Genomic DNA, 57,671 nt, shown 5'->3' on the forward strand with positions numbered 1-57,671 from the left:
GGACATCGCAAATGAACTCACATCCCACCCCGCCACTGGACCCGGAACTTGCGAAGCGCATCAAGCTCGTTCGCCGAGATGTTAGTGACTTGCTCTTTCACTTCACTCGCGGCCTCGAACCACGATGGGTCGAGATTCAAGGACGGAAGATAAACATGGGAGAAACGGCATCCCACGTCCTAGAAAAGATTCTGCGCTCGGGCGAGCTGCACGGCACATCCCATTGGACTTATGGCAAAGATACAGTTTGCTTTACCGAAGCTCCGATCCACGAGTTCAACTCGGTCTTCGCCTTGGCGTCCATTGCTTCGGAGGAGACCCAAAGACCGAGATACGAACCCTATGGTGTCGCCGTAAGCAAGAACTGGCTCTACCAGCAAGGGGGACGACCTGTAATCTATGATCTCCCCGAGTCTCTCGATCAGTACCCCGACGCACTGCGACATCGCTTCTGCCCCTACGATCCAGTGAACTCAGTCGACTTCACTTGGGAGCGAGAATGGCGTGTCCCATCCAGTGCGCTCAAGTTGGATCCCAACCAAACCCTGGTTGTTGTGCCGACATCGGCCGAAGCATTCGAGTTCGTATATCAGCATGCAAGCGAGGAAGCGGACATCGACGCGAGCGGTTCAGCATTCGGCATCTATCACCAACCAAAGTGGTTGGCCGTTTCTCTCGATATGTTCGGAGTTAGGTATTCGCCCGACGACGCCTAACCCGTTCATCAAATGGGACTGCATGAAGAGCAGCTGCCATTGTGTTGCATCGACCGGTTGAATCCATAGTCGAACAGAGCCCCTCCCCGAAAATCTGTGAACAACGCCAAAAAAAGCACGCCCTCAGGCGTGCTTTCGTTGCTGCGAGGCGAGGCGAGGCGAGGCGAGATCCGGCGCGTCAGCGCACCTTCATCCCCGGCTTCGCGCCGCTTTGCGGCTCAATGATGTAGAGGCCCGGTTCGGCCTTTTCATTGGTCGACGACGCGGACAACACCATCCCTTCCGAAACGCCGAACTTCATCTTGCGCGGCGCGAGATTGGCGACCACCACCGTGAACTTGCCCTTGAGGTCCTCCGGCTTGTAAGCCGAGCGGATGCCCGAGAACACGTTGCGCGTGCGCTCTTCGCCGACGTCGAGCGTCAGTTGCAGCAGCTTGTCCGACCCCTCGACGACGTTGCAGTCGACGATCAGCGCCACGCGCAGGTCGATCTTCGCGAAGTCGTCGATCGAGATGACGTCGGGTGTTTCCGGTGCGGCGTTGGCCATCGCAGGCGCGTCCTTCGATGCCTTCGACTTCTGCTTCGCATCGGCGGGCGCGGCCGCGCTCGCGTCGGTTGCCTGCAGCGAATCGCGGTTCGCAGCGAGCAATGCTTCGATCTGCTTGGGATCGACGCGCGTCATGAGGTGCTTGTACGCGTTGATCGGCGTCGTCGACGAAAGCGGCTTCGCAGCGTCGGCCCAGGTGAGCGGCGCGATCGAGAGGAAGCTCTCCACGCCGGCGGCCAGCGTCGGCAATACCGGCTTGAGCGCGAGCGACAGCAGGCGGAACGCTTCGAGGCTCACGCTGCAGGCTTCGTGCAGCGCCACCGCGTTGGCCGGGTCCTTCGCCAGTTCCCACGGCTTGGCCGTATCGACGTAGCCGTTGACCACATCGGCGAGCTCCATTGTCTGGCGCAGCGCGCGGCCATAGTCGCGCGACTCGTAGTGCGCGGCAATGTGGGGGATCGCGTCGCGCAGTTGCGCGAGCAGCGGATGATCCATCGCGCCGTCCTGCACGCGGCCGTCGAAGCGCTTGATCAGAAAGCCCGCCGCGCGGCTTGCGATGTTGATGTACTTGCCGACGAGGTCGCTGTTCACGCGCGCCTGGAAGTCCTCGAGGTTCAGGTCGAGGTCTTCCATCGTGCCGTTGAGCTTGGCAGCGAAGTAATAGCGCAGCCACTCGGGATTCAGGCCTGACGTGACGTAGCTTTCCGCCGTGATGAAGGTGCCGCGCGACTTCGACATCTTCGCGCCGTCCACCGTGAGGAAGCCGTGCGCGAACACGTTGGTCGGCGTGCGATGGCCCGAGAATTCGAGCATCGCCGGCCAGAACAGCGTGTGGAAGTACAGGATGTCCTTGCCGATGAAGTGATACTGCTCCGTCTTCGTGCCCGGCTTCACCCAGGCGTCGAAGTCGATGCCGCGCTTCTCGCACAGGTTCTTGAAGCTCGCGTAATAGCCGACGGGCGCGTCGAGCCACACGTAGAAGTACTTGCCGGGCGCACCCGGAATTTCGAAGCCGAAATACGGTGCGTCGCGCGAGATGTCCCAGTCGGCGAGCTTCGATTCACCTGCGTCGCCGAGCCACTCGCGCATCTTGTTCGTGGCTTCCGGTTGCGCGAGGCCGCTCACCCAGCCGCGCAGGAATTGCTCGCAGCGCGGGTCCGAGAGGCGGAAGAAATGGTGCGTCGAGGTCTTGCGGATCGGCGTCGCGCCGGAGACCACCGAGTACGGATTGATCAGGTCGGTCGGCGCGTAGGTCGAGCCGCACACTTCGCAGTTGTCGCCGTACTGGTCCTTTGCGCCGCATTTCGGGCACTCGCCCTTGATGAAGCGGTCCGGCAGGAACATGTTCTTGACCGGGTCGTAGGCCTGCTCGATGTCGCGCGTGTCGATGAGACCCGCGTCCTTGAGCGCCAGATACACCGATTCGGAGAGCACACGGTTCTCTTCGGAATCCGTCGAGTAGTAGTTATCGAACGAGACGCCGAAGCTGTCGAAATCGCGCTTGTGCTCCTGCCAGACGCGCGCGATCAACTGCTGCGGCGTGAGGCCTTCCTTTTCGGCGCGCAGCATGACGGGCGTGCCGTGCGTGTCGTCGGCACCGACGTAGTAGACCTCGTGACCGTGCATTCGCAGCGCGCGAACCCAGATGTCCGTCTGGATGTACTCGACCAGATGGCCGATATGGATTTGCCCGTTGGCGTAGGGCAGGGCGGACGTGACGAGAATCTGGCGGCGGGCCTGCTGAGCCTGTCGTGTGCCGGCGGCACTGAGGTCGGTGGCGGGTGCTGACATGTTGGGGGAGTCCGGTGATGCGGGAGGTCGAAACGACAATTTTAGCAGGGCCGAGGGAGGGCGCGTTCGCGGCCGGAAGTGCCGCGCACGCCGCGCTCAGGTCCTGCGCGAAATCGTAGTGCGCGTGGTGCGGGTTCTTCGCAAGAGCGGGTGAAACCAGGGGACGGAAGCTGTCGTGGAATCCGCCCGATGCTGCATTGCACAAATGACGGGCAAAAAAACCGGGGCAGTATGGCCCCGGAGCAACAACGACAAGAGGAGAATGGTGACGCGGCGGCATCGCCAGCCACGTACCGTAATGACAGACAGCGGATCGGGCCGGGAGTTCGAAAAAATTTAAATTTTCTGGGTCCGCCCGCCGTCAGACAGCCGTCACGCAGCCGTCAGCCCTGGTGTTGCGCCGTTGCGCGCAGAAAGACTTCCACGCGACGGTTTGCCGCGCGACCGGCCTCGGTGTTGTTGTCGGCGACCGGCTGTGTGTCGCCGCGACCTTCCGCGGCGAGGCGCTGCATCGGGATGCCGCGCGTCGACAGGTAGTTCACGACGCTCTGCGCGCGGTTGACCGACAGCGTCTGATTAAAGGCGGGCTGGCCCGTGTTGTCCGTGTGACCCACGACCTGCGCGACCACTTCCGGATTCTGCTGGAGCGTCTGCGCGACCTGATCCAGCACCGGTGCAAACGTCGGCTTGATCGCGTAGCTGTTGGTGTCGAAGGTCACGCTGCTCGGGATGTCGAGCTTGAGCGAGCCGTCCGGCTGCTCGGTGATCTTGGTGCCCGTGCCCTGCGTCGCGCCCGACAGTCGGTTGTGGATTGCCTGCCAGTTGTAGCCGGTCACGCCGCCGACGAGCGCGCCTGCGCCTGCGCCGATCGCCGCGCCCTTGCCGCCGCCGAAGATCGCGCCGATCGCGGCACCCGTACCGGCGCCGACGCCGGTGCCGATGGCCGTGTTGGTGCCTTGCTGGGTCGCGCAGCCCGCGACGAGTGCACCGGCGACAGCGAAGACGGACAGGCGGGTCAGGATTCTTGCGTTCATTTTGCTTCCTCACTTGAGTGGAACACGACGGCTGCCGGCAATGCCCGCCCGCAGGCCCCGACTGCGTACAGGGTCTTCGGGCGGCACCAGGCGGCAGCTACTACAATGGCGGCTTGAAGGCTTGCGTGACGAGGCTCGCCAACGGGATCGCCGCTTCAAGGCTTGACGCCCGCAAGCGTGCACTTCAGCCGTGAAAATCGCAATGCAGCCTAACAATTTCTATCATTTCCCGGCACCAGCGCGATCATTGGATCTGCGCCCGGTGACCGGCGTACCCACGGAGCATCAATGAGCATAGATCGGGCTTTGGTCGACGCCGCGCTTGCGGCCCTGACGGATCCGAACACGGGCAAGCCCTACGCCACCGGCAAGGGCGTGCGCAATGTCGTCGTCGAGGGTGACGGTGTCGGGGTCGAGATCGTGCTTGGCTATCCGGCGAAGAGTCAGGTCGACGCGATCCGGTCGCAGGTCGAGGCCGCACTCGCCGCCGTGCCCGGCGTCAGCTCGAGCCGCGTCGCGGTGACGAGCGAGGTCGCCGCGCACACCGTTCAGCGCGGCGTCAAGCTGCTGCCGAACGTGAAGAACATTGTTGCGGTCGCCTCGGGCAAGGGCGGCGTCGGCAAGAGCACGACCGCCGTGAACCTCGCGCTCGCGCTGGCGGCCGAAGGCGCTTCGGTGGGCATCCTCGACGCCGATATCTACGGCCCGTCGCTGCCGATGATGCTTGGCATCCATGGTCGCCCCGAGTCGCCGGACGGCCAGTCGATGAACCCGCTCGAAGGTCACGGCATGCAGGCGAACTCGATCGGGTTCCTGATCGAGCAGGACAACCCGATGGTCTGGCGCGGACCGATGGCGACATCGGCGCTCGAACAACTGCTGCGCCAGACGAACTGGCGCGAGCTCGACTATCTGATCGTCGATATGCCGCCGGGCACCGGCGACATCCAGCTCACGCTCTCGCAGCGCGTGCCGGTGACGGGCGCCGTGATCGTCACGACGCCGCAGGACATCGCGCTCCTCGACGCGAAGAAGGGCCTCAAGATGTTCGAGAAGGTCGGCATTCCGATTCTCGGCATCGTCGAGAACATGGCCGTGCATGTCTGCTCGAACTGCGGCCACGCCGAGCACATCTTCGGAGCGGGCGGCGGCGAGCGCATGGCGCAGGAATACGGCGTCGAGGTGCTGGGCAGTCTGCCGCTCGACATCACGATCCGCGAGCAGGCGGACTCGGGCCACCCGAGCGTCGTCGCCGATCCCGAGGGCCGGATTGCGCAGACGTATCGCGCGATCGCGCGGCGCGTCGCGATCCAGATCGCCGAGCGCGCGCGCGACATGACGTCGAAGTTTCCAAGTATCGTCGTGCAGAACACCTGAAAAGCCCGGTTTCCGCCGGCGGCCCGCATCGGTGCTGCGCCTTGGCGCGCGGGGCGCCGCGGCCGGCGCTGTGCGGTCCCGCACACGCGCAGGTGCACAGGCGCGCGGTATCATGTGGGCTTCATCGCGTCCGGTGCGATGGCTGCAAGAGCGGCCGCCGGCCGGCAAGAGGATTGCATGGTAAAAGGAAACGACAGGCTAGCGGGGTATGCATGTGTCGTGCTGGCAGTGGCTGGCGGCGTGCTGCTTGGCGGCTGCACCAGCTTCATGGGGCAGCAGGACAAGCGCGCCGCCGCGCAGTTGCAGCCCACTGTGGGTAACCAGGTGCGCGGCACGGTCTCGTTCGTCGAGCGTTCGGACGGCGTGCAGGTCAGCTACAACCTCGCGGGTCTGCCGCCCGACAGCGATCACGCCTTGCAGATCCACGAACGCGGAGACTGCAATGCCGTCGACGCGTCGAGCGCGGGCCCCGTCTTTGCGCCCGCCGCCGCGCGCATGAAGCCCGGAACACGCGTGGAGGGCGATCTCGGCAACATTCGCGCCGATTCGAACGGCGTTGCCACGGGGTTTATCGTCGCACCCGACGTTTCGCTCGACGGCATCCGCTCCGTGATCCAGCGCGCGGTGCTGGTCCACCATGACCCGATCGACCCCTACGCCGACCCGCAGCGCGGCACCGGCACGGCGCTCGCATGCGGCGTGATCCGCGCCCAGTGAGCGCGGGACCGCTCACGTCAGGCCGGTTGCGCGGCCTGGTACCGCTCGCACCGGTTGCACCGCCTGCATGGCCGCGATGGCTTGCACATGCACTTTTCCGGCGTGTCGATCTATATCGCGTAAAATGAGCGCCTTTCGTACGCGGGCGCAGTTCCGTCGCGCAGTTCGGTCGATTTGCGGCTTCCGCCCGCCTGCATTGCGCTTTTCACCCCTTTTCGTCATTCAAGTCATCTAACTGACACGCAGCGACCAACATGGCAATCAAGTCCGACAAGTGGATCCGGCGCATGGCCGAAGAGCACAAGATGATCGAGCCGTTCGTGCGCGACCAGGTCCGCGTGTCGGAGGATGGGCGCAAGATCGTGAGCTACGGCACGTCGAGCTACGGCTACGACATCCGCTGCGCCGACGAATTCAAGATCTTCACGAACATCAATTCGACGATCGTCGACCCGAAGAACTTCGACGAAAAATCGTTCGTCGACTTCAAGGGCGACGTCTGCATCATTCCGCCGAACTCGTTCGCGCTCGCGCGTACGGTCGAGTATTTCCACATTCCGCGCAACGTGCTGACCGTGTGTCTCGGCAAGTCCACTTATGCGCGCTGCGGAATCATCGTGAACGTCACGCCGTTCGAGCCGGAATGGGAAGGCTATGTGACGCTCGAATTCTCGAATACGACACCATTGCCTGCCAAGATCTACGCGAACGAGGGCGTCGCGCAGGTGCTCTTCTTCGAGAGCGACGAGGTCTGCGAGGTGTCTTACGCGGATCGCGGCGGCAAGTACCAGGGGCAGCACGGCGTCACGCTGCCGAAAACCTGATCCAGAATCTGCGCGGCGCGAGCAGGTACGCGCCGCCCAAACGACATACGGGGACCGCTGCGCAACATATGCAGCGGTCGTTTCTTTTGGAGAATCGCCCATGAAGTTTCGTTTTCCCGTCGTCATCATCGACGAAGATTTCCGCTCCGAGAACATCTCGGGTTCCGGCATCCGTGCACTCGCCGAAGCGATCGAGAAAGAGGGCGCGGAAGTCCTCGGGCTGACGAGCTATGGCGACCTCACGTCGTTCGCGCAGCAGTCGAGCCGTGCGTCGTGCTTCATCCTCTCGATCGACGACGACGAACTGCTGCCCTACGTCGACGGCGCCGATGAAGAAGCGCCCGAGCACGCGCCCGCGATCATCGCGCTGCGCGCGTTCATGGAAGCCGTGCGCCGCCGTAACGCGGACATCCCGATCTTCCTGTACGGCGAGACGCGCACCTCGCGCCATCTGCCGAACGACATCCTGCGCGAGCTGCACGGCTTCATCCACATGTTCGAGGACACGCCGGAGTTCGTCGCGCGCCATATCATCCGCGAGGCGAAGGTCTATCTCGACGCACTCTCGCCGCCGTTCTTCAAGGAGCTCGTCAAGTACGCCGACGAGGGCTCGTACTCGTGGCACTGCCCGGGCCACTCGGGCGGCGTGGCGTTCCTGAAGAACCCGCTCGGCCAGATGTTCCACCAGTTCTTCGGCGAGAACATGCTGCGCGCCGACGTCTGCAATGCCGTCGACGAACTCGGCCAGCTGCTCGATCACACGGGCCCGGTTGCGGCCTCCGAGCGCAACGCGGCGCGCATCTTCAGCGCGGACCATGTGTTTTTCGTGACCAATGGCACCTCCACGTCGAACAAGATCGTCTGGCATGCCACGGTGGCGCCGGGCGACATCGTGCTCGTGGACCGCAACTGCCACAAGTCGATCCTGCACGCGATCACGATGACGGGCGCGATCCCCGTGTTCCTCACGCCGACGCGCAACAACTTCGGCATCATCGGCCCGATTCCGCGCGACGAGTTCAAGCCGGAGAACATCCGCAAGAAGATCGAGGCGAATCCGTTCGCGCGCGAGGCGCTCGCGAAGAACCCGAATCTGAAGCCGCGCATTCTGACGATCACGCAGAGCACATATGACGGCGTCGTCTACAACGTCGAAATGATCAAGGACCTGCTCGGCGATATGCTCGACACGCTGCACTTCGACGAAGCGTGGCTACCGCACGCCGAATTCCACGAGTTCTACCAGGACATGCATGCGATCGGCGCGGGCCGTCCGCGCACCAAGGCACTGGTGTTTGCGACTCACTCGACACACAAGCTGCTCGCCGGCATTTCGCAGGCGTCGCAGATCGTCGTACAGGACTCCGAAAACAGTGCGTTCGACCGCCATCGCTTCAACGAAGCGTATTTGATGCACACGTCGACGAGCCCGCAGTACGCGATCATCGCGTCGTGCGACGTGGCCGCCGCGATGATGGAGGCGCCGGGCGGCCCCGCGCTCGTGGAAGAGTCGATCGCCGAGGCGCTCGACTTCCGCCGCGCGATGCGCAAGGTCGATGCCGAATACGGCGACGAGTGGTTCTTCCAGGTCTGGGGCCCCGAAGAACTGGCCGAAGAGGGCATCGGCTCGCGCGAGGACTGGATGCTGCGTCCGAACGATCACTGGCATGGCTTCGGCGCGCTCGCCGAAGGCTTCAACATGCTCGACCCGATCAAGGCGACGATCGTCACGCCGGGCCTCGATGTCGATGGCGACTTCGGCGACACCGGCATCCCCGCTGCGATCGTGACGAAGTATCTGGCCGAGCACGGCATCATCGTGGAGAAGACGGGGCTGTACTCGTTCTTCATCATGTTCACGATCGGCATCACGAAGGGCCGCTGGAACTCGATGGTCACCGAACTCCAGCAGTTCAAGGACGACTACGACAACAACCAGCCGCTCTGGCGCGTGCTGCCCGAATTCGTCGCGCAGCATCCGATGTACGAGCGCGTCGGCCTGCGCGATCTGTGCCAGCAGATCCACAGCGTCTATCGCGCAAACGACATCGCGCGCCTCACGACCGAGATGTACCTCTCGGACATGGAGCCCGCGATGAAGCCGTCCGACGCATTCGCGAAGCTCGCGCACCGCGAAGTGGAGCGCGTGGCCATCGACGAGCTCGAAGGCCGCGTCACGTCGATCCTGCTCACGCCGTATCCGCCGGGCATTCCGCTCCTGATTCCGGGCGAGCGCTTCAACAAGACCATCGTGAATTACCTGAAGTTCGCGCGCGAGTTCAACGAGCGCTTCCCGGGTTTCCACACGGACATCCACGGCCTCGTGGGCGAGATGGTCAACGGACGCATTGAGTATTTCGTCGATTGCGTGCGCGACTGATAGACATGATGAGTGGCAAGACAATGCGCGCCTGGCCGTCCTGGAGTGTGGCCGCCGCGTGGCTGATGACGGCGTGGCTGCTGGGCACTAGTCCGGCGCACGCGGAAGTGGCGGCGGCCGATCCGATCGATACGGGCATGCGCGCGTGTTTCGCGCGCGCGGACCGTTCGTCGACGGCGGGGCAGGTGCAGTGCATGGCCGACGCGCGCGGCGCCTGGCGCAACGCGACCAACACCGCGCTCACGCAACTGCTTGCGAAGCTGCCGGCTGCGCAGCAAAAGCGCTGGCAGGTGAGCCAGCAGCGCTGGGACGCGTGGCGCGAGGCCGATGACACGATGCTCGGCGCCGCGTTCGCATCCACGAGCGGATCGGCCTATCAACTCTACGAAGCGGATATGCGTCTGCAGCCGGTGCGCGATCGTGCGCTCGCGCTGCGCGCGCAGGCCGCGACACTTGCGGCGGGAGACGCGCCGCGTGCGCGCCCCTGTTCGGCGGACGCGCACTGCGAGCACGCGAGTTACGACCTCGATCGCTATTACCGCAAGCTCTACGCGCGCACGCCGATACGCGCGCGGCCCACGGTCGTGCACGCACAATCCGCATGGCGTGCGTATCGCGACGCTACCACACCGCTCATCGACGAGCACGCGCGGCTCGATTTGCTCGGTGCGCGGCTCGCGACGCTCAAGCGGCTTTCGGAGACGGTGGGGAATCGCTAGAAACCCGTGCCAACCCCACTCAGTCGATGATGAAATCCTCGGCTGCGCGCACGGGCAGCGTCGTGGAGTCGCCGAGGAGGTCGTGCAACGCGGCTTCGATCTGCGTCGACATTGCCGTGAGCGCCAGGTCGTTATCCTCGGTGCCGAACGGATCCTCGATCTGCGAGGCGATTGCTTCGTGCGCCATGAACGCGTAGGCGACGAACACCGCGAAAATCGGCGTCAACGGTCCGATGCTTTCCACGAGACCAAACGGCAGCGTGGCGCAGAAGAAGTACACGGTCCGGTGGATCATCACCGTGTACGCGAACGGCAGCGGCGTCGAGGCAATGCGCTCGCAGCCGCCGATCACATCCGATAGTCCATTCAGATTGCGCTCGAATGCGAGCACGGCCCAGCCGTCAAGGCGGCCCTGGCGTGCCTCGTTGCGCACCCATTCCGAGGCGCAGACGAGCAGCGTCGCCGGGCGAAAGCGTGAGGCCATCACGCGATCGAGCAACGCGGGCGGCAGGTGATTCGCGAGATCGTCACGCGGGTCCGACTGGCGCAACTGATGGCGCAACGCGTGCGGCAGCGCGCAGAGCAGATTGACGAGTTCGCGCGCACGCTTGCGGCTGTCGTCGCCGCCGGTGGTGAGCGTCAGCGCTTCGCGCGTGAGCGAGCGCGACTCGTTGAGCAACTGGCCCCACAGCTTGCGGCCCTCCCAGTAGCGATCGTAGCTGGCGCTGTTGCGAAAGCCGAGGAACACCGCAAGCGCGATGCCGATCAGCGAGAACGGCACGGTGCTCAGGTTGACGGTGAACTTGATGATGTGATCGTGCGCCGCCACGGCGATGATCGACACGCACAGCACTAGGAAGAGCCGGGGCAGCAACTGCGGAAGCACGGAGCCGCGCCACGCAAGCAGCATCCGGAACCAGTGGAGGTGAGGGCGGACGATCATCGGGGCATGAAGGTCGGACGGGAATCAAGCCAGCTCGGCTGGCTGGGAGGGCGGCTTGTGAACGGCGCTGCCCGTGGGGTGGCGCTCATCGTATGCGACACGGCGTCTATCACCGCGCCGCATACGTAACGAGCGCAATAAGCGCAATAAGTGCGACAAGCGCAATAAGTAAAATAATCAAGGCGTTACTTGACGAGCGCCGCGCGCGCCGCCGCGATGGCCGCGCGAACCTGCTCCGGCGCGGTGCCGCCCGGATGGTTACGCGCTGCGACCGAACCGTCGAGCGTCAGCACTTCGAACACATCCTCACCGAGCAGATGCGAAACCGCCGGCAGCTCGCGGCGCATCTCGTCGAGCGTCAGGTCCGCGAGATCGCAGTTGCGATCCACGCAGATGCGCACCGCGTGCGCGACGGCTTCGTGCGCGTCGCGGAACGGCAGGCCCTTCTTCACGAGGTAGTCGGCGAGATCGGTGGCCGTCGAGAAGCCTTGCAGCGCCGCCGCGCGCATCGCGCTGGCCTTTACGCTGATGCCCGCGACCATTTCAGCGAAGATGCGCAGCGTGTCCGCGACCGTATCGACGGTGTCGAACAGCGGCTCCTTGTCTTCCTGGTTGTCCTTGTTGTACGCGAGCGGCTGGCCCTTCATCAGCGTGAGGAGCGCCATCAGATGGCCGTTCACGCGGCCCGTCTTGCCACGCGCAAGTTCGGGGACGTCCGGGTTCTTCTTCTGCGGCATGATCGACGAGCCGGTGCAGAAGCGGTCGGCCAGATCGATGAAGCCGACGCGCGGGCTCATCCACAGCACCAGCTCTTCCGAGAAACGCGAGACGTGCGTCATCACGAGCGCTGCGGCGGCTGTGAATTCGATCGCGAAGTCGCGGTCGGAGACGGCGTCGAGCGAGTTCGCGCAGATGCCGTCGAAGCCGAGCGTCTTCGCCACCGCGAAGCGGTCGATCGGGTAGCTCGTGCCCGCGAGCGCCGCCGCGCCGAGCGGCAGGCGGTTCACGCGCTTGCGGCAGTCGACCATGCGCTCGCTGTCGCGCGTGAACATTTCGACGTAGGCGAGCAGGTGATGGCCGAACGTGACCGGCTGCGCGACCTGGAGGTGCGTGAATCCGGGCATGATCGTGTCGGCGTGCTGGTCAGCCAGGTCGATGAGCGCGGTGCGGAGATCGCCGAGCAGGCCGCCGATGCGGTCGATTTCGCCGCGCAGCCACAGGCGGATATCGGTCGCGACCTGGTCGTTGCGCGAGCGGCCCGTATGCAGGCGCTTGCCCGCATCGCCGATCAGCGCGGTCAGGCGCGCTTCGATGTTCAGGTGCACGTCTTCCAGGTCGAGCTTCCATTCGAATTCGCCACGCTCGATTTCACCCTTGATTTGCTCCATGCCGCGCTGGATGGCGGCGAGATCGTCGGTGGCGATGATCTTCTGCGCGGCCAGCATCGAAGCGTGCGCGAGCGAGCCCTCGATATCGACGAGCGCGAGACGCTTGTCGAAGAAGACCGACGACGTGTAGCGCTTGACCAGCTCCGACATGGGTTCGGAGAAGCGAGCCGACCAGGCTTCGCCTTTTTTGTGCAGTTGGGACGTCATGGTGTTGAGCGGTGAGCGGTGGGAAGGTTTGCCCCGCGGCCAGGCCGCACTTGCCTCAAGCGATGAGCGGCGGCGCACGACGGGAAAGGCCTCGATTTTACCATCGGCGGCGATACGGGCTGGCGCTCGCGGTGCTACTGGCGCGGATCGCACGGAGGCGGCAACGCGCGTCATGCCCGGTGCCCCCGCCTGCGCGGAGGGGCGCGATGTGCCTCGCGCCAACGCGGCGATCAGAGCCGCACCAGCACCACGAGCTTCAGATCCTCGCGGTGCGCGGGTTTGAACGTGATCTGATCATAGGCAACGCGGCCGTGGCGCGGGTGATTGAACTCGCGCCGCCCGCCTTCGCGCTCGAATACGTCCTGTGAAGCCCAGAAGCGCGCGAATTCGTCGCTCGCAGCGATCAGTGAGTCGATCAGCGCGCGTGTGGGTGCGTCGTTAAGGTGCCGGATCGAATCGGCGCGGAATTCGGCGGCAAGGCGCCGCGCGCGCGTTTCCCAGTCGACGATCAGTTCACGCGCGAGCGGCTCGGTGAACGTGAAGCGCAGCAGATTGCGGTCGTTCCCGGCGTCGAGCCAGCCTGTGAACAGATCGGCTGCGTGCGCGTTCCAGGCGAGCGCCGTCCACTGGCGGTCGAGCACGTAGGCGGGCGCGTCGACGAGTTGAACCGTCCGCAGCAGCGTGGCGGGGGCGTCGGTGGCGTTGGCCTGATCGGGCTCGGCGGGATCGCGCTGCGCGGCCAGTTCGAACAGATACGCGCGCTCGGCGCGCGAAAGCTGCAGCGCGACGGCGATGCGCGCGAGCGCATCCGCCGACGCCGACACCGGCCGCCCTTGCTCGATCCACGTGTACCAGGTCGGGCTGACACCGCACAGCTGGGCGACTTCCTCGCGGCGCAGGCCCGGCGTGCGACGGCGCGGGCCCGGCGACAGGCCGACCGCCGCGGGCGTCAGGCGCTCGCGATGGGCGCGGATGAACTCGCCGAGCGCGTGCGCGGGCGTGGTGTCGAGCGGGCTGGCCGACGGGGAGTCGGATGCGGATTCGGGGGCGGCGTGGCGCATGAGTCTTTGACGGGTGCTGGAGATACCAGAATATCTGCTTAACTTGTACTGGTACAAGCGGGACCTTATTGTAGCGACTGACGCGGCGAACGGGCAGCCGCGCCAGCCGCCCGGCGAACCGACGCCATACGCCGTTCGAAGCGCGACGGCGCCATGGCGCCCCACATCACAGACATCCCGGTAGTGTGTCGCCCGAGCGGGCGGTATGCAGGCTGGGAGAGGAGCATCCGATGAAACATCACGACCAGGTTGCCGACGCGTTCGGCACGTCAGCCGCCGCTTATCTCACGAGCGCGGTCCATGCGACCGGCGCCGATCTGGAGAATCTCGCCGCGACTTTCGCGGCGACCTGCGGTAACGCGACGGTGCTGGACATGGGTTGCGGCGCAGGCCATGCGAGCTTTGCGGTGGCGCCGCACGTGCGCGAAGTGGTGGGCTACGACATCGCCGCGCAGATGCTCGCCACGGTCGACGCCGCCGCGAAGGAGCGTGGACTCGCCACGATCCGCACGCAACAGGGCGCCGCTGAAACGCTGCCCTTCGCCGATGCCTCGTTCGACTGGGCGATCAGCCGCATGAGCGCGCACCACTGGCGCGACGTGCCGAAGGCGCTTGCCGAGGTGCATCGCGTGCTGAAGAAGGGCGGGCGGCTGAAATTCATCGATATCGCGGGCATCGACGATCCGCTCTACGACACGCATATTCAGGCGATCGAGGTGCTGCGCGATGCATCACATATCCGCGACTATCGCGCCGACGAGTGGGTCGCCATGCTCGACGCCGCAGGCTTCGACGCGACGGTCACGCAGCGCTGGCGCATCGGCATCGAATTCGACGCGTGGGTCGCGCGCATGCGCACGAGCGCGGAACGGGTGACGGCGATCCGCTCGATGTGGGAGCGCGCGCCCGACGAAGTGCGCCAGTACTTCGACGTGCAGCGCGACGGTTCCTTCAAGCTCGACGCGCTGATGATCGAGGCGACGCGGCGCGATTAAGCGCTGCGCAACAAAAAGCGGCGTCGTGCCGCTCAGGGCACGACGCCGTTTTTGCTGGCGCGGTAGTTCGACCCCTACCGCAGCCGAGCGATCAACCGGTGTTCCGCAACCCCGCCGCGATTCCGTTGATCGTCAGATGCAGACCGCGCTGCACGCGCGGACTCGGGTCCCCTGCGCGATAACGCTTGATCAGTTCCACCTGAAGGTGGTTGAGCGGATCGAGATAGGGGAAGCGGTTCTTGATCGAACGCGCGAGCAGAGGGTTATCGGCGAGGCGGCCGCTTGCGCCCGTGATCTCGTCGAGCACTTTGGTCGTGCGCTCCCATTCCGCGACGATGCGCTCGAACACATGCTTGCGCAGCTTCTTGTCGGCCACGAGTTGTGCGTATCGCGATGCCACGGCGAGGTCCGTCTTCGCGAGCGTCATGTCCATGTTCGACAGCAGGTTCGAGAAGAACGGCCACGTCTTGTACATCTTCCTGAACATCGCGAGACGGCGTGCGCGCTCGGCGTCGCTGCCGGCCTCGTCGAGATACGACGCTACCGCGCTGCCGAAGCCATACCAGCCCGTGAGCAGGAGACGGCACTGGCCCCACGAGAAGCCCCACGGAATCGCGCGCAGGTCGTCGATCTTGCGGTTCTTCGGATCCTGCAGCTTGCGCGACGCGGGCCGGCTGCCGATGTTCAGTTCCGCGATCTCGGTGATCGGCGTGGACGAGAAAAAGTAGTCGGTGAAGCCGGGCGTCTCGTACACGAGCGAGCGGTAGGCGGCCATCGCCGCATCCGAGAGCTGCTGCATCGTCGCTTCGAACGCGCCCAGTTGATCCGGCGCGCCCTTGGCCGTGTCGCCTGTAGCGTCTCCGCCGGGAAGCAGCGTCGCTTCGAGCGTCGCGGCGATCACCGTCTCCAGATTGCGACGGCCGATCTCCGGGTTGCCGAACTTGCTCGCAATGACCTCACCCTGCTCGGTCAGGCGGATCTGGCCATCGACTGTGCCTGGCGGCTGCGAAAGAATCGCGTTGTAGGTCGGGCCGCCTCCGCGCCCCACCGTGCCGCCACGGCCGTGGAAGAGCCGCAGCCGGATGCCGCGCTCGCGAAAGAGCGCGACGAGCGCGAGTTCGGCGCGGTACAGCTCCCAGTTCGACGTGAGGAAGCCACCGTCCTTGTTGCTGTCCGAGTAGCCGAGCATGATTTCCTGCTCGTTGCCCTGGTGCTCGACGAGTCCGTCGATGCCCGGCAGCGCGAGCAGGTCGCGCATTATGTGCGGGGCGTTGCGCAGGTCGGGGATCGTCTCGAAGAGCGGGATCACCATGAGCGCGGCCTGTGCGGGATCGTCGGCGTGGCCGAGACGCCCGCTGAACAGGCCGGTTTCCTTCTGCAGGAGCATCACTTCGAGCAGGTCCGAGACCGTTTCGGTGTGCGAGATGATGTAGTTGCGCACGGCGCGCGCACCGAACTTCTCTCGCGTCACACGCGTCATCTCCAGCACGCCGAATTCGCTCTTCACGAGATCGGAGTAGTCGAGATACGGCGAGCGCAGCGTGCGCGGATCGGCAAGCTGTGCGCGCAGGACGGTCTGCTTGTCTTCCTCGGAGAGCGCGGCATAGTCCGCTTCGATGCCTGCGCGCGCGAGCAGTTCGACGATCACGGCTTCGTGGACGTCCGAGCTCTGACGCAGGTCGATCGACGCCAGATGGAAGCCGAACACTTCGACGGCGCGCAACAGCGGCGCAAGACGCGGCGTGGCGAGCGAGGCGCCGTGATGCTCGGCGAGCGAGTCCATGAGGATGCGCAGGTCGCGCGAGAACTCCGCGGCGTCGGCGTAAGGCTGCGCACGTACGGGCGCTGCGCCGCGGCCCGCGCTGCGCACCGCGACCACGCCTTCGCCGAGACGCACGCGCGCGCTCGCCGCGAGCCGCGTGTAGACGCCGATCAACGCGCGGCGATACGGTTCGTCGACACGATGCGGCGACCGGTCGGGCGAGGCGTCGGCCAGTGCCTTGAGTTCGTCGCTCGCGCCCGCGAGCAGGTTCGACACCGAAAGCTCCGCGCCGAGCCGGTGCACTTCGTCGAGGTAGTGCTGCAGGATCACCTGTGCCTGGCGCTCGCTGGCCTCTTCGAGCGTCGCGGCCGTGACGTTCGGATTGCCGTCGCGATCTCCGCCGATCCAGCTGCCCATCTGGAAGAACGCAGGCAGGCGCGCGGACACGCCGTGCTCCTTGAGCGACGTCTCGATCTCGCTGTACAGCGCGGGGATCTCGGTGAGGAACGTCGTGTGGTAGTACGAGAGCGCGTTTTCGATTTCGTCCGCGACGGTCAGCCGCGATGCGCGCAACATGCGCGTCTGCCACAGCGAGGTCACGCGCGCGCGCAGCAGCGCTTCGTTTTGCGCGCGTTCGCGATGCGTGAGCGGCTGGTCGCGTTCGGCGAGCAGGCGTGCGATGTCGTGCTGCGAATCGAGCGTGCTCTTGCGCTGCACTTCCGTGGGGTGCGCGGTGAGCACGGGCACGATCAGCGCGTCGTTGAAGAATTGCTGGAGCACCGGCGTCGCCGCAGCGCCTGCATGCGCGAGGCGTTCGAGCGAATGCGCGATCGTGCCCGCCTGAGGCACCGAACCCGCGAGGTCGTGGATGCGGTGGCGACGGTTGCGGTGGCGGTCCTCGGCGATGTTGGCCAGATGCGAAAAATAGCTGAACGCACGCACGACGCACACGGTCTGCTCGGGCGAGAGGCCGCGCAACTGCTTGTCGAGCGCGAGGGCTGCGGCGTTATCGTCTTCGCGGCGAAAGCGCACAGCCGTCTGGCGGATCGTTTCGACGACGTCGAATACCGCGTCGCCTTCCTGCTCGCGCAGCACCTCGCCGAGGAGTCGCCCGAGGAAACGGATGTCTTCGAAGAGCGGCTGGTCCTTGTCGTCGCGGGTGCGGGTATTGCGCCCGTTCTTCGTCGTCTGGGTGTTCGTCGTGGTTTTGGTCTTCGCGGTCGGGCTGGCGGATTTCAATGCCGCTTTGGGCACTTTCGTCGCTTTATTCGCTTTCGTCGCTTTGGTCGTCGTGGCCGCTTTCACGGCTTTGGCCGCCTTGGCGTTTTTCGGGGCCGTCGTGGTCACGGCCGTCGAGGTAGCGATCTGCGATGCTTTGTTGCGGCGCTCTGCGCGCGCCGATCCGGAAGACTTCACGATGTGTTCCTTAAGGCTTGCAGGAGATGAGTCGGTTAAATGGAAACACTATGCTTTAGCCGCGGCGCCAGCCGGGCCCGATACTGCGGGTGCAACCAGGAGCGTATGCCGGCTGTGGCCGGGTGCAACTGCGGAAAATCGTGGACCCGGTGTGCAATGAAACTGAAAGCGCAACCGAAGCGGGCTATGCAACGAAGAGCGGTGGGAACATCATCGCGCGCGACCAGGGCGATGCGCGTAACGTGGGACCTGACGACTGCCTGCTCTCTTTCGTGCCGCAGCTTACGTACTGTTGCCCGGAAGCCCCGCGGGGCCAGCCGGAAAAGGGGCGCGTGCTAACATTGCCTGTTATCCGATTCCGTTTTTTTCACCCCGTCATTCGATGTACTTGCCATGAACTCCGAGACGCTATCTACGCAACCGCGTACGCCCACTCCCCGCACGCTGGTCATCGCTTCCCGGGAGAGCCGCCTCGCGATGTGGCAGGCCGAACACGTGCAAGCTGCGCTGCACAAATTATATCCGTCCTGTGACGTGAAAATCGTCGGTATGACGACGCGCGGCGACCAAATTCTCGATCGTACTCTTTCGAAGGTGGGCGGCAAAGGGCTCTTTGTGAAGGAGCTGGAGCAGGCGCTCGCCGAGGGGCGCGCCGACCTCGCCGTCCATTCGCTCAAGGACGTGCCAATGGATCTGCCCGAGGGTTTCGCCCTCGCGGCCATCATGGAGCGCGAGGATCCGCGCGACGCGTTCGTCTCGAACGACCATGACTCGCTCGCGGCGCTGCCGGCGGGCAGCATCGTCGGCACGTCGAGCCTGCGCCGCGAAGCGATGCTCCGCGCCCGCTATCCGCATCTCCAGGTGAAGCCGCTCCGCGGCAACCTCGACACGCGTCTTGCCAAGCTCGACCGTGGCGACTACGCGGCAATCATCCTCGCCGCGGCGGGGCTGAAGCGCCTCGGCCTCGGCGCACGCATCCGCGCGCTCATCGAACCCGGCGACAGCCTGCCGTCGGCGGGGCAGGGCGCGCTCGGCATCGAGATCCGCGCGGACCGCGCCGATGTCGCCGCGTGGCTCGCGCCGCTGCACGACGACGCAACCGCGAAGGCCGTCGAGGCGGAACGTATGGTGTCACGTGCGTTGGGCGGCAGCTGCTCCGTGCCGCTCGCGGCCTACGCGCAGTGGCGCGACGGCGCGTTGCACCTGCGCGGCACGATCGCTACCCCCGACGCGAGCCGCGTGCTCGACGCTGCGGGCATGTCGCCGGCTGCGAGTGTCGACGACGCGCTCAAGCTCGGCCGCGAAGTGTCCGATGCACTGATTGCGCAGGGCGCGCTCGATATCGTGCGTGCGCTGGCCGAGGCCGCACAGGCCGAAGGTGCGCCGAACACGCCGCCGGGTGCTGCACAGGGTGGTGCACAGCCGGGCCGAACCGACGAGGCGGACGACGCCCCGTCCGACGCGCGATGACAGCCGGCGCCGACTCCAATCCGGCCAGCGGCGCGGCCAACGACACGGCGAACGGCGCCAACGCGAGCCGCCGGGTCCAGCCGGACGAGTGGGGTGGCCCCGCACAGAGCGCACCGGCTCCCGCACCGTTCACCGTCGTCGTGACCCGTCCGGCCGGTCAGTCGGGAGCGCTCGCCGCACAACTGACCGCGCGCGGGCTCCGCGCGTTCGAATTCCCGCTGATATCAATCGAGCCCGTCCGCGACGACGCGCCTTTGCGCGCTGCGCTGTCCGCGCTCGACCGCTACGCGCTCGTCGTGTTCGTCTCGCCGAACGCCGTCGATCGCGCGTTCGCGACCTACGCTGCGATTTCGTCGATCTGGCCGCGTGCGCTGCCGGTGGCCGTGGTCGGTCCGGCGAGCGTGGCCGCGCTCGCGCGACACGGCGTCGCGGCGGACTCGCATCGTGTGATCAGCCCGACGGGTGCCGCCGACGAAGAACCCGCGCGCTTCGACTCTGAATCGCTCTATACGGCGCTGGAAGCGCAATTCGGCGACGATGCGTTCGCCGGCAAGCGCGTCTTGATCGTGCGCGGCGATGGCGGCCGCGAATGGCTTGCCGACCGTCTGCGCGAAGCCGGCGCCGAAGTCGAGGCCGTCGCCGCCTACCGGCGCGTCGTGCCCGAGCCGCCGATCGCCGCGTGGACCGAGGTGCACGCATTGCTCGCGGGCGCGCCGCATGCGTGGCTCGTCACGAGTTCCGAGGGCGTGCGCAACCTCGCCGAGCTTGCACGCGAACACCTGACCGCAGGCGAGATCGCCGAATTGCACCACGCGCCGCTCGTCGCGCCGCACCCGCGCATTGCCGAAACGGCCCGCGGAATGGGTTTTGATAGGATTACGGTGTCCGGCGCGGGCGACGAGCGCATCGTCGAGACGCTGACGGGCCTCGCTTCTTCCGTTGTTCAACCGGCTCAGAACAATCCGGCCTCAGGGTCGGCAAAATCACGCATGACTGATTCGAACAATTCCAGCAACGTCGCACAGCAGAGCGCCGCGTCCGCGGGCGCACCCTCCGCCTCCTCGCCAGCACGGCCGGCCTCGTTCGCTGCGCTGGCGACACCGCGCCCCGAGCGGCGCGGCGCGAGCATAGCGTTGCTGTGGCTCGTCGTGGTGCTGGTGGCGGGCGGGGCGGGCGCGGGCGGCTACGTGCTCAACCGCAAGCTCGATCGAGTCGATCAGCAACTGGTGCAGCGCCAGCAGGCCGCCGACCAGCAGGCCGCCGCATTGCGCGCGCGCACCGATCAGGTGGTCGAAGGCACGCAACAACTGGACAAGCAGATCACGCAGCTCGAAGGCAAGATAGCCGACGCGCAGACGTCGCAGCAGGCGCTCGCGCAACAGTATGCGGACCTCTCGAAGAGCCGCGACGACTGGACGCTCGCCGAAGTGGGCCAGATGCTCGCGAGCGCGAGCGATCAGCTTCAACTGACCGGCAACACGCAGCTTGCGCTCTTTGCGCTGCAGAGCGCCGATACGCGTCTTGCCGCCTCCAGCAACCCGCAGGCGCTCATGGTGCGCAAGGCCATCGCGCACGACATCGAAAAGCTGAAGGCCGCACCTTCCACCGATCTCACCGGACTCGCGATCAAGCTCGACACGGCGCTCGGCGAAATCGATGCGCTGCCGCTTTCGGGCGAGGCGCTCGTCGCGCGCACGAGACCGCAAGCCGCAGCGCCGGCCGACATCGCGAAGACCGCCGCGCTGAACAACGAGCCGCGCTGGAAGGCGTGGCTTCACACGTTTGGCGAGGGCATCGGCCAGCAGATCGCGAGCCTCGTGCAGGTGCGCCGCATCGACAACGCGGATGCCATGCTCATTTCGCCCGACGAAGGCTATTTCGTGCGCGAGAACGTGAAGCTACGCCTGCTTTCGGCGCGGCTGTCGCTGCTTTCGCGTAACCAGGATGCGCTGAAGTCCGACCTCGCCGCCGCCGACGCGGCGCTCGCGCGGTACTTCGACAACGCGTCGAAAGAGACGCAGTCCGTGCGCGGCCTGGTGAAGGCGGTGCGCGCAGGCTCGGCGACGGTCGCGCTGCCGAACCTCGACACGAGCCTGCAGGCAATCCAGCAATACAAGAGCCGGGGGTAAGACATGGCCATTCGTGGACTCCTGTGGCTAGCCTTCCTGTTCGTGATCGCTGTCGCGCTCGCGACGGTCGGCCGCTTCGACGCCGGGCAAGTGCTGCTCGTCTACCCGCCGTATCGCGTCGACGTATCGCTGAATCTTTTCGTCGTCGGCGTGGTGGTGGCTTTCCTGCTGCTCTACGCGATCCTGCGCTTCGTGCGCAACATCGTGACGATGCCGCGCCGCGTCGCCGCCTACCGTGCGCGCACGCGCAAGGAAAAGGCGCATTCGGCGCTGCGCGATGCGGTCAGCAATCTGTACGCAGGGCGCTTCTCGCGTGCGGAAAAGGCCGCGCGCGATTCGCTTGCCGACGAGAAGAACAAAGGCGCTGCGGGTCTTATCGCCGCGACGGCTGCGCACCGGCTGCACGAGTACGCCCGCCGTGACGAGTGGCTCACCAAGGTCGAAGATCCCGACCTCCAGGAAGCGCGTCTGCTCGCGACCGCCGACATGCGAGCCGACGGCCGCGACGCCGATGGCGCGCTTGCCGCGCTCACCGAGATGCGCTCGCAGGGCGGCCGCCGCATTCACGCGCAGCAGATCGCGCTGCGCGCGCAGCAGCAGTTGAAGAACTGGGGCGAAGTGCTCAAGCTCGCGAAGACGCTGGAAAAGCGCGAGGCGCTGCATCCGGCCGTTGCCGTGCGTCTGCGCCAGCTTGCGGCGGAAAACCTGTTGCGCGACCGTCGCCATAACGCCGACGCGTTGCTCGAGCTATGGCAGTCGCTTTCGACGGTCGAACGTCATTCGCCGCGTCTTGCCGACTGCGCCGCCGAGCTGCTGATCGCGCTCAATCGCCAGAGCGACGCACGCAAGATCGTTGAGGAAGCGCTTGCGCAGAACTGGGACGCGCGTCTTTTGCGCCGCTATCCGGACACGGCGGGCAGCGATGCGCTGCCGCTCATCCAGAAAGCCGAGGGATGGCACAAGGATCGGCCCGACGACGGCGACCTGCTGTTCGCGCTCGGCCGGCTGTGTCTGAAACAGCAGCTCTGGGGGAAGGCGCAGGCGTTCCTCGAAGCGGCGCTCAAGTCGGCGAACGCGAGCGACAACGAACCGCTCAAGATCCGCACGCATCGTGCGCTCGCGCGCTTGCACGAGCAGCTTGGCGACGGGGAGAAGGCGGCGGGGCACTATCGCGAGAGTGCGTTGTCGATGAACGTTGTTTGATCGCGTTCTTCGGCGGTGACCTCGCAGTGACTTCGAAGTGACCCGTTCAATGCTGAAATGAAAACGGCCGCTATATGCGGCCGTTTTTCATTTCGAGTCGCGAACGCGCAGAGAGTCAAGCAGGCCCAGCCTCACCGGTTCACGAGCTTGGCGGGCGCGCACAGCACGAGCAGCCCGCCGAGAATCATGAACGCGGCGAGCATGTACATGCCCGAATCGTTCGCGGCGGTCGCCTCTTTGAGCCAGCCCACGGCGTACGGGCTCAGGAAGCCGGCGAGATTGCCGATCGAGTTGATGAGCGCGATGCCCGCCGCCGCGCCCGCGCCTGCGAGCCATGCGGTCGGCAGGCTCCAGAACAGCGGCAGCGTCGTGAGAATGCCGATGGTGGCGAGCGTGAGCGCGGTCATCGCGAGCGTCGTGTCGTGCGCCCACGTCACGGAAAGCACAAGCCCGAGTGCGCCCACGGCAGCCGGAATCGCGATGTGCCAGCGACGCTCGCGCATACGGTCGGCGCTCCTCGCCACCCACACCATGCCGATCACTGCAGCCGCGAACGGAATCGCGGAAAGCAGGCCGATCGAGAGCGTGTCTTTCACGCCCGTCGCCTTGATGATGGTCGGTAGCCAGAAACCCACGCCGTAGAGTCCCATCACGAACGAGAAGTAGGTGAGGCTCATCAGCAGAACGCGCGGACTCGTGAGCACCGTCCGGAGCGGAAGGTCTTCCTTCGTGGCGTCCTCGGCGGCGATGTTGCGCTCGAGCAGCGCACGTTCGTCGGCGGTGAGCCATTTTGCGTCGCCGATGCGGTCGTCGAGCATGAGGAACACCAGCATGCCGACGAGCACCGACGGCAGCCCTTCGAGCAGGAAAAGCCACTGCCAGCCCTGCAACCCGTTTACGCCGTCGAACGCCTTGAGGATCCAGCCCGATAGCGGCCCGCCGACCACGCCCGAGATCGCGATGGCGGTCATGAACCACGTCGTCATGCGTCCGCGCCGGTGTGCCGGATACCAGTAAGTGAGGTACAGGATGATGCCGGGGAAGAAGCCGGCTTCACACACGCCGAGCAGAAATCGCATCACATAGAACATGGCCGGTGTGGTGACGAACATCGTCAGTATCGATACGAAGCCCCACGTGACCATGATCCGCGCGATCCACACACGCGCGCCGACGCGGTGCAATATCACATTGCTTGGCACTTCGAACAGAAAGTAGCCGATGAAGAAAATGCCCGCACCGAAGCCGTAGACCGCATCGGAGAGATCGAGCGCGGCGCTCATCTGCAGTTTGGCGAAACCGACGTTCACGCGGTCCAGGTAGGCGACTACATAGCAGAGCATCAGGAGCGGGATGAGCCGCCACGCGACCTTGCGGTACGTGGCTTCTTCGAAGGCGGACGGCGCTGCATCCGCGCCGGCTTGCGGCAGGTGATTCGCTGGACTGGCCATGTTGTCTCCTCTGTCGACTGGAGTATGGGGGTTGGCCCTGACGCCCGGCGCGTTCCATGCAAGGCGTTCGCTTGTGTCGTCGTGCGATTTCGTTGTGTTGTCCTCTGCGACTGATGCACCCCCATTCTATACACGTCACTGGCGCGCAACGGCGCGCACGAATCGGGGAAAACACCGATCACTCAACGGCTTGCAACGCAAAACGGGGAACGTGCGCTGCCCTCGGCCGCAGCGGTGAGCCGCGCGCGCGAGCGCGATTGCCAGCCGGGCCACTAGCGTGCTATTCGCAGAGCGCTTCACCGTGGCGCGGCGTGTTTTGCCGGTGTCGCGAGTACGGTCCTCGCCCCGTGGCGCGGGCCGCCGCAGGCCATCGGGAAGTCGGCCCCGCCTGATTGGCTATAATGGCGCCATCCTTTAACGTCCGGTTTTCCGCGCCGGCGCACAACGTCCGCCCGGTCCGCGAGGTCCGCGACGCGTGCGCGAGACAGGTTGCGCGCGGATTCGCCGGTTTTTCATCTGGACTGAGAGCGCTCATGAGCTTCGCAAATGTTCCCGCCGGCAAGGATCTGCCGCAAGACTTCAACGTGATCATCGAGATCCCCGCGCAAAGCGACCCGGTGAAGTACGAAGCCGACAAGGAAATGGGCCTGCTCGTCGTCGACCGTTTCGTCGGCACGGGCATGCGTTATCCGGTGAACTACGGCTTCATCCCGCAGACGCTTTCCGGCGACGGCGACCCCGTCGACGTGCTCGTGATCACGCCGTTCCCGCTGCTGGCCGGCTCGGTCGTGCGCTCGCGCGCGCTCGGCATGCTGCAGATGACCGACGAGTCGGGCGTCGATGCCAAGCTGGTCGCCGTGCCGCACGACAAGGTCTGCCCGATGACCGCCAACATCAAGTCGCTCGACGACGTGCCGCAATACCTGAAGGACCAGATCAAGCACTTCTTCGAGCAGTACAAGGCGCTCGAAAAGGGCAAGTGGGTCAAGGTGGACGGCTGGGCCGGCATCGACGCCGCGCACAAGGAAATCACCGACGGCGTCGCGAACTTCAAGAAGTAAGCTGCCGCAGTTAAGCCGCTATCGCGCGAATCGTGTCGCGCAAGGAAAACCGCACGGACCGTTCAGGCCGTGCGGTTTTTTTTATGTTGGTGAGGGTTCGGGCGTCTCGCCTGCTTCGCCGTCGTCGTCAGTTTCAACGACAGGTAGCACCGATTCGAGCGTCCGCATCCCGGTCGCGAGCGCGCGTTTTTCTCGCGACGATAGTCGCTTGACCCAGTACTCGGCGCTCGAGGCTTGCGCGCGGTTCGCCAGTTCAAACGAAGCGAGCACCTGCACCGGCTTGCGCGAGCGCGTATAGCGGGCGCCTGTGCCATTGACATGTTGCTCGAAGCGCGCGGCGACATCGATGGCGATGCCGGTATAGACGCTGCCATCGGCGCATTCGAGCAGATACAGGAACCACGGCGCGGAGCGTTCGTTTTCGTTACGGCGTGTCATGGGCGAAACGGATTGTGTTCGTTCAGTTCGTCGACGTAAGAATGAATGTGATGCTTCTCGTCGTCGAGAAAACGTGAGACCGCATCGGCGAACGCGGGATGCGCGAGCCAGTGCGTCGAACGCGTGACGGTCGGCATGAAGCCGCGCGCCATCTTGTGCTCGCCTTGCGCGCCGCCTTCGAACACGGCGAGCTTTTCCTCGATGCAGAATTCGAGCGGCTGGTAATACGCCGTTTCGAAGTGCAGGCACGGCACGTGTTCGAGCGCACCCCAGTAGCGCCCGTATAGCGTGCCGCCGCTGCCATTTTCGCTGCGCTGGTACACGACGAGCGAACTCGCGATCGGCTTGCCTTCGTATTCGGCGATCACGAGCATCAGGTTCTCCGGCATCGACTCGCCGATCATGCGGAAGAAGTCGAGGTTCAGATACGGCGTCGAAAAATGCTCGCGGTAGGTCTGCCGGTAGCAGCGGCTGAAGAAGCGCCAGTCGGCATCGCTGATATCTTCGCCGCGCACGCGCCTCGTGCTCACGCCGGCCTCGCGCACCTTGCGCCGCTCCGCGCGGATGTTCTTGCGCTTCTTCTGTTCGAGCGTCGAGAGGAAGTCGTCGAAATTGCGGTAACCGTCGTTGAGCCAGTGAAACTGCACGCCCTCGCGCTGCATCATGCCAAGGTCGGTCATTGCGCCCGCCTCGTCGGCGGTGGGGAACAGCACGTGCAGCGACGAGACGTCCGCCTGTTCCGCGAACGCCAGCAGCGTCGCGGCCAGGTGGCGGCGCGCGGTTTCGTCCGCGGCGATCAGGCGTGTGCCTTGTACCGGCGTGAATGGCACCGCGCACAGCAGCTTCGGGTAGTACTCGATGCCGTTGCGTTTGTACGCGTCGGCCCACGCCCAGTCGAAAACGTATTCGCCGTACGAGTGGCCCTTCAGGTAGACGGGCGCCGCCGCGACGAGCCGGTTCGTGCGCGCATCGGCGAGAGTGACGAACTGCGGCGCCCAGCCCGCATCGGGCGTGGCGCAGCGCGCGGCGTGCAGTGCCGAGAGGAATTCGTGGCGCAAAAAGGGCGTCGGCTGCGCCTGGCGCGCAACGAGCGCGTTCCATTCGGCGGCGTCGACCTCGGCCGGTGAGCCGAGAATGCCCGTGCGATAATCGAAACGTTCCTTGTTCAACTTGCGTGCCAGTCCGGTAAAGGCATGCGCCGGCAAGCGCGCGCCGCGCCGCCAGTGCGGGAAACGGTCATGGTAAAGCAAACACCCCGAACGGGTGAGGACCGCCGCGCTGCGTACGCCGTCCACTATCGACAAAGTCGCCGTGCGCGCCGTGAGGGTTTCCAGGGTTATCGAAATGAAAGAGCGCTTCTTCAATCTCTACACACACGGCTTTGCGCGCGTGGCCGTGGGCGTGCCGCGTTGCCGTGTCGCCGACCCGGTGTTCAACGCAGCCGAGACGCTTGCGCTCGCGCGTGAAGCCGCCGAAAAGGGCGCCGCGCTCGTCGCGTTCCCCGAACTGGGCCTCTCGGCCTATACCTGCGACGACCTATTTCGCCAGAAGGCCCTGCTCGAAGCGTGCGACGAGGCGCTGCGCTCGCTCGCGGAGGCGTCGGCGTCGCTGCCGCTCGCGATGATCGTCGGTGTGCCGGTGCGTGTGGGCCATTCGCTCTTCAACTGCGCGGCTGTGATCGCCGGCGGACGCATCGCGGGCGTGGTGCCGAAGAGCTATCTGCCGAATTACGGCGAGTTCTACGAGCCGCGTCAGTTCAGCGCCGCTGATTGCGCTCGCACCGACACGGTGAGTCTTGGCGGTGAGGACGTGCCGTTCGGCGCTTCGCTGCTGTTCGATCTCCCACAGGTCGAGGGGCTGCGCTTTCATGTGGAAATCTGCGAGGACGTGTGGGTGCCGATTCCGCCTTCGTCGTTTGCGGCGCTTGGCGGGGCTTCGGTGCTCGTGAATCTCTCGGCGTCGAACGTCGTGGTGGGCAAGGCGGGTTACCGGCATCAGCTCGTTTCGCAGCAGTCGGCGCGCTGTCTCGCCGCGTATCTCTACACCTCGGCTGGCAAGGGCGAATCGACCACCGACATGGCGTGGGACGGTCAGGCGCTCGTCTACGAAAATGGCGAACTGCTCGCGCATTCGGAGCGCTTTCTCGACGACTCGCAGTTGATCTTCGCCGATGTCGATCTCGAACGGCTCGCGCAGGAGCGCATCCGCCAGACCACGTTCGGCGATTCGATCCGTCGCCATCACGACGAGATCGCGAAGTTCCGCGTGATCCGCTGCGACGTGCCGCAAGCGGGCGCGTGGGAATCGCCCGTGCTGCCGCTCGCTCGCCGCGTCGAGCGTTTCCCGTATGTTCCCGCGGATTCGAAGCGCCGCGACGAGCGCTGCAACGAGGTCTACAACATCCAGGTGCAGGCGCTCGTGCAGCGGCTGTCGCAGAGTGGCATCAAGAAGGTGGTGATCGGCGTGTCGGGCGGGCTCGATTCCACGCATGCGCTGCTCGTCTGCGCGAAGGCGATGGACCGGCTTGCGCTGCCGCGCGCGAACATTCTCGCGTACACGATGCCCGGTTTTGCAACGAGCGAGCGCACGCTGCGCCAGGCGCGGCAATTGATGGCGCTGGTGGGCTGCACGGCATCCGAAATCGATATCCGGCCGAGCTGCATGCAGATGCTCGAAGACCTCGGTCATCCGTACTCCGAGGGCAAGGCTGAATACGACGTGACTTTCGAAAACGTCCAGGCCGGCGAGCGCACGAACCATCTGTTCCGTCTTGCGAACTTCAATCACGCCATCGTGATCGGCACGGGCGATCTCTCGGAGCTTGCGCTCGGCTGGTGCACGTATGGCGTGGGCGACCACATGTCGCACTACAACGTGAATGCGAGCGTGCCGAAGACGCTCATCACGCACCTCGTGCGCTGGGTCGCGGAGACGGGGCAGATAGGCGAGAGCGGATCGGAGGTGCTCGAGGCGGTCCTCGACACCGACATCAGCCCTGAACTGATTCCCGGCAAGGCGAACGGCGCGCCGGAGCAAAAGACCGAAAGCGTGATCGGGCCGTACGAGCTGCAGGACTTCAACCTCTACTACACGCTGCGGTTTGGTTTCGCGCCGTCCAAGGTGGCGTTCCTCGCGCAGCATGCGTGGGGCGATCGCGAGCGGGGTGCGTGGCCGGAGAGCGCGCTGGTCGCGCGCAATCAATACGATCTCGCCGATATCAAACGCAATCTGGGCATCTTCCTCGATCGCTTTTTCCGCCAGAGCCAGTTCAAGCGAACCTGCATCCCGAACGCACCGAAGGTCGGTTCGGGCGGTTCGCTTTCGCCGCGTGGCGACTGGCGCGCGCCGAGCGATTCGGAGTCGGTGGTGTGGCTCGCCGACCTCGCGCGGGTCCCCGATGCTGCGCCTCAACCGCCCGCGGGGTCGTGAGCGACGACGGCGCGGCGTAGAATTCGACTATGCACCCCGGTTTTTTCGACCGATTTTTTGACCGATACCAACCCGATACCAGACGAGGTCCGTCATGAAACGCATTACTGCCGTCATCAAACCGTTCAAGCTCGATGAAGTGCGCGAGGCGCTCGCCGAAGTGGGCCTTACGGGCCTGACCGTTACCGAGGTCAAAGGCTTCGGTCGCCAGAAGGGGCACACGGAGCTTTATCGCGGCGCGGAATACGTGGTCGACTTCCTGCCGAAGGTGAAGATCGAAGTGGTGGTCGCGAGCGCACAGTGCGACCAGGTGATCGACGCGATCATCGGCGCGGCGCGCACCGGCAAGATCGGCGACGGCAAGATCTTCGTCACCGACGTGGAGCGCGTGATCCGCATCCGCACGGGAGAAGAGAACGAAGCGGCTGTGTAAGGCGCCGGTTTCGGTAAAGTTTTGCCGTACAAAAGAACACGGGCCGCATCTGCGGCCCGTATTCTTTTGCGAATAGATCGCGGATAAAAAAAGGTGCGGATACCCTTGCGGGCACCGCACCGATACGCGCCTCTCGCAGCAGCGTGAAAACGTCGTTACAGCTGTTCTGTGGGCACCCGTCGATTAGAACGAGTGCTGGATGCCTGCATACACGCCGGTCTGTGCCTTGCCCAGCGTCGGGTTGCCCGTTGCAACCGAGGTGCCGGGGTTGTTGGCGTTCAGACCGAAGTTGGCAGCCTTGCTGTTCTGCACCGTTGCGACCTGCATGTCGAGCAGCGTGCGCTTGGACAGGTTGTACGAACCGCCGATCGTGTACAGCGTGGCGTTGCCGCCGCCGTTGTTCGCGTTGACGTGATAGATCGCCGCGATGAGCGCCGCAGCCGAGTTGGCCTGCCACGTCACACCGCCCCATTCGTGGTCGAGCGTGGTCGGCTGGCCGATCAACTGACCGGTCATGCCTGACGTGCGGACGGCTTCGAAGCCGGCCTGAACCTTGAACGCACCGAGGAACACGTTGACCATCGCCATGTAATCGCGCCCAAAGGCGAAGACGCCCTGGCTGACGTTGGCATCGTTGACGTTGGTCGGGTCGTACGGGCCGCCGAGCGAACCGTTCGCCGGGTTGCGGATTTCGTCGTACAGACCGCGGACCTGGAACAGTGCGCTCGTGTACGTCAACTGGAGACCGGCTTCACGACCTTGCGTGGTTGTGCCGTTGCCGTTCCAGCTCGTCGCGTTCGAGAACGCGTATTGGCCGTACAGATCGAAGCCGTACCAGTTCGGTGACTGATACGAAATGTTGTTGCTCGACTGCGGCCAGTTACGTCCGCGGACCATCGATGCCGACGACCAGTTCGACTGGCCGAACGGGTCGAAGTCCCAAATGCCGTTCGAGATGAAGAGCATGCGGCCTAACAGCAGCGTACCGAACTGGTCGTTGGCCATACCGACGGTCGCCCAGCGATTCCAGAGTTCGCCGCCGCCGGGGCCTGCACCCGTTGCCGTGCTGAAGCTGCCTTCCAGGTGGAACAGGACCTTGTTGCCGCCACCGATGTCTTCAACACCCTTCATGCCCCACAGGCTCGTGCCCCAGTAGCCGCTTTCGAGCAGAGTCTGGCTCGTGGTGCGCGTAGCCGCACCTTTCCCGGTTCCAAGGTCGTTAGTGCCAATGCCGTTCATATACGCGATACCTGCATCGAGGCGGCCGAACAGCGTGACGCTGCTCTGGGCATGCGCCACAACGCCAGCAGACATCAGTGCAGCGGCGAGCAAAGCTTTCTTCATGTTCTCCTCCATACCCTGTCAAAGAGTCAACCTAAGTACTGCGAAAGACGTTCGCGCGTATGAGAACGCAGCGAACAGGAATCGTCATCGCACGAGGGAGAGTTGCCCTGGGGACCGGCGCGCGGGCCACGGCGGGACCCGGCTGGACGGTTGAGTCGTCATGCAGATCCCCTGGTTGACTGGCATCTCCCGTTCTTATTTGAAGTAAAACTACTTTTAACGAACTTCGTTTTGCTACTTTGGTTACCAATCTAGCAAAAAAGGTCGGTGGCGGCGAACAAAATCGTTTATGGGGCGGGGGGTGTCGTCAAATTGCAATAGGGCCTCCTTGAGCGGTTTCCTGACCATCTCAAAAAAAGTGACGGGAGGCCTTGTCGGACAAGGGGGGCACGGTTGCACCGATGCGGTTGCGATTAGACCGAATTGAGGATTGCCACTATTGACGTGGAAATTTGGTGGGAGTAAACGCAAGCGCCCCATTGGACGCTAAGAGGGGGCTTGGGGGTGTGGAAGAAATAAAAAAGAAAGGCGCTGAAAGCGCCTTGTCGTACTACTTTTGCTACATCGCTGCGTTGCCGGTTATGCCGCAGCGATGATGGGCGGCCCGACTACTTGAGGCTGCCCGAAATGAACTGCCGCAGCCGCTCGCTCCTCGGATTGCCGAAGACCTCGGAGGGGTGGCCTTCTTCTTCGACGCGGCCCTGATGCAGGAACATCACGTGGTTCGAGACGTTGCGCGCGAAGCCCATCTCGTGCGTCACGACGATCATCGTGCGGCCTTCTTCGGCGAGTTTCTGCATGACCTTCAGCACTTCGCCCACGAGTTCGGGGTCGAGCGCCGAGGTCGGTTCGTCGAACAGCATGACATCGGGGTGCATGGCCAATGCGCGCGCGATCGCCACGCGCTGCTGCTGGCCGCCTGACAGATGCGACGGATACTGCTTCTCCACGCGCGGCGTGAGGCCCACCTTCTCCAGGTATTCGCGCGCACGGTCCTCGGCCTCCTTGCGAGGAATGCCGAGCACGTGCAGGGGTGCCTCGATGACGTTTTCCAGCACCGTCATATGCGCCCACAGGTTGAAGTGCTGGAACACCATCGCGAGTTTGGTGCGCACGTTCTGGAGCTGCTTCGTGTCGGCTACCTGCAACGCGCCGGTGCGCGTGTCGGGGCGCGTGCGGACCTCTTCACCGTCGACGACGATGCGCCCGGCGTTCGGCTGTTCGAGGAAGTTAATGCAGCGCAGCATGGTGCTCTTGCCGGAGCCGGAAGAGCCGATCACGCTGATCACGTCGCCGGCGTTCGCCGTAAGCGAGACGCCCTTGAGCACTTCATGGTCGCCGTACCGCTTGTGCAGGTCATCGACGAAAAGCTTTTGCGTCTGGGATTTCATCAGGGTCATAGGTAGCGGGGCTCACTTGCCTTGCGGTCGCAGATACGCGAGCCAGCGGCGCTCGGCCTGGCGGAACAGCCACACGAGCGTGAACGAAATGAGCAGGTAGAGCAGGGCGGCGATGCCGAACGCGGTGAACGTCTGGTAGGTCGCCGAGTTGACGTCGCGTGCGATCTTGAGAATGTCCGGCACGGTGGCCGTGAACGCGACAGTGGTCGCGTGCAGCATCAGGATCACTTCGTTGCTGTAGTAGGGCAGGGCCCGGCGCAGCGCCGAAGGCAGGATCACGCGGCGATACAGCGTGAACGACGACATCCCGTACGCGCGCGCGGCTTCGATCTCGCCGTAGGGTGTGGCCTTGATCGCGCCCGCGAAAATTTCGGTCGTGTACGCGCAGGTGTTGAGCGCGAAGGCGAGCAGCGTGCAGTTCATGCCGCTGCGAAAGAATGCGCTCGTGATCTCGTGGTTGCGGATGATCTCGAGGCTATAGATGCCCGTGTAAAAGAGCAGCAGCTGCACGTAGAGCGGCGTGCCGCGGAAGATGTACGTGTAGAGCCACACGAGGCCCGCGAGCCACTTCCGCTTCGAAACGCGCGCGACGGCGAGCGGTATCGACATGCAGAAGCCGATGCCGATCGACACGACAAGCAGCCAGAGCGTGACGGCGACGCCGGTGAAGTGATAACCGTCGGAGAAGAGGTAGTTGCGCCAGTATTGCTGGATCAGCTGGATCAGGTCTTGCATTGTGGTTGGCCTTATCAGCGGTCCGCTTAGAGGTCTGCCTTGCGCACGCCGGTGGAGTAGCGCTTTTCGAGGTACATCAGCACGAAGTTCGAGACGGTCGTAACGACGAGATAGATCGCGCCCGCGACCAGCGTGAAGAAGAAGAACCGGAGTGTTCCCTTGCCGGCGTCCTGGCTTGCCTTGACGACGTCGGCGAGGCCGATGATCGACACGAGCGCCGTCGACTTGACGAGCACCTGCCAGTTGTTGCCGATGCCGGGCAGGGCGAAGCGCATCATCTGAGGAAACATGATGCGGCGAAAGACCTGCCAACTCGTCATGCCGTAGGCGTGCCCCGCTTCGAGTTGGCCGCGCGGCACCGCGATGAACGCGCCGCGAAAGGTTTCGGTGAAGTACGCGCCGTAGATGAAGCCCAGCACGATCACGCCCGCGACGAACGGATCGATGTCGATCTGGTCCCATCCGACCGCTTCAGTCAGGTTGTTGAGCCAGATCTGCAGGCTGTAGAAGAGCAGCAGCATCAGCACGAGGTCGGGCACGCCGCGGATCAGCGTGGTGTAGACCGTGCCCGCGCCGTAGGCGACGCGGTTCTTCGAGAGTTTCGCCGCCGCGCCGATCAGCCCGAGTACGAACGACAGCACGAGCGACAGCACGGAGAGCTTGACCGTCTGCCAGGTGCCGGCGAGGATCAGCGGGCCGTAGCCTTGAAGAAACATAGATGGGTCCTGGGCGGGGCGCCAGATGCGCACCGCGAAAGGCGTGGCGCCTCACGCCACGGTTCAAATCCGTTCATGAACGTCCAGCCGGATGGGCGGGGCATCCGCCGCAACTGGCACTCGCACTTTCCTCGTGTCCGGTTTTGCGGGCAATGGCGCGTGTGCGACTGGGTGTTCGACTGCTGGTGTGACTGCGCGCGAACGGCGGCCGTCACTGCGGGTGTCACTCTATATGCGAAGTCCGGGATTGGTCTATCGGGTCTGGCCCCCCGGACGTCGCTGGTCAATTGTGTGTATCGTCTCGTGCCTGGTTGCCTTTATAGATATCCAAGTCGCAGTGCTGCTTTCCAATCCGGTCGAACCAACGGCCTCGTCACATCGACGTCCAGGCCGACACCTGGGCCATTGGGCGTTTTAGCTGCCAGCGGCGGATAACTCGCATCGATGTCGATGCGCACCGCCCCCCACTCCTTCGCGGCGGCGCAGCCCGCTACGACGGGGAATACGACGCGCATTGCGGACTTCCCTCGCGGTTCTCCGATTAGGCGCGGCGCAGATGTGACCCGGCTGGCGTGCTCACCTGGCTTGTCCGCGTACTTTGTCCGTTTCGTCCGTTTCGTTCGTTTTGGTGCTGCTGGTGCGCGGCTGGCTTTCGGCCCAACGCCGCCATCAGGCGATCAAAATACGGGTCCGATGCCAAGGCGCCCGGCCCTGTGGTCCGGTCGGGAGGCGCGCCTGGAACGGTCCAACGGAAAAGCGCGGTATTTTAACCGATGGCGAGGCCCGCGCGAGATTGTTGGTCAGGATTGTGGCTGTGGGCAGACGCCGCAGCCCATTGAAGTTACTGGCGAAACGATCCGGTGCACGGGTGCCGGTTGTGGCGCGGGGCCGCCGCCCTTACCTTCGGGTATCGCAACGAACTCCGGGAGAATCCGATGCTCGCCATCCGACGCGCCGATGAACGCGGCCACGCCAACCACGGCTGGCTCGACACGTTTCATAGCTTTTCCTTCGCCGATTACTACGACCCGGAGCATATCCACTACGGTGCGCTGCGCGTGCTCAACGACGACCGCGTCGCGGGCGGCCAGGGTTTCGGCGCGCACGGCCACAGTGACATGGAGATCGTGACCTACGTGCTGAACGGCGCGCTTGCACATCGCGACAGCATGGGCAATGGCTCGACCATTCGTCCGGGCGACGTTCAGCGCATGAGCGCGGGAACTGGCGTGATGCACAGCGAATTCAACGCGTCGCGTGAGGACGAGGTGCATCTGCTGCAGATCTGGCTGCTGCCGCTCGAACGCGGCGGGGCACCGGGCTACGAGGAAAAGCACTTCTCCGACGCCGACAAGCGCGGCCGGTTGCGCGTGGTGGCGTCGCCCGACGGACGCGACGGCTCGGTGACGGTGCAGTCCGACGCGTCGATCTACGCCGCGCTGATCGACGGCGACGAGCGGGCGCAATACGCTGTGCCGGCCGGCCGACGCGCGTACGTTCACGTGGCGCGCGGTGCGGTGGAAGTCAACGGCGAGCGGCTCGGCGCAGGCGATGCAGCGATGATCGAGGCCGAGGACAGCGTAATGCTTGTCAACGGCGACAAGGCCGAAGTGCTGTTGTTCGATCTCGCCTGACTTTTGCGCGGTGCTCGCGACCGAACCCGGTCACCGGGCCAGGTTAAGCGCGCAGCAAAGAAAGCGCCGCGGTGTGAACTGCGGCGCTTCGACTCTGGGCAGCTACTTTGGGCAGCGCGTTTCGCCTGACGCGCTCAGGTTTCCCCGCGTGTCAGGCATCCGCCCGGCGTGCAGGGATTCCCCGCTTACTGGGCCTGTGCCGCCGACGCCGCGCCGCGATGCTGCTCCCAGCGCTGGCGCATCTTTTCGCCGCGCTGTTCCATCTTCGCGAAGTGCTCCTTGAGCGCGGTGCTGACGGTGGTCTTCTGCTGGTCGTTCAGGCCGTTATAGAACGCGAGCCATGCCTGTGCGTTCTGCTCGCGCAGTTGCGCATTCTGCTGCTCGACCTGCTGGCGTGCCGTATGCAGCGCGTTCATGTCGAGGATGGGCTGGTTCTTCATCGAATCGAACTGCTGCTTCAGTTGTTCGAAATTCTTGCGCGACTGCTCGTGATTCTGCTTCATCGTATTGAGCGCGGCTTGCCATTGCTTTTCCTGGTCGGCGTTCAGGTTCAGCTTGTCGTGCAGTTTCTTGAAGCCCATCATGAAATCGCCGCCGTGCATATGATGCATGCCCGGGCCGCCGGGGCCGCCCATGCCGCCCGCGGGCGGTGTCTGGGCGTGGGCAGCGCCTGCCGTGAGGGCGAGTGCGGCGGCAGCGATTGCGAGAAAGCGCGAGGTCTTCTTGTACATCGTGATGCTCCTGATAAATCCGTGAAGGGTTTTATCCGGTGGGGGCCGTGCCAGGTGGTTGGGCAGTTGCCGCATCCGGTGTCCCTAGCGTATCGGGCGTTCAGGCGGCGCGTGTTACGCAGGATGCCTCAGTCATTACGCGACATTACGAACGCCTTTCGCAGTAACACCTGGTAACCCAAAGTGTCTACCGGTAAGGAAACGGCCTGCTCGCGCGCGTTACACTTCGTGCCATGGCTACTCAAATCCTTGTCGTCGATGACGACCTCGAACTACGCGACCTGCTGCGCGACTATCTGGCGCGGCAGGGCATGGAAGTATCAGTACTGCACGACGCGGGATCGCTCGAGCGGCGGCTCGAGCGCGAGCGTCCCGATCTGATCGTCCTCGACCTTATGATGCCAGGCGTCGACGGCCTCACCGCGCTGCGCAAGCTGCGTGCGTCCGGCGACGATATCCCCGTCATCATGCTCACCGCCCGCGCGGACGACGTGGACCGCATCGTCGGCCTCGAACTTGGCGCGGACGACTATCTCGGCAAACCGTTCAACCCGCGCGAGCTGCTCGCGCGCGTGCAGGCCGTGCTGCGCCGCCGCCGCACGCTTGCGTCGGCTGCGGCGCCCGAGCAGCGCGAGCCGTTCGCTTTTGGCCGCTTCATACTCGATTTCCAGTCGCGCACGCTGCATCAGGAGGGCAAGCCCTTGATGCTGTCAGGCAGCGAGTTCGCGCTCCTGAAGATTTTCGTGAATCACCCCATGCGCACGCTCACGCGCGAGCGGCTGCTCGAACTGCTACACGGCCCCGAGTACGACGGCACCGACCGGGGCATTGACGTCCAGGTCTGGCGTCTGCGTCGCATCCTCGAAACCGACCCGTCCACGCCACGCTTCATCCAGACCGTGCGCGGTCGCGGTTATGTGTTTGTGCCGGACGGCGAGCAGGGTAGCCATGCGCCGGCCGTTTGACTCGCTGTTCGGGCGGCTCGCGCTGCTTTTCATCGGCGTGCTGCTGTTGTCGCACGTCGCGTGGTTCGCGCTCATGCGCCTCGAGCGCAGCCAGATGCAGACGCGCTATGCCGTCGAGGAAGCGGCATTCCTCGTCGACGCGGTGCGCCAGCACGTCGAGCGCACACCCGACCAGCCGTTGCCGTCGCGCGTGCAACTCGTCGAGGGGGACAGCGCCGATGTGCCGACCACTAGCGCCAGTACTCCGGAACCACTGCGCCGTTTCGTCGACGATGTGCGCGAGCGCATGCCGCCCGGCTCCGACGTGCGCGTCGGGCCGCCTGGCCGGCCGCCCACGCTTTGGGTGCGCGGTCCGCAGGACGCGCGCTGGATCGTTGTGCCGATGCAGCCGATCCGCATCATGCGGCCGATCGACAAGATGATTCCGTGGTTCGTCATCATTTTTTCGGCAGCGGTGATCGCCGCGCTCGTGGCCGCCTGGATGCTGCAGAAGCCGTTGCGCTCGCTGGCGCAGGCCGTTGTCGGCTTCGGACGCGGCGAGCCGGTGCCACCGGTGCGCGAGCAGGGGCCGCGCGAACTGCGCACGCTGACGCGCGGCTTCAACCAGATGGTGAAGGAAGTGGAGCGTACCGAGCATGATCGCGCGGTCATGCTGGCGGGTGTCGCGCACGACCTGAAAACGCCGCTCGCCCGGCTGCGTCTGCGCGCCGAACTAATGGACGAAGCGACGGCGCGCGCCGGGGTCGTGCGCGACGTCGAGGCGATGGCGCATATCGTCGACCAGTTCCTCGTGTTCGCGCATGACGGCGCGGACCGCAGCGAGCCCGTCGAGGTTGACGAGCAGTGCGAGCGCATCGTGCGCAACTTCCGCACGTCGGACGAGGCCACAACAATCCAGATGCGGCTTTTGGCCGGCAGCGACTTCAGGCTGCCCGCTGCGACGCTCGAGCGTGTGGTGTCGAACCTGCTCGATAACGCTTACGCCTATGGCGCACCCCCGGTCGAAATCGAGACCGCGCGCGGCGCGGACAGTTACACGCTGACCGTGCGCGATCACGGTAAGGGTATCGATACGCAGGACCTGACGCGCGCGAGCCGGCCGTTCGTGCGGCTCGATCCGGCGCGTGGGGGCAATGGCCACAGCGGTCTGGGTCTCGCGATCGTGGAGCGGCTGGTGCGCCGGGCGGGCGGGGAACTGCGGATTGGTAACGGCGAGGACGGCGGACTTGCGGTTCAGATGACGTTCCCGTTCGAAGTGGTGCAGCGCACCGTCGACGAAGCGGCCAACGCGTGGTGACGGGCCGCGGGGCGGGATTCAAGCGCGTTTTCTGATTCGCAACCGGCAAGCCGCTGATTCGGGGCCTGGATCAACCGATGCCGGCGGGCCGTGGTGCGGTCCGGCTGGCCGTGCCGCGCGAACACCGGTTATCGGCCATGCCTCGCGCGAATGCGCGCTTACTCGGAGAAGAGCGTGTCGAGCGCGGCGGCGGCCTCGCTGTCAACGGTGTTGTACGTGACGCTGTCGGCCTCGAAGATGTAGTGCGTCGTGTACTTGCCGAGGCGCGTCAGAATCTCTTCCTGAATCAGCTCGGGTGCGACGTCGAGCTTCAGGTACCACGCGGTCGATGACAGGCGCGTCTGGAACGCGCCATATTCGACCATCAACTGGTCGAACGCGTGAACATCCTGATCGCGGCAGACGATGACCAGATTTCCCTTCATGCAAGCCTCCAGATTGAGCGAAACAATACGGTGCCGTTGATGGGGTGCGTCGCATGGCGCGGCGCATGCGTCCAACCGATGATACCGCGTTGTCCCGCGCAACCTGCGTGGGACTCGCTGTGCTCGTGCGCCGGATTGCGGGTCAACCATCGCGACCCGGCGGCGCCTTGGGCTGGTATAGCCTCGCAGCGGCCGCATTCGCTTAACTTCGCCATGTAGCGCGAGCGCTGGCGCGCCGGCTGGCGGATCACCGCGGTGAGGTTGTGCCTGTCACACAGGTTGTAGTAGTGTCGTCCCGTTCAAATCAAGGCAAACCGGCAAAGGTCGCTGCTGGCCCGGACATGCACTGCTGGAGCGGTGGACCTGGGCGGTACAGGCGGTGGCAATGCCGCCGACGTCTGATCAACGCCAACGAGTCTCTTCATCCATGCGCCTTGTCCCCTTCAATTTGGCCCTCGCGGGTCGCGTGCCCCAATTCGACGCGTATTGCATGACGCTTAGCGGGGAGGGCACCTGAATGGACTTCGGCTTCAATCTGAACCGCACGGCCAACGCTTCGGCGTGGCGCGTGCTGCCCAATCGCTGGGACTTCGTAGCGTTCCCGCTGATCATTTGCCTGATCGCGATGGGGGCCATTGGCTTTCATCAGACGATGGCGCCCATTTCGACGCTCAACGCCGAGGCCATTTCGCTCGATCCGCGGATGTTGCCCGAGTACGCCATGCGCACCACGCTGCGCATGCTCGCGGCGATGGTCGCCTCGCTGACCTTCACGCTGGTGTATGGCACGCTCGCCGCAAAGAGCCGCCGCGCGGGCCAGGTGCTCGTGCCGATCCTCGACATCCTGCAGTCGGTGCCGGTGCTCGGCTATATCTCGTTCACGGTGACGTTCTTTCTCGCGCTGTTTCCGTCGCGCGTGCTGGGCGCCGAACTCGCGGCGATCTTCGCGATCTTCACGAGCCAGGCCTGGAACATGACGTTCAGCTTCTACCAGTCGCTGCGCACGGTGCCGCGCGATCTGGATGAGGTGTCGAAGGGCTTTCACCTGACCGGCTGGCAGCGCTTCTGGAAGCTCGAAGTGCCGTTCTCGATGCCCGGCCTCATCTGGAACATGATGATGTCGATGTCGGGCGGCTGGTTCTTCGTCGTCGCCTCCGAGGCGATCACGGTCGGCAACAAGACGATTACGCTGCCGGGCATCGGCGCGTACCTCGCACAGGCCATCTCCGACAAGAATCTCGGCGCCGTGGGCTGGGTGATTCTCGCAATGACGGTCGTGATTCTTGCGTACGACCAGTTCCTGTTCCGTCCGCTCGTCGCCTGGGCCGACAAGTTCCGCATGGAAACCACGAGTTCGGGCGATGCGCCCGAGTCGTGGCTGCTCGACCTGATCCGCCGCACGCGCCTGATTCACCGCCTGCTCGTGCCGATGGGCTGGTTCCTTTCGAAGGCTGCACGTGTGCCGATCAAGCTGCCCTCGTTTCCCGTGATCGAGCGCGCCGCGCCTGTTGCACCGGGCAAGGGCACCCGGCGCTCGCGTGTCGGCGATGTAGTCTGGGCCGTCTTCGTGATCGTGCTGACCGTCTTCGTGGTGTGGCGCGTCGTGGCCTACGTGCGCACGGGCGTGACGCTCGACGACGTTGGTCACGTGCTCGTGCTCGGCCTCATCACACTGTTGCGCGTCGTTCTGCTGATCGCGATCGCTTCGGTGATCTGGGTGCCGCTCGGCGTGCTGATCGGCTTGCGTCCCGCGCTCGCCGAAAAGATCCAGCCGCTCGCGCAGTTCCTCGCCGCGTTTCCGGCGAACCTGCTGTTTCCGGTGTTCGTGATCGCGATCGTGCGGTTTAATCTGAACCCGGATATCTGGCTCTCGCCACTGATCGTGCTCGGCACGCAGTGGTATATCCTGTTCAACGTAATTGCGGGCGCGACCGCGTATCCGAACGATTACAAGGAAGCCGCCGCGAACTTTCGCATCCGCGGCTGGCAGTGGTGGCGCCAGGCGATGCTGCCCGGCATCTTCCCGTACTACGTCACTGGCGCGATCACAGCGTCGGGTGGCGCGTGGAACGCGAGCATCGTCTCCGAATTCGTCCAGTGGGGCGATACGAAGGTTGAGGCGCACGGGCTCGGCGCGTACATCGCACAGATGACCGCCGCCGGCGACTTTCCAAAAATCATTGTGGGCATCGCCGTGATGTCCCTGTTCGTCACGCTGTTCAACCGCGTGCTCTGGCGCCCGTTATATGCTTACGCCGAAGCGAAGCTCCGGCTCGACTGATTGAGAATCGAAGGCAAACACGATGCAAAACCCCAAGACTCTGAGTGCCGCACACGGCGACGTACAAACGCACCCCGTCCCGCCCCGCGTCGGCGAGGAAATTCTGCGCGTGCAGAACGTGTGCCGGGGCTTCAACAAGTCCCAGGGCGAACTGCTCGTACTCGACGACGTGAACCTCTCGCTGCGCGAAGGCGAGATCGTCGGGATGCTCGGCCGCTCGGGCTCGGGCAAGTCGACGCTCCTGCGCATCATCTCGGGCCTCATCGAGCCGACCGATGGTCAGGTCGAATGGCTCGGCAAGCCGCTCGAAGGCCCGGCCGAAGGTGTCGCGATGGTGTTCCAGACCTTCGCGCTGTTTCCGTGGCTCACCGTGCTGCAGAACGTGGAAGCGGGTCTTGAAGCGCAGGGCGTGGGCGCGCGCGAGCGCCGCGAACGCGCGCTGGCGGCGATCGACCTGATCGGTCTCGATGGATTCGAGAACGCTTATCCGCGCGAACTTTCGGGCGGCATGCGTCAGCGCGTGGGTTTCGCGCGTGCGCTCGTCGTCGATCCGATGTTGATGCTGATGGACGAACCGTTTTCGGCACTCGACGTGCTGACCGCTGAAACACTGCGTACCGACCTGCTCGATTTATGGACGCAAGGCCGCCTGCCGATCAAGTCGGTGCTGATCGTCACGCACAACATCGAAGAAGCGGTGTTCATGTGTGACCGCATCGTCGTGCTGTCGTCGAATCCCGGTCGCGTCGTCGCCGAGATCAAGGTGCCGTTCAAGCATCCGCGCAATCGGCTGGATCCGGCGTTCCGCAAGCTCGTCGACGACATCTACGCGAAGATGACCGCGCGCCAGACCGGCGAAACGACGAAGAAGGGGCTGGAACTGGGCAGCTGGTTGCCGCGTGTGTCCACCAACTTGATGGCCGGTCTCATCGAGACGCTGGCGGCCGCGCCGTACCACGGACGCGCCGACATGCCGGAAATCGCGCGCTCGCTGCATCTGGAAGTGGACGACCTGTTCCCGATCGCGGAAGTGTTGCAGAACCTCGGCTTCGCGGACGTGCGCGAAGGCGACGTGCTGCTCACGCCGCCCGCGCGCGTGTTTGCCGAGTTCGGCACGCAGGAGCGCAAGATGATGTTCGCGGAGCACCTGCTGCGTCACGTGCCGCTCGCGGCGCGGATCAAGAAGGTGCTGGGCGAGCGTCCGGGCCACCGCGCACCGCGCGTGCGTTTCGAGCAGGAGCTCGAAGACTCCCTCTCCGACGGCGCCGCCGAGGAAACGCTCGATACCGTGATCGACTGGGGCCGTTACGGCGAAATCTTTTCGTACAACGACCAGTCGGAAATATTCAGTCTCGAGGACGTGGAGACCTGACGTCTTTAGGTGGACGTACGTTGGTTGATATCCGTTACGAGTCGTCGCGGGAACTGTCGCGACAATGCCATGGCGGAAAGCTTCTTCAGTGCGCTGAAGAAGGAACGAATCAAACGGCGAATCTGTCCGACCCGGGCGATGGCAACCACCGATGTGTTCGATTACATTGAGATGTTCTACAACCCCATTCGCCAGCACGGTTTTGCTGGCGACCTGTCACCTGTAGAGGTTGAGCACCGCTATGCGCTAAACGGCTCGAAGATGTCTACGAAAGGCTGGCCGGTCCACCGTGATATTCATACCCAGGCGTCTGATGGATCAAGGCTCGTGCATACCTATAAATGAGATTCCGTATCGGAGTCATTCTGCAGCGAGGCCACGGTCCATTTCCTCGGCATGAATTCGATTTCCGAAATAAAAAGATCATCGCGCGAACACGACGCCAAAAAAGATTCTGGGTCAACGGGGATTTCGCCAGAATATGATCGCTGCTGATACGCGGTGACGATTGAAATCTAACCCGACGAAAAGAAAGAATGTCTACGAGAAGTCCGATTGCAATAAAAAAGAAATCTATTACAACGATTCAGGTGTAAACCCACCGCACGTGGGTAATTCCCCCTGGACATGTTGGACACCCCGGACACAGCCTTAATTCACAACGCTTGAAAATGTCTGACATACGGGGCAGCTGTGGATGCGGATGCTCTGTCCCGAACAGTGGCGTACGAACGACCTTGCACCCGTTCCATGAGTCGAGAAAAACTTTCTCGTTATTCGATTCGCATTAGTGAGTGACAGAGTTAATTTCCGGAATTGATTTTCTTGACATTTTATGACTGGCCGATTCTTTTAATGGCTCGTAAGATCGCGCTTATGCGCGCGAGCGCGATAGCCAACAAGAAGAGGCGGCATGAGTGCGCAGGACATTATCGGGGCAATAATTGGCGGACTCATCCAGAGTGACCGCCTGCTGAAGCTGGATACTTCACTGGGAAATGACGTCCTGGTGGCCCAGCGCATGGTTGGTCATTCACGAATTGGCCACCATTTTGAATTCACCGCCGATGTCGTATCCGCGTCCGACGCCATCGAACTCAAGAAACTGATCGCGCAGCCCGTTACGCTTTGGATTCAGCAACGCGATAAATCGTATCAGCCTCATCACGGCTACGTGCATACCGCACGGCGACTTGGGTCGGACAGTGGCCTCACGAGCTATCAGATCGGCTTCGCATCATGGATGCACTTCCTGCGCTTTCGCAAGGATGCGCGAATCTGGCAAGACAAACCGGCAGACACAATCCTGGCGGATGTATTCAACATGCACCCACATGCACAGGGGGCATTTCGCTTCGCACTGAGCAGGCCCTGCCCCTCTCGTTCGTTCTGCATGCAATACGAGGACGACTGGAATTTCGTCCACCGCATCATGGAAAGCGAAGGCCTGTTCGGCTATTTCGAGCAGGGAAGCGACGGCAAGTGGCATACGCTCGTCGTCACGGACAGCCTCGACGCGTTCCCGCCGCTTTCACCGCAGGCGGTTGAGTTTTACCGTGCAGGCATCAACAGCGAAACCGATACATTGGTGCAGTGGTCAGGCACGCGAACGCTACAGAGCACGACGCTCACGACCCGCACCTTTGATTACAAGGCACCGGCCTCGCCTGCCAATCCCAAGGGCACGAACATCCCCACGCATCCCACACAGGGCGATCTACCCCAGCAAGCCGAAGTATATGAATACACCGGGGCCTATACCTACCGCAGTCAGGACCGGGGCGACGCACTTTCGAAAATCCGCATGGAAGAATGGGAATCGCGCGCAAAACGATTCTTCGGCTCAGGTGGGCTGCGGGGTGCGGATGCCGGCCGCTGGTTTGAACTGGACGATCACCCCGGGCATGCCACTGATCGCCGGCAAAACCGCCAGTTTGCCATTCTGGAAACCGCATGGTGCATCGAGAACAATCTGCCGGTATCCAGCCAGGTCGCGGATTACCCGCATAGCCTCAAAGACAAGTTGGCGGATATCAAAGCCAACCAGACCGGCGAGAAAGTCGCTCACGCTGATGGCAGTGAAGGCTTCTTTCTCGTTCAGATTGAAGCCCAACGCAGAATCGTGCCGTACCGTAGTCCGTTTGAGCATCGCAAGCCCGCGATGCATCTGCAAACAGCTATCGTCGTTGGCCCAGCAAAGGAAGAGGTCTACACCGACTCGTTGAACCGCATCAAGGTGCGCTTCCATTGGGACAGGCTCAATGATGGCGATGAACGAGCATCGTGTTGGGTGCGTGTCGCCATGTCCGATAGCGGTGCCGGATATGGCAGCGTGCACGTGCCACGGGTCGGCGAAGAAGTCCTCATCAGTTGGGTCGATGGCGATTGCGACAGGCCCGTGGTAACAGGCAAGGTCTACAACGGCCGGACGCAACCGCACTGGCATTCCAATGGTTTGCTCTCGGGCTACAAATCGAAGGAATATCAGGGCAGCGGCTACAACCAGATGGTACTGGACGACTCGACAGGCCCGAACAGAGTCCAGCTGTACTCATCGAGCACGAATGCCCAGCTACACCTGGGCTACCTCATCGACCAGTCCGGCAACACGAGGGGAAGTTATCTTGGTAGCGGCTTCGATCTGAAGTCCGACGCCTATGGTGCAGTGCGTGCGGGTCAAGGCCTGTATGTCGCCACGTATCCGGCGACCAGCCAGCAGATGGACGCGAGGCAAACAACCCAGCAACTGGTGAATTCCGGGAGCGTGCTTGTAGCAATGTCGGATGCGAGCACCACGCATCAGGCGGAAAGCCTCAAGGATGGCTACGACTCGTTGAAGTCGTTCACGGATGCGACACAGAACAGTGTCTCGGGTTCATCATCGGGTGGAAAGACGGCGGGTGGTGGAACGGGAAATGCCAATGCGTTCAAGCGGCCCGTGATGCTGTTCGGTAGCCCATCGGGCATTGCTCTGTCCACGCAGCAATCCGTTCACATCGCCAGCGACGAACAGACCAACTTCATCAGCGGACAGAGCACCCATATCGCAACCGGCAAGTCGCTGATCGCAAGCGTCGCGGCGAAGCTCAGCTTTTTCGTGCAAAACGCCGGTATGAAGCTGTTTGCGGCGAAGGGCAAGGTGGAAATTCAGGCCCACTCGGACAACATCGAGTTGACCGCACAGAAGAGCGTAAAAGTATTGTCTGCAACGGACAAGATCGAGGCGGCTGCGAAGCAGGAAATCCTGCTGACATCGGGCGGTGCGTATATCCGCGTCAAGGACGGCAACATCGAGATTCATGCACCTGGCAAGATCGACATCAAGGGTAGCCAGCACTCGTTCGCAGGCCCTGCACAATTGTCGAGCACGCTTCCTGCAATGCCCGGTTCAGAAGGTAACTACGATCAAGCGTTTATTGCACATTGGGCTGGCACGGATATCCCTGTAGCCAACGCCAAATTCCAGATGTTCTCAGATGGCGAGCTCATTTCGCAGGGCGTCACGAACGAACTCGGCGAGACAGGACTGACACAAAGTCACGTGCCGAAAAATGTGGTGATTAAATTCCTGGAGAACCATTGATGACTGACAAGCAGGATACCGTTCTGGGTACGGGATCGGCAATGTTAACGCCGAGCGGCTACCAAGTCCGGCCAAAGGTTGCGCTCAGCACCTGCAACCAGATAGTGCCGCCTGCGGCATCTGCGATTATCGGAAAATGTCCGTATTACTACCAGCCACTGCACGGCGAATATCTTGAAACGGTAGAAAAGGTCAGCGTTTCTAGTGCATGGGAAACAGTGAAGGCTTTTGCAACCTCGTGGGATCCGTGGAAAGACAAGGAGGTTGCGCGCCGTTTGTTGCATCGTCGAGAGCAGCTAATCGCACCCGAGAGCACCGATTCCGACTGGTCACGTCATGGCAACTTCATGATGCGACACATCGGGTGCGGGCATAAGCCACCTTCTTACTATGTCAGCTATGGGTACTACTACTGCTCGAACTACGGAGCGAAGCTGTATCCGAAGTTGAGCCCGCGGGGGAAAGCGTGGCTCAAGAGCGCTAGATGGTTCCTTCAGGCAAACATGGAAGACGGGCTGAAACAGAACATGAAGGGAAATCAGATCCAAATGAACAGTCGGAAGCCTGGAAATGGCAGCTTCCAAATGACCGTGCCACGGTATGAACTCGAACTTAATGACGACACATTCAAAACTTTCGCATTCAAGACCCATCCGTTGGCTTATCTGGACGCCGGTCTTGCGGACCTTCCGGATTGGAATTGGGATCTGGTAAGGATTATGGGGCAGCCGAACATCCAGGAGTGGGGTGATGCGCGAACTTGGGAGCAGGCTGTCGATTGCGGTATGGTGGTTTTGCCGAAAATGATTAACAACTCCGACATCGATGACCCCGTCGGCAAAGCACTCGGTCGCCTGTTGGCAAAGTGATATGCAAAAAGCGAAAGGTTGGAAAATTACAGTTGGCGGCCTCGCGCTCCTGGCCGCTGTAACCTACGGATATCAGAGCATGGCGACAGGTTGGACAACGATTACGACCACTTTTTCGAAAAGTGACAAACCCTATGGTGGTGGGGACTTTCGTATCCGTGGGAACCAGGTGCTTAGCATGAAGCTTGCTCGCCCAGAAATCACATTTAAGCCAGCAAGCCAATCGAAGGACCCGGACGTGGCAGAGCCAACGGAAGCATGGATGAACGACTCAAGTGAGCGGTTAAATCGATCAACCGTGAATTTCCTGCGGGGGACTATCGAAGGTGGGTTGAAGCGGACGTTTCAGCAACGAGGTCAGGATGCCGCATGGTGGTATTCAAAGGACTGGAGAACGGTATATGTCAGCACCGGCTGGATGGACTACAACACACCAGATTCCCCGGGCAGCTTCACACCGCAAATTACCAAACTCTGGCGTTCCAGCGACGGAGGCCAGACCTGGACGCAACTAAACTGGCAAGAAGATCGCAACATCGGGCAATTGCTGTTTCTTGATTCGCAACGTGGCTATGCAGTTGGGTGGGGGCCTCACGTATGGCGAACTGCCGATGGCGGGCAGTCGTGGCATGAAGTCAAAGTGCCGCCGCTCGCCAATGCCGGCAATCCTCGCAAGACCTTTGACGGCGTAAATCTCAGCCCCGATGGCGTGCTGCGTGTTGCCTACTATGTTGAGCAATTGGGCGAAATCAAGACATCGAGTCTTGTCTATCGCATTAACTGGAGTCAGTCGGAGTTTGAGCGGGATGTCGTTCTACCACATCAAACTGTTGTCGACCTCCAATCTTCCCCGGATACGACAGGACGCTATTCCTTGTATGCGTTGTCCAGATTGGGTGCGCCGCGTAACTGGGATGACCCGAACGACAAGGGACATCGCACCGGAGCGCTCTCGGCATGGACTGGTGAGTTGCGAACCAGTGTTCAGCAGTTGCACACCTTCGACGACCATCTGATGTTTGATGGCCTCAGCGTGGGTAAGGAAGGTGTGCTGCTAGTCTATGCGACGGATGCCAGTGGCGATGGCGCTCCACGCGATCTCACCTTCCTCAGCAAGGATTCCGGAAAATCGTGGAAAGAGTTGAACGATGGGGCTGCTCAAGGCGGATATTTTGATCCCGAGACGAACACCCAATATGCGCTGTTCGCCTATACGCTGAAGAAACGACAGCTCTAAAGCCTGCCAGGCACTTTTTGTCAGGGTTCGGAAATGTAATGGCCTAATGAAACCGGACACTGATTCAGGCGAGAATGCTCGGCATGAAGAGGTGTCTGATGACCAGGCGACGTCGTTTTCCCCGGAGTTCAAGCAGCAGGCCGCATGTCCGGTGCTCGATCAGGGCTATAGCTATATAGAAGCCAGTCGTTCGGTCGGCGTCGGCGAGTCGGTTCTGCGTCGCTGGGTGCAGTTCACTCGCGACCGTTTTTCTTTCACCCTCGTGCCGCGAAAACGCGTTTACTGGAGCGTTCCCCAGCGCTCGACAGCCGGTTCCGCCGATGCCCATTGCCAGCCGCGCGCGTCGCGGCAAGCGCTGGCGGTGAACCACTGCGTGCTTGCGTCGGCTGCATCGCCGTCCTGCACCGAGAACACGAACTCCTTGCACAGTGCGAGCGCCGACGCAAATGCACGCGTCACACGCACTTCGCCATGACCGTTTTCGATCGGGAGCGTGTGCTTGATGCGCCAGCTATCGCTGCCGCCGACCGGCAGCCGACCGGCGGTTTCCGCGATCAGTTCCTGCTGGTCGGCATGGATGTTCTTCATGACGCGCTTGACGGCTTCGTCGGTTGCGGCTTGAACGGCGATACCTACGCCCACACCAACCGCAGGGTTCGCCGTGACGATGCCCGTCGCGGCTGCCGCTGCGGCGCCACTCGCTGCGCCGATCGATGCGCAACCACTCATCGCGAGCGCCGTGAGCGAGCACAGCACGGCGAGGGCAACGAGCCGCGCAGGCGATGTGCGGCGCGCAAACGCACCAGTGCGCGCGCTCATTGCAGCGCGCCCCAGCGATCGGTGGCGGGTTCGGCCGACGCCCATTTCCACGCGCTGCCGTCGCGGCAGACAGCGGCCACGTAGAACGCGCTGGCGGCCGCCGCTTCCTTCGTCGCATCGCGATCGACCGAGAAGACGATTTCCTTGCAGTCGAGCGCGCCGCTGCTGATCGTGCGGCTCACGGTGACGCGGCCATGCTCGTCGTCCTCGATTGGAAACGAGTGCGTGATGGACCACGGCGCGACGCCGCCGACGTCGAGCGAACCGGCCGCCTTCGCGATGCTGTCCTGCGTGTTGCGGTGAACGACTCGTTCGGAGTACTGCACGCCTGCTTTCGCGGCGGCCACGGCGCCAAGACCGATGCCTGTCGCGACGGCGGCGTTGTTCGTGACCTTTGCAGCGATGGCGGCACCGGCAATGCCCGCGCCGGTCTGCGCGCCTTCCGAGTAAAGCGAGCCGCATGCCGAGCAGGCGAGGCTCAAGACGGCCATCAGCGTGAGCGTCGCCGCGGCTTGCAGCATGCGGGATGAGGGTGTTGTCGCGACGGAGGGGGGGAATCGGTGGGCGGCGCTTCGTTCTTGCATGTCGTATCCCTGCTGCCGGACGCCGGGCACCGCAGGAATGGGTGAACGGCCTCGCTTGATGCAGCGGGGATTTTGCCGGACCGGCGCCCACAAGGGCATAGGGGATTTGCAAATGTTTGCAAAAACGTGTTGCGCGGAAAACCTCTGCAATGAGCGACTCGTGACAAACGGTCCTATCATTCGAGCGAATGTTCGGCGGACCTTTCGACGGAAAAGCTTCCGTGCAATGAAACACCAGCAATCACGCGGTTATTGTCTGCGGCGGCAAATCGAGTTCGAGGGAAAACGCCAGCGCGAAGTCGTGTCGAACGCTAGGGCGAGCACGCGGTGGGCGCCGATGTAGCGGCTATCGGATTTAACAGTGCAGTCCGTCGTCGCCTTCAGTCAGAGGCAGGCTGACCTTTGCCCGTCCAGCGTCGCGAAAGGCGTGTTCGAACTGGCAGATATCGAAGGTTCCGGTTCTGCAACAGTTTTCGGCGGCAAGCTCAACTGGTTTCGCGCGCACCACCATCTTCGTCTTCGGCACTGTCTTCGGCGCCGTAGCTGCCGAGGCGGTTGTAAAGCGTCTTGAGGCTCACGCCCAGCGTGCGCGCCGCTAGCCGCTTGTCACCACCGCAGTATTTGAGCGTGCCAAGGATGATCTGCTTTTGCGCGTCGGCGAGCGGCGTGCCGATCCAGACGTTCATCGCGTTGCCTTGCGCGACCGGTTTCTTCACGCGCGGCACGAGTTGTGGATGCGTGATCTCGACGACCTTCTCCGTGAGGATGAACGCGCGATAGACCGCGTTCCTCAATTCGCGCACGTTGCCGGGCCACGACCAGTTGCGCACGGCGTCGAGCGCGCGCTTGCTGAAGGTCTTTTGCGTGCCCTCCTGCGCATTCAACTCGGCGAGAAAGAGTTGCGCGAGCAGTTCGCGGTCGCGTTCACGTTCACGCAGTGGCGGCGCGCGCAGTGGAAAAACGGCGAGACGGTACATCAGGTCTTCGCGCAGACAGCCCTCCTTCACGGCCGTCACGGGATCGCGATTGGTCGCCGCGATGATACGCACGTCGCCGCGGGTCGCTTCGTTGCTGCCCACCGGAAAGTACTCGCCGGTTTCAAGTGCGCGCAGCAGCTTCACCTGACGCAGCAATGACATTTCGGTGACTTCGTCGAGAAACAGCGTGCCTCCGCGGGCGTGCTCGAAGTGTCCTTCGCGCGCCTGCACGGCGCCCGTGAAGCTGCCCTTCTCGTGGCCGAAGAGTTCCGCTTCGATCAACTCGTCAGGGATTGCGCCGCAGTTCACCGCGATGAACGGTCCGTCACGCCGCGCGCCAAGTTCGTGGATGGTGCGGGCCACGAGTTCCTTGCCCGTTCCCGATTCGCCGATGATCAGCGCGGTGGCGTCAGTGGCCGCCACGCGTTCGATCTGCGCGTAGAGTTCCAGCATCACCGACGACGATCCGTAGAGCCGCCCGTACGACTGCAATCCGGCGACGCGCGCCGCGGCGTTTCCCGTTTCGTTGCGATTGGCGGTGGGCGAGTCCGGCTCGATTGACGCCATAAGGTAGTCGTCCTGAAAAGGGGGCTGCCGACTTCGAACGGCCGCATGATCTGCGGTGTGCGGCCGGGGCGGGGTTCGGGTCTGGCCGTCCAGGACTGGCGCGCAAAGAGCCGCGCCGACGGCCGCGTGGTTTCCATCCTGGAAACATTTAACCACTGCCGCGCGTCGCAGGGCAATGAACGAGCCGTCGGACGAGGCGCGCAGCTCGCGTCCACCGCGACAGACGCGCGTGCGGAAAGGATGTTGGCGATGTTGGCGCATGTTGCGGCCCGCAAGGTGCGAATCCTGCTAGGGAACTCGGAGCGTCCGTCGGAATCGACGGTGTAAGGGCGGGTGCAAAAGCGAAAGCGCCCGGCTCGACGGTGCCGTCGCCCGCGATCCGGGCGTTCTCCGGCATGGACAGAGCGAGATCAGGAGGCCGCGATGAGGAACAGGACGAGTCTGGTTGGCGCATTTGGCGCATTGCTCGCTGTCGGCGCGCTCGGTGCGACGGCGGGGATGATGGCGAAGCGCTGGGCGCAGCGTCATCGGGCGCAACGTACGAGCTATTACCGCGATTTGAGCCGCTGGGAAGACGAAGGCGGCTCGCTCGCTACAAACGGTAGTGGTGGGTCTGCGGTGACCGCATTCGGCGCCAGTCAGCCGGGGGTCGCATCGGATACGGCCCGCACCGGGGATGGCGCGGCCGGTGAGCCTTGGCCATTTCCGCATGGCCACGCATGAGTGGGCTCGGGGATGCGCCACGCATATGGCGGGATCGTGCGATATCGGGTGCCTCTATCTCGAATACGTCTATAATGGTTATATCGACAACAATCATGGCTTTATTTAGTCAATAGTTGCTTGATTGTTGCGCTGATGTAGCTAAACCCCGCGCCTGCGCCGTCTTCGGCGCAGGTCCGACCGTTTCGTACTCCACTGCGCCACGACTGCGTGTGCCGCGCTTTGCGCGGCGCCGGGCCGGATTTTCCGGCGCGCCCCCGCGCCGGCGGTGCGGCAGTGTGGGGTCATCTACCTTCCAGGGCTGACGAGACGCGATGCCACATGTATTGATTGTCGATGACGACGCGGCAACCCGCGAAGCGCTGGCGGCCGTGGTGAGCGACGATGGGCTCACCACCGCGCAGGCAGGCGATCTGCGCGAGGCGCGCATCCAGCTCGTGCGGCAGATGCCGGACGTTGTCTTCACGGATCTCAAACTGCCGGACGGCAGCGGGACCGACCTGTTCCAGGACCTCGATCCGCGCTCGGGCGTGGAACTCGTGGTCATCACCGGCTATGCGAGCGTCGAGACGGCCGTGGACGCGCTCAAGGCCGGCGCGATCGACTACCTCGTCAAACCGATTAACCTGCAGCGTGTGAAGGCGATCCTGAACCGCCTGCCGCGCGCCGGCGATCTCAAGGCAGAGATCGGCACGCTGCGCGGCGAGCTGCGCCGGATGGGCCGTTTTGGCCTGATGCTCGGCAATTCGCCGGCGATGCAGGAGGTCTACGACCAGATCAGCCGTGTTGCGCCCACGCCGGCGTCCGTGATGCTCGTCGGCGAGTCGGGCACGGGCAAGGAGGTCGCCGCGCAGACCATCCATCAACTGAGCCTGCGCCGCAAGCACGAATTTCTCGCCGTGAACTGCGGCGCGATCTCGCCGAATCTGATCGAGTCGGAGATGTTCGGGCACGAGCGCGGCTCGTTCACCGGCGCGGACCGGCAGCACAAAGGTTATTTCGAGCGCGCGAACGGCGGCACGCTGTTCCTCGACGAAATCACCGAAATGCCCCCGGAGCTTCAGGTCAAGCTTCTGCGCGTGCTGGAGACGGGCATGTTCATGCGCGTCGGCACGACGAAGGAGATCGAGACCGACGTGCGCCTCATCGCCGCGACGAATCGCGATCCCGAAGAAGCCGTCGCCGAAGGCAAGCTGCGCCTCGACCTCTATCACCGCCTCAACGTCTTTCCGATCAACCTGCCGCCACTGCGCGAGCGCGGCAAGGACGTGGTATTGCTCGCCCAGTCGTTCCTCGACGAACTCAACGAGCGCCACGGTACGAAGAAGCAGTTCCCGGCCGCCGTGCGCGAGATGCTGATCGCGTACCCGTGGCCCGGCAACGTGCGCGAGCTGAAGAACTATGTGCAGCGCGCACACATCATGTCCAGTGACGAGGGCGAGCTGACGGCGGCGGTACCGTTGCAGATTTCGCTGTCGAAATCGATGCCCGGGACGGCATTGACGATTCCGTTCGGAACCTCGCTTGCCGATGCCGACCGGCAACTGATTCTGGCGACGCTCGAACAATGCGGTGGCGTGAAGACGCGCGCGGCGGAGATTCTCGGTATCAGCCTGAAGACGCTCTATAACCGGCTCGTCGAATACGGCAACGAGCGGGGCAAAGGCGGAGCGAGTGAAGAGGCGCAGGCGGGCGCGGAGGGCGGCGCGAACGTCTGAGCGCGGGGCCGCGCGGCGGCCGCGGCAGTCTGCGTGCGGGGCCTCGGTCGCCTCGTGCGCGTTCCGCCCAAGGTGTGTCCAGGTGTCGATGAACGACAGACATCCCGAGGAGTGAGCCATGTCCAGAAGCCAATCCGCCGATCGCGCCAGCGCAAAGCCCTGGCTCGCGCATACCCCCCAACCTGATGAACCGCCGCCGGGTGAGCCGGAGCCGGGTGGACCGCCGATCGGCGATCCGCCACCCGAGCCCGATGAACAGCCGCGTTCGAAAGCCGGTTCGACCCCGTTTCCATCGGCTTTCCTGCCCACAGCAGATTCCGAGCCTGGGACCTTGTGGCGCTAACGAATTCAGGTAGACGTTACAAAAGCGCCGCCATTTTTACCGGAAATTTCACGTCGCGGCCCCTAGACTATTTAAACGCCACCGACGAGTGGCGGCCTTCCGCTGGAGGCATCGAGATGAGACATCCTGCATTGCGTCGCTCTGCACGTCACTCGGCCAAGCGTGGTCCGCGTGACGGAGAACAGCCGAGCAGCAATCCGCCACCGATGACCGCACCCGACCCGGCCGGCCAGAACCGCCCGGCGCCCGGCATTCCCCCTGACGGCGAGCACAACCAAGGCGGCGCGCGGGCCGAGGGACTCGAATACCAGCGCGATCTCGGCTCCGAACAGGACGCCTGAGTCTCTTCCGGGCGCGTCGTGCTGCTTCTGGCCCCGGCGCCGCCTGGGCGCGTCAACCCACGTATTCGCACGGCGCGCCCGCCGCGCGGCTCACGCTCGTCCTGCGCGGGTTCAAGCAGACTCTCACGCTGAGTGATCGATGGAGGGCACGCTTTTTGCGTGCCTATGCGAGGCAACGTCTTCCGGAAATAACGAAACAGGAGGTTGGCCGCAATGGGCAAGCTGATCGTGGTATCGAATCGCGTCGCGCCGACACAGGAGGGGCGCCCCGCTGCTGGGGGGCTCGCCGTTGGCGTGCTGGACGCGCTCAAGGAAACCGGCGGCGTCTGGTTCGGCTGGAGCGGCGACACCGTCGCCGCTCCAGCACCGCCCGCCCTCGAGCAGCAGGGCAGCGTCACTTATGCGACGGTGGGGTTGACCCGCCGTGACTACGACCAGTACTACAAGGGCTTCTCGAACACGACGCTCTGGCCGACCTTCCACTACCGCAACGACCTCGCGCGCTACGAGCGTCAGGAATACGGCGGCTATCTGCGCGTGAACGTCGCGCTCGCGCGCCAGCTTCAACCGATGATCGAGCCCGACGACATCGTCTGGGTCCACGACTACCATCTGATCCCGTTCGCACGTTGCCTGCGCGATCTCGGCGTGAAGAATCCGATCGGCTTTTTCCTGCACATTCCGATGCCGGTGCCCGAGGTGCTGCGCTCGGTGCCGCCGCACGAAGAACTGATGAAGTTCCTGTGCCACTACGACGTGGTCGGGTTCCAGACCGATGCGGACCGCCAGGCGTTTCTCGACTACGTCGAACGCGGCGGCCATGGCACGGCGAGCGAGGACGGCATGGTCCACGCCTGGTCGCGTTTCCTGAAGGTGGGCACCTATCCGATCGGTATCTATCCCGACGTGATCGCGAACACCGCGGCGCAATTCTCCGAGCGCAAAGCCGTGCGCAGCCTGCGCGACGCCATGCGCGGGCGCAAGCTCATCATGAGCGTCGACCGGCTCGATTATTCGAAGGGGCTCGCGGAGCGCTTCCAGGCCTTCGAGCGCATGCTGCAGAACGGGCCGGGCTGGCATGGCCGCGTGTCGTTGCTACAAATCGCGCCGCCGACGCGTGCCGATGTGCAGACCTACCAGGCAATCCGCAGCAATCTCGAAGGCGAAGCGGGCCGCATCAATGGACGCTTCGCGCAACTCGACTGGACGCCGATTCAGTACCTCAACCGCAAGTACGAGCGCAATCTGCTGATGGGATTTTTCCGGCTCGCGCACGTGGGTTATGTCGCGCCGCTGCGCGACGGCATGAATCTCGTCGCGAAGGAATATGTGGCGTCGCAGGATCCCGACGATCCGGGCGTCCTCGTGCTCTCCCAGTTCGCGGGCGCAGCCGAGCAGATGCAGGGCGCGCTCGTCGTCAATCCCTACGACCTGAACCAGACGGCCGAGGCGCTCGAACGTGCGCTCTCGATGCCGCACGCCGAACGCAAGTCGCGTTACGAGGACATGATGGCCGCGTTGCGCGAGAACAATCTCGCGGTGTGGCGCGATACGTTCTTGGCCGACCTGCGCAGCGTCGCTACCGCCGCGTCTGTCACGGCGCGGGCGCGTAGCGTCGCGCCAGCGAGAGCTGGCTGAGGGCGTTCGTCCCTTGGGTTTTTCGTTCGCCGCGTCGCGCTCGCGCTAGTCGGGCGCGGCGCAATGCGATTGAGCGTGATGCCGCGGCGCGCATGAATTCCCGCGCGGCGGCCATCGAACCGCTGCGTTGCGTTGCAGCAGACCCGCGCGTCAGCTCTGCGGCTGTCGCGCTGCGTCGTACGGCTCGGGCGAGCGGGTCGGGTCGAAGTCGGCCCAGTGGCCACCCTGCCAGCGGCCTGAAGCGCGTTCGATGTCGGCGGCGTGCGATTCACGCAGAACGTCCGCCGCGACAGCCTGGCTCTCCGGGGTCACATGCACGGAGAGCAACACGCCCGAGTTGCGCGTTTCGCGCAGCACCCGCTCGTGATGCTCCGCCGCTTGCTGCCGGCTCACCATCATGCCGATCCACGCGCCGAGGCACGCTCCCACACCCGCTGCAATCACTACCATAGGAAGCGACGCCGACATCCCCGCGAAGATCGCAATACCCACCACGGCGCCCGCAACGGCGTCTGCGACGACGTTGTGCGAGAGATGCTGCCAGGTGAGGGCGGGTTCGCGCGGCGCCGCGATGGGCATGGCGTGGTGGGCATGGGCGTGCTGTCCACGCGGATTGACGAAGACGATGTTTACGTCTTCCTCGACGAAGCCGCGCTCGTAGAGTTTCTCGGCGACGGCCTCGGCGGCGGGGAAGGTCGTGAACCGTCCGGCGACGATCAATGACATGGAAATCTCCCTTTTGGTTGGTTGAGCACCGTGAAGGGAAGATCGTGCGGGCGGCGCGAGACAACACGCCGCCATTCGCTTGGACAGTTATTTTGCGCGCGAGTGCTATCGAAAGGGGGAAATCCGGGGATTTACATCCGCGTCGGCGCCGAATTTGCCGGCACGAGCCGCAGCGTGCTGATGACGGCCGCAACGGCGGCGAACACTGTCGCCACATAGAGCGCGGCTGTCGGGCCGTGTTCGGGGGCCACGCCGAAGATCAGCGCGACGAGCGCGGCGCCGAGTGTCTGTCCGCTCAGGCGCGCCGTGCTGAGCATTCCGCTCGCACCGCCCGAGCGCTCGCGCGGCGCGGACGACAGCATCAGCCGGTTGTTCGGCGACTGGAACGTGCCGAAGCCCACGCCGCACAGCGCCATGCGCCAGCCGATGTCGAACGCCGACGGATGGGCGCCGAGCGTCGCGAGCAGCACCAGCCCGAGCGTGAACAGCGCGAGCCCGATGCCGCCGAGGAGGCCCGCCGGATAGTGGTCGGAGAGCCAGCCGGCAAGCGGCGCGGCGCCGATGATCACGAGCGGCCAGGGCGTCATGAGCAGGCCGGTCTGCACCTGAGAGAGCCCGAACGTGTCCTGCATCAGGAACGGTAGTGCAACGAATGCAAGCGTCTGTGCGCAGAACGTGCAGATCGACGTTCCCACCGAAAGCGCGAACACGGGAATGCCCAGCAGATCGACGGGCAACAGCGGCGCGGGCTGGCTTAGCTGGCGGCGCACGAAGAACCAGCCGATCACGAGCGCCGCGACGAATTCGGCGGCCACCCAGGCGCGGCGCTCGCCGTGGCCGAGGCCATCGACGGCGAAGATCAGCAGGCCGAACACGAGCGCGTTGAGCACGGCGCTCCAGTAGTCGTAGGGCGCTGGATGCCGCGGGTTGAACGGCAGCGCGCGCATGCCGAGCACGCACGCGGCGATGCCGATCGGCACATTGATCGCGAAGAGCCACGGCCATGACGCGACGCTGAGCACGCCCGATGCGACGGTGGGCCCCACCGCAGACGCGATGGCAACGACCATCGCGTTGATCGCCACACCGCGGCCCAGCTTGCTGCGCGGATAGATCATGCGAACGAGAGCCGTATTGACGCTCATGATGCCGGCG

The 57,671-nt window shown here is 63.8% G+C and carries 46 protein-coding genes and 2 pseudogenes (1 of these 48 running past the window's edge); 28 read left to right on the forward strand and 20 right to left on the reverse strand.

Annotated elements, in window-relative coordinates:
- Positions 1 to 11 precede the first annotated feature (11 nt).
- Complete coding sequence (locus tag D1Y85_RS05410; RefSeq protein WP_124150011.1) at positions 12 to 716, forward strand: hypothetical protein; 705 nt, start codon at positions 12 to 14, stop codon at positions 714 to 716.
- Between the two features lie 178 nt (positions 717 to 894).
- Here D1Y85_RS05410 and metG read toward each other — a convergent pair whose 3' ends face one another.
- Positions 895 to 3,054, reverse strand: a complete 2,160-nt coding sequence (gene metG, locus D1Y85_RS05415; RefSeq protein WP_124150012.1) for a methionine--tRNA ligase — start codon at positions 3,052 to 3,054, stop codon at positions 895 to 897.
- A gap of 383 nt (positions 3,055 to 3,437) precedes the next feature.
- Complete coding sequence (locus D1Y85_RS05420; protein ID WP_124150013.1) at positions 3,438 to 4,088, reverse strand: YiaD family glycine zipper/OmpA-like lipoprotein; 651 nt, start codon at positions 4,086 to 4,088, stop codon at positions 3,438 to 3,440.
- A 288-nt stretch (positions 4,089 to 4,376) separates the two neighbouring features.
- Here D1Y85_RS05420 and apbC point away from each other — a divergent pair, with 288 nt between their 5' ends.
- From apbC to D1Y85_RS05445, 5 genes are all read left to right on the forward strand, one after another.
- Positions 4,377 to 5,465: an iron-sulfur cluster carrier protein ApbC gene (gene apbC / locus D1Y85_RS05425; RefSeq protein WP_124150014.1), complete on the forward strand. Its 1,089-nt coding sequence runs from the start codon at positions 4,377 to 4,379 to the stop codon at positions 5,463 to 5,465.
- 177 nt (positions 5,466 to 5,642) lie between these two features.
- Positions 5,643 to 6,182 (forward strand): superoxide dismutase family protein, encoded by a 540-nt coding sequence (locus tag D1Y85_RS05430; protein ID WP_124150015.1) that lies wholly within the window; start codon positions 5,643 to 5,645, stop codon positions 6,180 to 6,182.
- 254 nt (positions 6,183 to 6,436) lie between these two features.
- The gene (dcd, locus tag D1Y85_RS05435; RefSeq protein ID WP_124150016.1) at positions 6,437 to 7,006 is read left to right on the forward strand and encodes a dCTP deaminase; all 570 of its coding nucleotides are present in this window, start codon (positions 6,437 to 6,439) and stop codon (positions 7,004 to 7,006) included.
- 100 nt (positions 7,007 to 7,106) lie between these two features.
- Entirely contained in the window at positions 7,107 to 9,386 is a 2,280-nt protein-coding gene (locus D1Y85_RS05440; protein ID WP_124150017.1) for an arginine/lysine/ornithine decarboxylase, read from the forward strand.
- Between the two features lie 5 nt (positions 9,387 to 9,391).
- Positions 9,392 to 10,105, forward strand: coding sequence for a lysozyme inhibitor LprI family protein (locus D1Y85_RS05445; protein WP_124150018.1), 714 nt, complete (start codon positions 9,392 to 9,394; stop codon positions 10,103 to 10,105).
- Between the two features lie 19 nt (positions 10,106 to 10,124).
- Here the strand turns inward: D1Y85_RS05445 and D1Y85_RS05450 are convergent, their stop codons facing one another.
- The 3 genes from D1Y85_RS05450 to D1Y85_RS05460 form a co-directional block, all read right to left on the reverse strand.
- Positions 10,125 to 11,048, reverse strand: coding sequence for a bestrophin family protein (locus tag D1Y85_RS05450; protein WP_124150019.1), 924 nt, complete (start codon positions 11,046 to 11,048; stop codon positions 10,125 to 10,127).
- A gap of 185 nt (positions 11,049 to 11,233) precedes the next feature.
- Positions 11,234 to 12,643, reverse strand: a complete 1,410-nt coding sequence (argH, locus tag D1Y85_RS05455; protein WP_124150020.1) for an argininosuccinate lyase — start codon at positions 12,641 to 12,643, stop codon at positions 11,234 to 11,236.
- Between the two features lie 230 nt (positions 12,644 to 12,873).
- Positions 12,874 to 13,704, reverse strand: coding sequence for a helix-turn-helix transcriptional regulator (locus D1Y85_RS05460; protein WP_124150021.1), 831 nt, complete (start codon positions 13,702 to 13,704; stop codon positions 12,874 to 12,876).
- Between the two features lie 230 nt (positions 13,705 to 13,934).
- On the opposite strand from D1Y85_RS05460, the gene D1Y85_RS05465 reads away from it, so the two are divergent.
- The gene (locus D1Y85_RS05465) at positions 13,935 to 14,699 is read left to right on the forward strand and encodes a class I SAM-dependent methyltransferase (protein ID WP_124150022.1); all 765 of its coding nucleotides are present in this window, start codon (positions 13,935 to 13,937) and stop codon (positions 14,697 to 14,699) included.
- A gap of 91 nt (positions 14,700 to 14,790) precedes the next feature.
- On the opposite strand, the gene ppc is transcribed toward D1Y85_RS05465, so the two are convergent.
- The gene (ppc, locus tag D1Y85_RS05470; RefSeq protein WP_124150023.1) at positions 14,791 to 17,877 is read right to left on the reverse strand and encodes a phosphoenolpyruvate carboxylase; all 3,087 of its coding nucleotides are present in this window, start codon (positions 17,875 to 17,877) and stop codon (positions 14,791 to 14,793) included.
- A 393-nt stretch (positions 17,878 to 18,270) separates the two neighbouring features.
- On the opposite strand from ppc, the gene hemC reads away from it, so the two are divergent.
- The 3 genes from hemC to D1Y85_RS05485 are packed head-to-tail and all read left to right on the forward strand — an operon-like array spanning position 18,271 to position 22,679.
- On the forward strand, positions 18,271 to 19,347 hold the full coding sequence (hemC, locus tag D1Y85_RS05475) for a hydroxymethylbilane synthase (protein WP_124150024.1): 1,077 nt from the start codon (positions 18,271 to 18,273) through the stop codon (positions 19,345 to 19,347).
- A complete protein-coding gene (gene hemDX / locus D1Y85_RS05480) occupies positions 19,344 to 21,476 on the forward strand; it encodes a fused uroporphyrinogen-III synthase HemD/membrane protein HemX (RefSeq protein WP_124150025.1) in 2,133 nt (710 codons plus the stop codon). The genes hemC and hemDX overlap by 4 nt, the downstream gene beginning before the upstream one ends.
- A 3-nt stretch (positions 21,477 to 21,479) precedes the next feature.
- The gene (locus D1Y85_RS05485) at positions 21,480 to 22,679 is read left to right on the forward strand and encodes a heme biosynthesis protein HemY (protein WP_124150026.1); all 1,200 of its coding nucleotides are present in this window, start codon (positions 21,480 to 21,482) and stop codon (positions 22,677 to 22,679) included.
- A gap of 131 nt (positions 22,680 to 22,810) precedes the next feature.
- Here the strand turns inward: D1Y85_RS05485 and D1Y85_RS05490 are convergent, their stop codons facing one another.
- The gene (locus tag D1Y85_RS05490; RefSeq protein WP_124150027.1) at positions 22,811 to 24,130 is read right to left on the reverse strand and encodes an MFS transporter; all 1,320 of its coding nucleotides are present in this window, start codon (positions 24,128 to 24,130) and stop codon (positions 22,811 to 22,813) included.
- Between the two features lie 533 nt (positions 24,131 to 24,663).
- Here D1Y85_RS05490 and ppa point away from each other — a divergent pair.
- Positions 24,664 to 25,191, forward strand: coding sequence for an inorganic diphosphatase (gene ppa, locus D1Y85_RS05495; RefSeq protein WP_124150028.1), 528 nt, complete (start codon positions 24,664 to 24,666; stop codon positions 25,189 to 25,191).
- Between the two features lie 81 nt (positions 25,192 to 25,272).
- Here the strand turns inward: ppa and D1Y85_RS05500 are convergent, their stop codons facing one another.
- Positions 25,273 to 25,629, reverse strand: a complete 357-nt coding sequence (locus tag D1Y85_RS05500; protein WP_124150029.1) for a GIY-YIG nuclease family protein — start codon at positions 25,627 to 25,629, stop codon at positions 25,273 to 25,275.
- Positions 25,626 to 26,798 (reverse strand): GNAT family N-acetyltransferase, encoded by a 1,173-nt coding sequence (locus D1Y85_RS05505; protein WP_124150030.1) that lies wholly within the window; start codon positions 26,796 to 26,798, stop codon positions 25,626 to 25,628. The genes D1Y85_RS05500 and D1Y85_RS05505 overlap by 4 nt, the downstream gene beginning before the upstream one ends.
- 175 nt (positions 26,799 to 26,973) lie before the next feature.
- Between D1Y85_RS05505 and D1Y85_RS05510 the strand changes: the two genes are divergently transcribed.
- Both D1Y85_RS05510 and D1Y85_RS05515 read left to right on the forward strand, forming a co-directional pair.
- A complete protein-coding gene (locus tag D1Y85_RS05510; RefSeq protein WP_124150031.1) occupies positions 26,974 to 29,058 on the forward strand; it encodes an NAD(+) synthase in 2,085 nt (694 codons plus the stop codon).
- 94 nt (positions 29,059 to 29,152) lie between these two features.
- Positions 29,153 to 29,491 (forward strand): P-II family nitrogen regulator, encoded by a 339-nt coding sequence (locus tag D1Y85_RS05515; protein ID WP_124150032.1) that lies wholly within the window; start codon positions 29,153 to 29,155, stop codon positions 29,489 to 29,491.
- Between the two features lie 183 nt (positions 29,492 to 29,674).
- Here D1Y85_RS05515 and D1Y85_RS05520 read toward each other — a convergent pair whose 3' ends face one another.
- From D1Y85_RS05520 to D1Y85_RS05535, 4 genes are all read right to left on the reverse strand, one after another.
- Positions 29,675 to 30,835, reverse strand: a complete 1,161-nt coding sequence (locus tag D1Y85_RS05520) for a porin (RefSeq protein ID WP_124150033.1) — start codon at positions 30,833 to 30,835, stop codon at positions 29,675 to 29,677.
- A gap of 608 nt (positions 30,836 to 31,443) precedes the next feature.
- Positions 31,444 to 32,226, reverse strand: a complete 783-nt coding sequence (locus tag D1Y85_RS05525) for an ABC transporter ATP-binding protein (protein ID WP_124150206.1) — start codon at positions 32,224 to 32,226, stop codon at positions 31,444 to 31,446.
- Between the two features lie 21 nt (positions 32,227 to 32,247).
- A complete protein-coding gene (locus D1Y85_RS05530) occupies positions 32,248 to 32,961 on the reverse strand; it encodes an ABC transporter permease (protein ID WP_124150207.1) in 714 nt (237 codons plus the stop codon).
- A 35-nt stretch (positions 32,962 to 32,996) separates the two neighbouring features.
- Complete coding sequence (locus D1Y85_RS05535) at positions 32,997 to 33,686, reverse strand: ABC transporter permease (RefSeq protein ID WP_124150034.1); 690 nt, start codon at positions 33,684 to 33,686, stop codon at positions 32,997 to 32,999.
- Between the two features lie 935 nt (positions 33,687 to 34,621).
- Here D1Y85_RS05535 and D1Y85_RS05540 point away from each other — a divergent pair.
- Positions 34,622 to 35,320: a pirin family protein gene (locus tag D1Y85_RS05540; RefSeq protein WP_124150035.1), complete on the forward strand. Its 699-nt coding sequence runs from the start codon at positions 34,622 to 34,624 to the stop codon at positions 35,318 to 35,320.
- Positions 35,321 to 35,505: 185 nt separating this feature from the next.
- Here D1Y85_RS05540 and D1Y85_RS05545 read toward each other — a convergent pair whose 3' ends face one another.
- Positions 35,506 to 36,051 carry a periplasmic heavy metal sensor gene (locus D1Y85_RS05545; RefSeq protein ID WP_124150036.1) on the reverse strand — a complete coding sequence of 182 codons (546 nt, stop codon included), beginning with the start codon at positions 36,049 to 36,051 and terminating at the stop codon, positions 35,506 to 35,508.
- Positions 36,052 to 36,284: 233 nt separating this feature from the next.
- Between D1Y85_RS05545 and D1Y85_RS05550 the strand changes: the two genes are divergently transcribed.
- Positions 36,285 to 37,016: a response regulator gene (locus D1Y85_RS05550; protein WP_124150037.1), complete on the forward strand. Its 732-nt coding sequence runs from the start codon at positions 36,285 to 36,287 to the stop codon at positions 37,014 to 37,016.
- On the forward strand, positions 37,000 to 38,313 hold the full coding sequence (locus D1Y85_RS05555) for an ATP-binding protein (RefSeq protein WP_124150038.1): 1,314 nt from the start codon (positions 37,000 to 37,002) through the stop codon (positions 38,311 to 38,313). The genes D1Y85_RS05550 and D1Y85_RS05555 overlap by 17 nt, the downstream gene beginning before the upstream one ends.
- A gap of 158 nt (positions 38,314 to 38,471) precedes the next feature.
- Here the strand turns inward: D1Y85_RS05555 and D1Y85_RS05560 are convergent, their stop codons facing one another.
- Positions 38,472 to 38,738, reverse strand: a complete 267-nt coding sequence (locus tag D1Y85_RS05560) for a double-stranded DNA-specific endonuclease (protein WP_124150039.1) — start codon at positions 38,736 to 38,738, stop codon at positions 38,472 to 38,474.
- Positions 38,739 to 39,255: 517 nt separating this feature from the next.
- Here D1Y85_RS05560 and D1Y85_RS05565 point away from each other — a divergent pair.
- The 7 genes and pseudogenes from D1Y85_RS05565 to D1Y85_RS05595 form a co-directional block, all read left to right on the forward strand.
- Positions 39,256 to 41,019, forward strand: coding sequence for an ABC transporter permease (locus D1Y85_RS05565; RefSeq protein ID WP_124150040.1), 1,764 nt, complete (start codon positions 39,256 to 39,258; stop codon positions 41,017 to 41,019).
- Positions 41,020 to 41,041: 22 nt separating this feature from the next.
- A complete protein-coding gene (locus D1Y85_RS05570; RefSeq protein WP_124150041.1) occupies positions 41,042 to 42,391 on the forward strand; it encodes an ABC transporter ATP-binding protein in 1,350 nt (449 codons plus the stop codon).
- Between the two features lie 36 nt (positions 42,392 to 42,427).
- Positions 42,428 to 42,637 (forward strand): annotated as a pseudogene (locus D1Y85_RS05575) (IS3 family transposase); the annotation flags it as partial.
- A 667-nt stretch (positions 42,638 to 43,304) separates the two neighbouring features.
- Positions 43,305 to 45,974, forward strand: a complete 2,670-nt coding sequence (locus D1Y85_RS05580) for a type VI secretion system Vgr family protein (protein WP_124150042.1) — start codon at positions 43,305 to 43,307, stop codon at positions 45,972 to 45,974.
- Positions 45,974 to 46,843, forward strand: coding sequence for a hypothetical protein (locus D1Y85_RS05585; protein ID WP_124150043.1), 870 nt, complete (start codon positions 45,974 to 45,976; stop codon positions 46,841 to 46,843). Before D1Y85_RS05580 ends, D1Y85_RS05585 begins: the two co-directional genes overlap by 1 nt.
- 79 nt (positions 46,844 to 46,922) lie before the next feature.
- Complete coding sequence (locus D1Y85_RS05590; RefSeq protein ID WP_124150208.1) at positions 46,923 to 48,080, forward strand: glycosyl hydrolase; 1,158 nt, start codon at positions 46,923 to 46,925, stop codon at positions 48,078 to 48,080.
- A gap of 46 nt (positions 48,081 to 48,126) precedes the next feature.
- Positions 48,127 to 48,312, forward strand: a pseudogene (locus D1Y85_RS05595) (transposase); the annotation flags it as partial.
- 47 nt (positions 48,313 to 48,359) lie between these two features.
- On the opposite strand, the gene D1Y85_RS05600 reads toward D1Y85_RS05595, so the two are convergent.
- From D1Y85_RS05600 to D1Y85_RS05610, 3 genes are all read right to left on the reverse strand, one after another.
- Entirely contained in the window at positions 48,360 to 48,899 is a 540-nt protein-coding gene (locus D1Y85_RS05600; RefSeq protein WP_124150044.1) for a hypothetical protein, read from the reverse strand.
- Positions 48,896 to 49,420, reverse strand: coding sequence for a hypothetical protein (locus D1Y85_RS05605; RefSeq protein ID WP_124150209.1), 525 nt, complete (start codon positions 49,418 to 49,420; stop codon positions 48,896 to 48,898). The genes D1Y85_RS05600 and D1Y85_RS05605 overlap by 4 nt, the downstream gene beginning before the upstream one ends.
- A 548-nt stretch (positions 49,421 to 49,968) precedes the next feature.
- Positions 49,969 to 51,027, reverse strand: a complete 1,059-nt coding sequence (locus tag D1Y85_RS05610) for a sigma-54 interaction domain-containing protein (protein ID WP_124150045.1) — start codon at positions 51,025 to 51,027, stop codon at positions 49,969 to 49,971.
- Between the two features lie 423 nt (positions 51,028 to 51,450).
- Here D1Y85_RS05610 and D1Y85_RS05615 point away from each other — a divergent pair, with 423 nt between their 5' ends.
- The 5 genes from D1Y85_RS05615 (at position 51,451) to otsA (ending at position 55,790) form a co-directional block, all read left to right on the forward strand.
- Positions 51,451 to 51,750, forward strand: a complete 300-nt coding sequence (locus D1Y85_RS05615) for a hypothetical protein (protein WP_124150046.1) — start codon at positions 51,451 to 51,453, stop codon at positions 51,748 to 51,750.
- A 314-nt stretch (positions 51,751 to 52,064) separates the two neighbouring features.
- A complete protein-coding gene (locus tag D1Y85_RS05620) occupies positions 52,065 to 53,468 on the forward strand; it encodes a sigma-54-dependent transcriptional regulator (RefSeq protein ID WP_124150047.1) in 1,404 nt (467 codons plus the stop codon).
- A 118-nt stretch (positions 53,469 to 53,586) separates the two neighbouring features.
- Positions 53,587 to 53,811 carry a hypothetical protein gene (locus tag D1Y85_RS27295; RefSeq protein WP_124150048.1) on the forward strand — a complete coding sequence of 75 codons (225 nt, stop codon included), beginning with the start codon at positions 53,587 to 53,589 and terminating at the stop codon, positions 53,809 to 53,811.
- Between the two features lie 116 nt (positions 53,812 to 53,927).
- Positions 53,928 to 54,152, forward strand: a complete 225-nt coding sequence (locus D1Y85_RS05630; RefSeq protein WP_124150049.1) for a hypothetical protein — start codon at positions 53,928 to 53,930, stop codon at positions 54,150 to 54,152.
- Between the two features lie 213 nt (positions 54,153 to 54,365).
- Positions 54,366 to 55,790, forward strand: coding sequence for an alpha,alpha-trehalose-phosphate synthase (UDP-forming) (gene otsA / locus D1Y85_RS05635; RefSeq protein WP_124150050.1), 1,425 nt, complete (start codon positions 54,366 to 54,368; stop codon positions 55,788 to 55,790).
- Between the two features lie 150 nt (positions 55,791 to 55,940).
- Here otsA and D1Y85_RS05640 read toward each other — a convergent pair whose 3' ends face one another.
- Complete coding sequence (locus D1Y85_RS05640; protein ID WP_124150051.1) at positions 55,941 to 56,516, reverse strand: hypothetical protein; 576 nt, start codon at positions 56,514 to 56,516, stop codon at positions 55,941 to 55,943.
- 131 nt (positions 56,517 to 56,647) lie between these two features.
- Positions 56,648 to 57,671: the 3' portion of an MFS transporter gene (locus D1Y85_RS05645; RefSeq protein ID WP_124150052.1), read on the reverse strand. Its footprint extends 401 nt past the window's final position; 1,024 of the gene's 1,425 nt are visible here — the last part of the coding sequence; the start codon falls outside the window, past its right edge — the gene reads right to left on this strand; the stop codon is at positions 56,648 to 56,650.

The organism is Paraburkholderia dinghuensis, from assembly GCF_003837865.1.
GTDB lineage: Bacteria > Pseudomonadota > Gammaproteobacteria > Burkholderiales > Burkholderiaceae > Paraburkholderia > Paraburkholderia dinghuensis.

Excerpts from the sequence above, each read along its gene's own strand:
- D1Y85_RS05410 (WP_124150011.1), top strand. The coding sequence starts at position 12 with ATGAACTCACATCCCACCCCGCCACTGGACCCGGAACTTGCGAAGCGC.
- metG (WP_124150012.1), bottom strand. The coding sequence starts at position 3,054 with ATGTCAGCACCCGCCACCGACCTCAGTGCCGCCGGCACACGACAGGCT.
- D1Y85_RS05420 (WP_124150013.1), bottom strand. The coding sequence starts at position 4,088 with ATGAACGCAAGAATCCTGACCCGCCTGTCCGTCTTCGCTGTCGCCGGT.
- apbC (WP_124150014.1), top strand. The coding sequence starts at position 4,377 with ATGAGCATAGATCGGGCTTTGGTCGACGCCGCGCTTGCGGCCCTGACG.
- D1Y85_RS05430 (WP_124150015.1), top strand. The coding sequence starts at position 5,643 with ATGGTAAAAGGAAACGACAGGCTAGCGGGGTATGCATGTGTCGTGCTG.
- dcd (WP_124150016.1), top strand. The coding sequence starts at position 6,437 with ATGGCAATCAAGTCCGACAAGTGGATCCGGCGCATGGCCGAAGAGCAC.
- D1Y85_RS05440 (WP_124150017.1), top strand. The coding sequence starts at position 7,107 with ATGAAGTTTCGTTTTCCCGTCGTCATCATCGACGAAGATTTCCGCTCC.
- D1Y85_RS05445 (WP_124150018.1), top strand. The coding sequence starts at position 9,392 with ATGATGAGTGGCAAGACAATGCGCGCCTGGCCGTCCTGGAGTGTGGCC.
- D1Y85_RS05450 (WP_124150019.1), bottom strand. The coding sequence starts at position 11,048 with ATGATCGTCCGCCCTCACCTCCACTGGTTCCGGATGCTGCTTGCGTGG.
- argH (WP_124150020.1), bottom strand. The coding sequence starts at position 12,643 with ATGACGTCCCAACTGCACAAAAAAGGCGAAGCCTGGTCGGCTCGCTTC.
- D1Y85_RS05460 (WP_124150021.1), bottom strand. The coding sequence starts at position 13,704 with ATGCGCCACGCCGCCCCCGAATCCGCATCCGACTCCCCGTCGGCCAGC.
- D1Y85_RS05465 (WP_124150022.1), top strand. The coding sequence starts at position 13,935 with ATGAAACATCACGACCAGGTTGCCGACGCGTTCGGCACGTCAGCCGCC.
- hemC (WP_124150024.1), top strand. The coding sequence starts at position 18,271 with ATGAACTCCGAGACGCTATCTACGCAACCGCGTACGCCCACTCCCCGC.
- hemDX (WP_124150025.1), top strand. The coding sequence starts at position 19,344 with ATGACAGCCGGCGCCGACTCCAATCCGGCCAGCGGCGCGGCCAACGAC.
- D1Y85_RS05485 (WP_124150026.1), top strand. The coding sequence starts at position 21,480 with ATGGCCATTCGTGGACTCCTGTGGCTAGCCTTCCTGTTCGTGATCGCT.
- D1Y85_RS05490 (WP_124150027.1), bottom strand. The coding sequence starts at position 24,130 with ATGGCCAGTCCAGCGAATCACCTGCCGCAAGCCGGCGCGGATGCAGCG.
- ppa (WP_124150028.1), top strand. The coding sequence starts at position 24,664 with ATGAGCTTCGCAAATGTTCCCGCCGGCAAGGATCTGCCGCAAGACTTC.
- D1Y85_RS05500 (WP_124150029.1), bottom strand. The coding sequence starts at position 25,629 with ATGACACGCCGTAACGAAAACGAACGCTCCGCGCCGTGGTTCCTGTAT.
- D1Y85_RS05510 (WP_124150031.1), top strand. The coding sequence starts at position 26,974 with ATGAAAGAGCGCTTCTTCAATCTCTACACACACGGCTTTGCGCGCGTG.
- D1Y85_RS05515 (WP_124150032.1), top strand. The coding sequence starts at position 29,153 with ATGAAACGCATTACTGCCGTCATCAAACCGTTCAAGCTCGATGAAGTG.
- D1Y85_RS05520 (WP_124150033.1), bottom strand. The coding sequence starts at position 30,835 with ATGAAGAAAGCTTTGCTCGCCGCTGCACTGATGTCTGCTGGCGTTGTG.
- D1Y85_RS05525 (WP_124150206.1), bottom strand. The coding sequence starts at position 32,226 with ATGAAATCCCAGACGCAAAAGCTTTTCGTCGATGACCTGCACAAGCGG.
- D1Y85_RS05535 (WP_124150034.1), bottom strand. The coding sequence starts at position 33,686 with ATGTTTCTTCAAGGCTACGGCCCGCTGATCCTCGCCGGCACCTGGCAG.
- D1Y85_RS05540 (WP_124150035.1), top strand. The coding sequence starts at position 34,622 with ATGCTCGCCATCCGACGCGCCGATGAACGCGGCCACGCCAACCACGGC.
- D1Y85_RS05545 (WP_124150036.1), bottom strand. The coding sequence starts at position 36,051 with ATGTACAAGAAGACCTCGCGCTTTCTCGCAATCGCTGCCGCCGCACTC.
- D1Y85_RS05550 (WP_124150037.1), top strand. The coding sequence starts at position 36,285 with ATGGCTACTCAAATCCTTGTCGTCGATGACGACCTCGAACTACGCGAC.
- D1Y85_RS05555 (WP_124150038.1), top strand. The coding sequence starts at position 37,000 with ATGCGCCGGCCGTTTGACTCGCTGTTCGGGCGGCTCGCGCTGCTTTTC.
- D1Y85_RS05560 (WP_124150039.1), bottom strand. The coding sequence starts at position 38,738 with ATGAAGGGAAATCTGGTCATCGTCTGCCGCGATCAGGATGTTCACGCG.
- D1Y85_RS05565 (WP_124150040.1), top strand. The coding sequence starts at position 39,256 with ATGGACTTCGGCTTCAATCTGAACCGCACGGCCAACGCTTCGGCGTGG.
- D1Y85_RS05570 (WP_124150041.1), top strand. The coding sequence starts at position 41,042 with ATGCAAAACCCCAAGACTCTGAGTGCCGCACACGGCGACGTACAAACG.
- D1Y85_RS05580 (WP_124150042.1), top strand. The coding sequence starts at position 43,305 with ATGAGTGCGCAGGACATTATCGGGGCAATAATTGGCGGACTCATCCAG.
- D1Y85_RS05585 (WP_124150043.1), top strand. The coding sequence starts at position 45,974 with ATGACTGACAAGCAGGATACCGTTCTGGGTACGGGATCGGCAATGTTA.
- D1Y85_RS05590 (WP_124150208.1), top strand. The coding sequence starts at position 46,923 with ATGGCGACAGGTTGGACAACGATTACGACCACTTTTTCGAAAAGTGAC.
- D1Y85_RS05600 (WP_124150044.1), bottom strand. The coding sequence starts at position 48,899 with ATGAGCGCGCGCACTGGTGCGTTTGCGCGCCGCACATCGCCTGCGCGG.
- D1Y85_RS05605 (WP_124150209.1), bottom strand. The coding sequence starts at position 49,420 with ATGCTGCAAGCCGCGGCGACGCTCACGCTGATGGCCGTCTTGAGCCTC.
- D1Y85_RS05610 (WP_124150045.1), bottom strand. The coding sequence starts at position 51,027 with ATGGCGTCAATCGAGCCGGACTCGCCCACCGCCAATCGCAACGAAACG.
- D1Y85_RS05615 (WP_124150046.1), top strand. The coding sequence starts at position 51,451 with ATGAGGAACAGGACGAGTCTGGTTGGCGCATTTGGCGCATTGCTCGCT.
- D1Y85_RS05620 (WP_124150047.1), top strand. The coding sequence starts at position 52,065 with ATGCCACATGTATTGATTGTCGATGACGACGCGGCAACCCGCGAAGCG.
- D1Y85_RS27295 (WP_124150048.1), top strand. The coding sequence starts at position 53,587 with ATGTCCAGAAGCCAATCCGCCGATCGCGCCAGCGCAAAGCCCTGGCTC.
- D1Y85_RS05630 (WP_124150049.1), top strand. The coding sequence starts at position 53,928 with ATGAGACATCCTGCATTGCGTCGCTCTGCACGTCACTCGGCCAAGCGT.
- otsA (WP_124150050.1), top strand. The coding sequence starts at position 54,366 with ATGGGCAAGCTGATCGTGGTATCGAATCGCGTCGCGCCGACACAGGAG.
- D1Y85_RS05640 (WP_124150051.1), bottom strand. The coding sequence starts at position 56,516 with ATGTCATTGATCGTCGCCGGACGGTTCACGACCTTCCCCGCCGCCGAG.